Origin of the sequence: Parabacteroides hominis, assembly GCF_014287585.1 — a bacterium.
Lineage (GTDB): Bacteria > Bacteroidota > Bacteroidia > Bacteroidales > Tannerellaceae > Parabacteroides > Parabacteroides hominis.
Genome location: NZ_JACOOJ010000025.1, coordinates 1 through 57,671 on the forward strand (window position 1 = coordinate 1; position 57,671 = coordinate 57,671).

At 49.1% G+C, this 57,671-nt stretch carries 34 protein-coding genes and 2 riboswitches (1 of these 36 running past the window's edge); of the genes, 19 read left to right on the forward strand and 15 right to left on the reverse strand.

Going from position 1 to position 57,671, the window contains the following annotated elements; translation table 11 throughout:
• Nucleotides 1–1,761: 1,761 nt before the first annotated feature.
• From H8S65_RS13510 to H8S65_RS13520, 3 genes are read right to left on the reverse strand one after another with little or no spacing between them, the layout of a single operon-like run.
• Nucleotides 1,762–2,880: an ABC transporter substrate-binding protein gene (locus H8S65_RS13510; protein ID WP_186930461.1), complete on the reverse strand. Its 1,119-nt coding sequence runs from the start codon at nt 2,878–2,880 to the stop codon at nt 1,762–1,764.
• A gap of 12 nt (nt 2,881–2,892) precedes the next feature.
• Entirely contained in the window at nt 2,893–3,984 is a 1,092-nt protein-coding gene (locus H8S65_RS13515) for a YncE family protein (protein ID WP_186930462.1), read from the reverse strand.
• A gap of 24 nt (nt 3,985–4,008) precedes the next feature.
• On the reverse strand, nt 4,009–6,009 hold the full coding sequence (locus tag H8S65_RS13520; protein WP_255489224.1) for a TonB-dependent receptor plug domain-containing protein: 2,001 nt from the start codon (nt 6,007–6,009) through the stop codon (nt 4,009–4,011).
• A 37-nt stretch (nt 6,010–6,046) separates the two neighbouring features.
• Nucleotides 6,047–6,312, reverse strand: a riboswitch (cobalamin riboswitch).
• A gap of 315 nt (nt 6,313–6,627) precedes the next feature.
• On the opposite strand from H8S65_RS13520, the gene atpD reads away from it, so the two are divergent.
• The 11 genes from atpD to nrdG all read left to right on the forward strand — a co-directional run bounded on the left by atpD (nt 6,628) and on the right by nrdG (nt 17,004).
• The gene (atpD, locus tag H8S65_RS13525; protein WP_186930464.1) at nt 6,628–8,145 is read left to right on the forward strand and encodes a F0F1 ATP synthase subunit beta; all 1,518 of its coding nucleotides are present in this window, start codon (nt 6,628–6,630) and stop codon (nt 8,143–8,145) included.
• A 6-nt stretch (nt 8,146–8,151) separates the two neighbouring features.
• On the forward strand, nt 8,152–8,385 hold the full coding sequence (locus H8S65_RS13530; RefSeq protein ID WP_186930465.1) for a F0F1 ATP synthase subunit delta/epsilon: 234 nt from the start codon (nt 8,152–8,154) through the stop codon (nt 8,383–8,385).
• A gap of 15 nt (nt 8,386–8,400) precedes the next feature.
• A complete protein-coding gene (locus H8S65_RS13535) occupies nt 8,401–8,829 on the forward strand; it encodes a hypothetical protein (RefSeq protein WP_186930466.1) in 429 nt (142 codons plus the stop codon).
• On the forward strand, nt 8,807–9,877 hold the full coding sequence (atpB, locus tag H8S65_RS13540) for a F0F1 ATP synthase subunit A (protein ID WP_186930467.1): 1,071 nt from the start codon (nt 8,807–8,809) through the stop codon (nt 9,875–9,877). The genes H8S65_RS13535 and atpB overlap by 23 nt, the downstream gene beginning before the upstream one ends.
• Nucleotides 9,878–9,998: 121 nt before the next feature.
• Nucleotides 9,999–10,253 (forward strand): ATP synthase F0 subunit C, encoded by a 255-nt coding sequence (gene atpE / locus H8S65_RS13545; RefSeq protein WP_186930468.1) that lies wholly within the window; start codon nt 9,999–10,001, stop codon nt 10,251–10,253.
• A gap of 14 nt (nt 10,254–10,267) precedes the next feature.
• Complete coding sequence (atpF, locus tag H8S65_RS13550) at nt 10,268–10,768, forward strand: F0F1 ATP synthase subunit B (protein WP_186930469.1); 501 nt, start codon at nt 10,268–10,270, stop codon at nt 10,766–10,768.
• A gap of 3 nt (nt 10,769–10,771) precedes the next feature.
• Nucleotides 10,772–11,314 carry a F0F1 ATP synthase subunit delta gene (locus H8S65_RS13555; RefSeq protein WP_186930470.1) on the forward strand — a complete coding sequence of 181 codons (543 nt, stop codon included), beginning with the start codon at nt 10,772–10,774 and terminating at the stop codon, nt 11,312–11,314.
• A 13-nt stretch (nt 11,315–11,327) separates the two neighbouring features.
• Nucleotides 11,328–12,914 carry a F0F1 ATP synthase subunit alpha gene (atpA, locus tag H8S65_RS13560; protein ID WP_186930471.1) on the forward strand — a complete coding sequence of 529 codons (1,587 nt, stop codon included), beginning with the start codon at nt 11,328–11,330 and terminating at the stop codon, nt 12,912–12,914.
• Nucleotides 12,902–13,759 carry a F0F1 ATP synthase subunit gamma gene (locus H8S65_RS13565; RefSeq protein WP_186930472.1) on the forward strand — a complete coding sequence of 286 codons (858 nt, stop codon included), beginning with the start codon at nt 12,902–12,904 and terminating at the stop codon, nt 13,757–13,759. The genes atpA and H8S65_RS13565 overlap by 13 nt, the downstream gene beginning before the upstream one ends.
• A 434-nt stretch (nt 13,760–14,193) precedes the next feature.
• The gene (locus H8S65_RS13570) at nt 14,194–16,401 is read left to right on the forward strand and encodes an anaerobic ribonucleoside triphosphate reductase (RefSeq protein WP_186930473.1); all 2,208 of its coding nucleotides are present in this window, start codon (nt 14,194–14,196) and stop codon (nt 16,399–16,401) included.
• A 96-nt stretch (nt 16,402–16,497) separates the two neighbouring features.
• Nucleotides 16,498–17,004: an anaerobic ribonucleoside-triphosphate reductase activating protein gene (nrdG, locus tag H8S65_RS13575; RefSeq protein ID WP_186930474.1), complete on the forward strand. Its 507-nt coding sequence runs from the start codon at nt 16,498–16,500 to the stop codon at nt 17,002–17,004.
• Between the two features lie 11 nt (nt 17,005–17,015).
• On the opposite strand, the gene H8S65_RS13580 is transcribed toward nrdG, so the two are convergent.
• Complete coding sequence (locus H8S65_RS13580; protein ID WP_186930475.1) at nt 17,016–18,365, reverse strand: threonine/serine exporter family protein; 1,350 nt, start codon at nt 18,363–18,365, stop codon at nt 17,016–17,018.
• Between the two features lie 117 nt (nt 18,366–18,482).
• Complete coding sequence (locus H8S65_RS13585) at nt 18,483–19,571, reverse strand: acyltransferase (RefSeq protein ID WP_186930476.1); 1,089 nt, start codon at nt 19,569–19,571, stop codon at nt 18,483–18,485.
• Between the two features lie 349 nt (nt 19,572–19,920).
• Here H8S65_RS13585 and H8S65_RS13590 point away from each other — a divergent pair, with 349 nt between their 5' ends.
• The gene (locus H8S65_RS13590) at nt 19,921–20,817 is read left to right on the forward strand and encodes a helix-turn-helix domain-containing protein (protein WP_186930477.1); all 897 of its coding nucleotides are present in this window, start codon (nt 19,921–19,923) and stop codon (nt 20,815–20,817) included.
• Here H8S65_RS13590 and H8S65_RS13595 read toward each other — a convergent pair.
• The 3 genes from H8S65_RS13595 to H8S65_RS13605 form a co-directional block, all read right to left on the reverse strand.
• Nucleotides 20,814–21,044 carry an EamA family transporter gene (locus H8S65_RS13595; protein ID WP_298980320.1) on the reverse strand — a complete coding sequence of 77 codons (231 nt, stop codon included), beginning with the start codon at nt 21,042–21,044 and terminating at the stop codon, nt 20,814–20,816. The genes H8S65_RS13590 and H8S65_RS13595 overlap by 4 nt on opposite strands.
• Nucleotides 21,045–21,416: 372 nt before the next feature.
• Nucleotides 21,417–23,852, reverse strand: coding sequence for a TonB-dependent receptor (locus H8S65_RS13600; RefSeq protein ID WP_186930478.1), 2,436 nt, complete (start codon nt 23,850–23,852; stop codon nt 21,417–21,419).
• 58 nt (nt 23,853–23,910) lie between these two features.
• Nucleotides 23,911–24,264 carry a DUF8478 family putative metalloprotein gene (locus tag H8S65_RS13605; RefSeq protein WP_186930479.1) on the reverse strand — a complete coding sequence of 118 codons (354 nt, stop codon included), beginning with the start codon at nt 24,262–24,264 and terminating at the stop codon, nt 23,911–23,913.
• Nucleotides 24,265–24,498: 234 nt separating this feature from the next.
• A riboswitch (cobalamin riboswitch) is annotated at nt 24,499–24,704 on the forward strand.
• A 129-nt stretch (nt 24,705–24,833) separates the two neighbouring features.
• Here H8S65_RS13605 and H8S65_RS13610 point away from each other — a divergent pair.
• Nucleotides 24,834–27,194, forward strand: coding sequence for a TonB-dependent receptor (locus H8S65_RS13610; RefSeq protein ID WP_186930480.1), 2,361 nt, complete (start codon nt 24,834–24,836; stop codon nt 27,192–27,194).
• 26 nt (nt 27,195–27,220) lie between these two features.
• Complete coding sequence (locus H8S65_RS13615; RefSeq protein ID WP_186930481.1) at nt 27,221–28,759, forward strand: Ig-like domain-containing protein; 1,539 nt, start codon at nt 27,221–27,223, stop codon at nt 28,757–28,759.
• Between the two features lie 120 nt (nt 28,760–28,879).
• On the opposite strand, the gene H8S65_RS13620 is transcribed toward H8S65_RS13615, so the two are convergent.
• On the reverse strand, nt 28,880–31,453 hold the full coding sequence (locus H8S65_RS13620) for a hypothetical protein (RefSeq protein ID WP_222616291.1): 2,574 nt from the start codon (nt 31,451–31,453) through the stop codon (nt 28,880–28,882).
• A gap of 258 nt (nt 31,454–31,711) precedes the next feature.
• On the opposite strand from H8S65_RS13620, the gene H8S65_RS13625 reads away from it, so the two are divergent.
• Nucleotides 31,712–32,833: a hypothetical protein gene (locus tag H8S65_RS13625; RefSeq protein WP_255489226.1), complete on the forward strand. Its 1,122-nt coding sequence runs from the start codon at nt 31,712–31,714 to the stop codon at nt 32,831–32,833.
• A 6-nt stretch (nt 32,834–32,839) separates the two neighbouring features.
• Here the strand turns inward: H8S65_RS13625 and H8S65_RS13630 are convergent, their stop codons facing one another.
• Entirely contained in the window at nt 32,840–33,628 is a 789-nt protein-coding gene (locus H8S65_RS13630; protein ID WP_186930483.1) for an inositol monophosphatase family protein, read from the reverse strand.
• Nucleotides 33,629–33,802: 174 nt separating this feature from the next.
• Here H8S65_RS13630 and H8S65_RS13635 point away from each other — a divergent pair, with 174 nt between their 5' ends.
• Both H8S65_RS13635 and tamL read left to right on the forward strand, forming a co-directional pair.
• Complete coding sequence (locus tag H8S65_RS13635; RefSeq protein WP_186930484.1) at nt 33,803–38,431, forward strand: translocation/assembly module TamB domain-containing protein; 4,629 nt, start codon at nt 33,803–33,805, stop codon at nt 38,429–38,431.
• Nucleotides 38,432–38,487: 56 nt separating this feature from the next.
• A complete protein-coding gene (gene tamL, locus H8S65_RS13640; protein WP_186930485.1) occupies nt 38,488–40,806 on the forward strand; it encodes a translocation and assembly module lipoprotein TamL in 2,319 nt (772 codons plus the stop codon).
• Nucleotides 40,807–40,868: 62 nt separating this feature from the next.
• On the opposite strand, the gene rocF is transcribed toward tamL, so the two are convergent.
• Together rocF and rocD are read right to left on the reverse strand one after the other, a co-directional pair.
• Nucleotides 40,869–41,765, reverse strand: a complete 897-nt coding sequence (rocF, locus tag H8S65_RS13645) for an arginase (protein WP_186930486.1) — start codon at nt 41,763–41,765, stop codon at nt 40,869–40,871.
• A gap of 6 nt (nt 41,766–41,771) precedes the next feature.
• Nucleotides 41,772–42,980 carry an ornithine--oxo-acid transaminase gene (gene rocD, locus H8S65_RS13650; RefSeq protein WP_186930487.1) on the reverse strand — a complete coding sequence of 403 codons (1,209 nt, stop codon included), beginning with the start codon at nt 42,978–42,980 and terminating at the stop codon, nt 41,772–41,774.
• A 1,624-nt stretch (nt 42,981–44,604) separates the two neighbouring features.
• On the opposite strand from rocD, the gene H8S65_RS21255 reads away from it, so the two are divergent.
• Both H8S65_RS21255 and H8S65_RS13660 read left to right on the forward strand, forming a co-directional pair.
• Complete coding sequence (locus tag H8S65_RS21255) at nt 44,605–47,940, forward strand: DUF6383 domain-containing protein (RefSeq protein ID WP_301332338.1); 3,336 nt, start codon at nt 44,605–44,607, stop codon at nt 47,938–47,940.
• A 1,371-nt stretch (nt 47,941–49,311) separates the two neighbouring features.
• Nucleotides 49,312–52,095 carry an FAD-binding and (Fe-S)-binding domain-containing protein gene (locus H8S65_RS13660; RefSeq protein WP_186930488.1) on the forward strand — a complete coding sequence of 928 codons (2,784 nt, stop codon included), beginning with the start codon at nt 49,312–49,314 and terminating at the stop codon, nt 52,093–52,095.
• A gap of 81 nt (nt 52,096–52,176) precedes the next feature.
• On the opposite strand, the gene H8S65_RS13665 is transcribed toward H8S65_RS13660, so the two are convergent.
• The 3 genes from H8S65_RS13665 to carB all read right to left on the reverse strand — a co-directional run.
• A complete protein-coding gene (locus H8S65_RS13665) occupies nt 52,177–53,553 on the reverse strand; it encodes an NAD(P)/FAD-dependent oxidoreductase (protein ID WP_186930489.1) in 1,377 nt (458 codons plus the stop codon).
• A 195-nt stretch (nt 53,554–53,748) separates the two neighbouring features.
• Nucleotides 53,749–55,806 (reverse strand): transcriptional regulator, encoded by a 2,058-nt coding sequence (locus tag H8S65_RS13670; RefSeq protein ID WP_186930490.1) that lies wholly within the window; start codon nt 55,804–55,806, stop codon nt 53,749–53,751.
• 118 nt (nt 55,807–55,924) lie between these two features.
• A protein-coding gene (carB, locus tag H8S65_RS13675; protein WP_186930491.1) for a carbamoyl-phosphate synthase (glutamine-hydrolyzing) large subunit crosses the window boundary here: on the reverse strand, nt 55,925–57,671 show its 3' portion. Its footprint extends 1,472 nt past the window's final position; the window shows 1,747 of its 3,219 coding nt (coding positions 1,473–3,219); the start codon falls outside the window, past its right edge; the stop codon is at nt 55,925–55,927.

The following is a 57,671-nucleotide window of genomic DNA, read 5'->3' on the forward strand; positions in this document are numbered from 1 at the left end:
CGGGATGATTGGGAGCTATCTTTTCCGATAAACTAACCGGAAAAAGTACATTTTGGTTGGATGTTAACTCTTTAAATACTATCTTAGCCATTGCTATAATGTTTGTTTTTTTGCAACGGTAAGATACTACTTTTTACCGAAATAAACAATAGCAAAAGGGGCTGTCACACTTTTTGGACAGCCCCTTTTATTGATAGATATTTATTCCAGGCACTTATGCTTTTATGTGGCCAGCTGTCCCCAGGTTATTCATAATCTGGCAGATTTGAAACATAAATAATGATTTATGGGTGAGCAAACAGACAAGGCAGCGTCTTGTGCCGCAGGTTCTCTTTTGCCGTCTGCTTCAGCAGACGGATAGCTGATTGTTCCGGCTTTGCCGGTTCCTCTGTGGGTTTTTAACCCCTTTAAATACAATAGATGAAAGGGACTGAAGTCCACAGAGGAAGAGGCTTAGCCTCTAATCTTTTAAACCGTCTGCTGAAGCAGACGGCAAAAGAGAGGCGGATGGTGCTTTGGGGATGCCGATACTGATAGCTATACTTATATAACAGGCGGTATCGGCAATCCTAAGAGAAAGCGCAGCTTTTTAAGAAAGGCCTAAGCGGACGGGCGTCAAGCGGAGGGCGAAGACGAAGCGGCAGGAGCCTGCGCTGTCTGAGCGAAGCGAGTTTCGCAGGCGACAGCGGAGTCTTTGACCGGAGTAGACCGGACGGTTAAGCCTTGATCTTTTGGTTACTTTTGAACCAAGCCAAAGTAACAGATAAATGTTCGAATCTTCTTAGATTATCCTCTAAATACCCTCTGTTTATTTTATTTAATTAGGGTTCACACTGTCCGGAAGACTCTATAGATCAGCATGTTGCTGTGAACCCTGTGAATGCAAGATAAAAAAAGGCGGGATCGATCGATAGGATTGGATGATCGTAAACCGGTTTCACAGCCTTCACAGCCTTCACAACAAATCGCTGGCCATTAGCCTTTTACCGCTGTGAACCCTGTTTTCTGTTTTTGTCATATAAGGGCTTGGCTTGGCTCTTGTCCCATAAAATATAGGTTATAGGCTAAAAAATACAGCCTTTAGCCTATCCGGGAAAAGCCTATAGGGTAGCAGGAAAAAGGCAGGCATCTATCCGGCAACCGATGCCTGTCTTTTCAGGAAGCGACAGGCATCTATAGGAACAACTTCACATACGAGGTTTGAGTCTGATAGACGCAGATTAAAATAAATAAACAGGATTTCTTGACGCGGATTTAGCGGATAACGCGAATTAAACACCTGATACATATTTCTTATCCGCGTTATTCGCGAAATCCGCGTCAAAATTATATTTGCGTCTATCAGACTCATATCTTGGCAGATTTGAACCAGAAATGATGATTTACCGGTGTATAATATGGATGGCGTGCCGTAGGCTCTCTTTTGCCGTCTGCTTCAGCAGACGGATAGATGATTGTTCCGGCTTTGCTGGTTCCTATGTGGTTTTTAACCCCTTTAAATATAATCCATAAAGGGGCTAAAGCCCACAAGGGAAGAGGCTTAGCCTCCAGGCCTTTTAAACCGTCTGCTGAAGCAGACGGCAAAAGAGAGCCTGCGGCATAAGGCGCAGCTTTGTCTGTTAGCTCACTGATAAATCATTATTTGTGGTTCAAATCTTCTTTCTAATGAGATAATTTATTTAGCTCAACAGTGATTGGGGTGATGCAGTCACTTACTCAACGGAGGTTAAATGTGAACCAAGCGGCACTAAAAGACCAAGATTACTCCTTCATTTTCCGATAATAACGTGGAGTGTAACCGGGTAGCAATTCCGGATGGAACACCCAGATCAAGTCTTTCAGCAGGTAATCGGGATGCAAAGGAAATTCCTCATAATAAGGGACAAGTCCTGTATTACAAGAGTAAATCCGACGGTTCTTAAAGGCGTCGAAGTTTTCATACGGCGTGTATTCGGCACGCAGGTCGCCATAGGTCATATCTTCGGACTGATTATACTTAACCAGCCACATATCGGCATGGATAGCCCGGTCGAGTACCGCCTCGAAAGCCAAGGGCGTACTTCCGGCTCCGGGAAGATCCCTAAAAACATAATCGGCTCCGGCATCGGCATACATATTGGCGATATAGCTATCTCCCGCCGGCATAAACCAGGAAGAGCCGAACTTCTTTTCGGAGATAACGGTAGGGCGGGGCGTATCGGCCGTGATCAGCTTTTTCAGGTCGAGATAGCTTTTCTCTGTCTCCCGGAAGATCGAGTCGGCCACCTTTTCCTTGCCAAACAGCATCCCGTAGAAACGAATCCATTCGGTACGGCCCAAAGGCAGCGACTCCATATAATCGGCTCCTTCGAGGATGGGGATTCCCAGTTTCTCGACCGGCCCGTAGCCGCTATTCTGGAAAGGGGAAACGATCACAAGCTCGGCGCCTTTGTCGATCATCATCTCCACATTAGGGGCGGTCGCCTCTCCCATGTCGGCAATCCGTCCGGCTTTCAACCCTTCCTGGATAGCTGGGGTGTCCATATAGCGAGGTTCGCAAACGCCTATGATCCGCCCTGTCTCGCCTAACTGGTCGATAATAGCCGCATGCACGGATGTATAGACCACGATATTCTGCGCCGGGACCTGCACGATCGTCCCTTTCGGAAGGTTTCCGGGAACAGGCCGGTCACGGTCTACCAAAAGATACCGTTGCAACAGGCGCGTGCTGTCCCACGGATCGCGCACTTCAACAGAGGTGTAATCATTAAAATGATATACGGTAAAACCCTGGGCGTAGCGGATGGTGTCGGAAGAGAGGGAGTCTTCGGGATGGGACTTTTTTGGTTGTGAACAAGCCACAACCAAAAAAGTCAATAATAGACAAGTAATATATCTCATTAAAAAATACTCTTACTTTTGAGTTGTCAAGAAATAAGCTCCCATCGGATTCAAACCGGATAAAGCAACTTGATTGACCAACTTTCCTTCAGCAGAGAAAATAAACATATCACCCGTGCTGGTATAATCAGACGTTCCAATGTAAACATTTCCGGTAACAGGGTCAGAACTCATACAATAAGTGTTCTCCACTTTTGTACCATCAGTAATAAAACTCTTTTCTTCTATCTTTCCTTTTTCAATATCATATACTTTGAAGTCATAACCTGTAACAACCCAATTTTCTTGCTTGGCACTATAAATATATATCTTATCATTACATAAAGTCGAAACGATCTGACTATTGGCCGCAATAACCTCCCGATCACCAGTTGCAACATTCAGGCGTTGTAATTCATTCCCGATGTCTCCCCAGTTTCCTAAAGATAAAACATACAAATTACCTTTATCATCTTTTTGTATCGTTTTCGGGTTGATTGTCACGACAATCTTTTCTACCTCTTCAAATGTATTCATATCGACTACAGACAGTGTAGAGTCTTGCACCAGATTATAACCTCCTGAATTTGCCACATACAATTTTCCATTCAATTCGCAAACCCCCTCCGGATTAGGACCGACTTTCACTTTCTTTACGATCTCCATCGAAGTCGTATCGATACAAGCCAAATGTCCGTCAAACAATGTCACATAAACGTTTCCACCGGCAGCCGTTAACATACGCGGTTGCTGAGGTACATTAGATTCATCTTTGGGGTTGATTGTCTTTAAAGATTTACCAGATAAATCCGTTACTTCGATTGTTGCAGATTTATTTACTGCAATATACATTTTGGATCCATAAATAAGCATGTCATTTGCCGTATCGCCAAGACCACGACCATTCTCGGTTGCAAAAACTTTAGTGGTCAAATCCTTTGTTTCTGGATTATAATAATCCAAAGTAGAATTATTACTGTCCAACTTTCCTGCATTCAAGAAATAAACGCCTGTAGTAGAGCTTTCAGTAGGAATCCCTGGCTTCGGATCATCGTCATTATCACAAGAAATAAACGACATAGTCATTAAAGAACATAACGCAAATAATAAATACTTCTTTTCCATTCTTCTTACTTTATAATTAATCATTTAAAAATAACATGATACTAATATCCGATATGAGCGTCCAGGCATCGGATAATATTTTATAATCTCGTAATTAATATTTCCGACATTCAGAACTTCCCCCTGCAAACGGAGTTTAAAATTACAAAGGCTAAACTCTTTATTGACGGAAATAGTCTGTTCTATATATCTATCTATCCTATTCTCCTTTATATTTTGAGGTAATGAATACCGATCACCTGCACAAGAAAGCAGATAAGAGACATTCAACCATTTATTTTGTATTGATAAAGAAGCCGAACCTGCATGCCTGGGAGTATAAGGAATCTGGTCCCGATAATTCTTTGCAGATTCATTAGTAATATCAATCGCTTTTTGCCAAGTGTAATTACCTTGTAACAGAAAACTAACAAAATCAAAACAAGAGATTTCTGCTGACAAGTTTGCATCAATTCCACTAATCGCCACCTCTCCCATATTCATCATTTTCCATATATAAAGAGTTGGAAGAGCAACAATCTTATCTCTCACACGATTATAATAACCATCTACCGAAAGATTTAAATAAGATAATGCCGAAGAAGGACTATCTCCCCATGTCATCCCGATATTGTATTGTGTCGCTCTTTCCGGCTTCAGATTAGTATTTCCAATTCTCAAATAATACATATCATTAAAAGTTGGCACTCGGAAAATATCCTTAAACGAAGCACGTATCCGTAAATTCTGCTCTGGTAAAACCCGCCATGAAGCACTTACACTTGGTGATAATCGTTTACGGTCAGAAGGTTTATCCCCTGTTTTCACCTTTTCCGCGATAAAAGTATTCAGTATGCTAACTGTAGTCGTCAATCTGTTGTCTTTATATTGCGCTGCCAACACTGACAAAGAGGTATATCGGGTAGGGAAAGGACAAGCCGGCAGATTGTTCTTTAATGTATTCACGGAGAAATCCGTAGTCAAAGAAAATGATAAGTGCTCAATTGGCGTATATAATCCCCCGGCCGAAATATAGTATTCTCGTTGAGTATGGCGATCTTCCTGTTTCCCCTCTGTATAATTGTTATTAAAGTCAACATATTTATTCCAAGAATAATTATATTTCCCCTGCACCTGTAAAGAAAAATTAGATTCAAATTGTTTCTTGTAATATCCCTGCACGAAATAGTTTTTGTCCCATAGCCTTTCTTTTGCATAATCGTTATAAAGAATAACCGACCCCGGCAATCCCCGCTCCGAATCGAAATAATAACCTTTCAGATTCAGTTCGCCTCCTTTTCCTAAATCACTAAACAAATTCAATTCTGTACGCAATGTTTGGATATCACTGTTTATCCTTTTTCCCGACTCCTCCTTCTGTTCATTCTGAATAACAAAAGGGTAACGTCCATCTGCACGCAACCAATCTACCTGACCCGTTGCAACCAAACACTTCCCCAACTTCTGTTCATACCGTAAATAAGGATTTACCAAACCAAACGAACCAGCTTTTACTTGTGCTTTCAGATGACACGAGCGATCAGTGAATACAGGCTGACTTGTCTTTATGTTCAACGCCCCAGCCGAAGCATACATCCGTGCCGTCTGAAAGATATCATCCGCCTGTCCGATTGATAAAGAGATCATATCCACATTATCTAATGAAAAGCGGCTGATATCCACCTGTCCGCTCTGTGCGTCCGTGACCGTCACCCCGTCGTAGCTGACAGCCGTATGCTTGGCGCCGAGGCTGCGGACGGAAACGGTTTTCAAGCCTCCTATGCCTCCGTAATCCTGCACGGTCACGCCGGAGAAACGCTTCACGGCTTCCGAGAGGTCCTGTACGCCGAGCCGTTCGATCCCGGCCTTGTCCATCACCTGGAGCGGCGTGCTCTCGCGGGTTACGGAAGGGCGTACCTTTCCCACTACCTCGACACCCGAAAGCTGGTGATAGGTCGTCGTGTCTACCTGCGCATACAAAGCGGCGAACGGGAACAGCCAGGCGCATAACAAGCCCGGCAATCGTTTTATAGAAATATACTGCATACCGTTTTGATTCATCAATCCCTTTACCCGAAGGATTGTATAATAATGAATAATGGCAGGTTTTCTGGCTTGTTCTCCCTTGAACGGCTGCCTTCCCAACGGATCAGTTGAAAGTTGAAAGTTTAAATGCGAATAACTTTCAACTTTCCACTCTCAACTTTCAACTGATTCGTCAGTGGCAACAAGATTTGCCGGGGTTTCAGAACTTACAGCTACGGGTACAGCTCCGGACTTGCACCGGATTCCCTTTTACTAACCGTCAGCGGAAGCAAAAACGGTTACACCATAATCCGGTCGCAAAGATAGCAAAAAACAGATAGATCCATATTTGTTTATTCCTTTTTATTTAACAATGCAAAACATTTCACCCGTTTTTTACTTGCAAAACGTCACTTCCCGCTTAGATACCTCTTTCTCTACGATTTACAAAATAAGCAATTCCCGTCATTTTGGTTTATTTCCGAACTCAATTGGTTCATTTCAGAAGAGGTTGAAATTAGTTGAATATTTAACTAAGTACAAAAAGAATCAAAAAGTAATATTTCCGGTTTTCGGACATTCATAATTCGTAATATTGCAGCCGAAGAGTTGAATAGGATTAAGGAAAAAAGAGATTGTATGGGAGAAATAAAAGGTTATATATCACAGGTTATCGGCCCGGTCGTGGACATCCATTTCGATAATGGCAAGGAAGAAAAGATAACACTTCCCCGCATCCACGACGCAATGGAGATAACCCGCCCCAATGGGAAAATCCTGATTGTGGAAGTCCAGCAGCATATTGGGGAAAACACGGTCCGCACCGTAGCGATGGATACGACAGACGGGCTGAAGAGAGGAATGGAAGCCGTTTCGCACGGTTCGCCCATCACGATGCCGGTCGGCGACCAGGTAAAAGGGCGTTTGATGAACGTAACGGGGAACCCCATTGACGGAATGACCGAACTCGACAAGAAAGGGGCTCTTCCGATCCATCGTGAACCGCCCAAGTTCGAAGACCTGACCACCAGCCGTGAAGTCTTGTACACCGGCATCAAGGTGATCGACCTGCTCGAACCTTATTCCAAAGGAGGCAAGATCGGCCTGTTCGGGGGAGCCGGCGTAGGAAAGACGGTCCTGATTATGGAGTTGATCAACAACATCGCGAAGAAGAACAACGGATTTTCCGTCTTTGCCGGCGTGGGCGAGCGCACTCGCGAAGGAAACGACCTGCTGCGCGAGATGATCCAGTCCGGAGTCATCCGCTACGGCGAAGCATTCAAGAAAAGCATGGAGGCCGGCCATTGGGATTTGTCCAAGATCGATTACGACGAACTGGCCAAGTCGCAGGCGACACTGGTCTTCGGCCAGATGAACGAACCGCCGGGAGCCCGCTCTTCGGTAGCCCTTTCGGGACTGACGATCGCCGAGTCTTTCCGCGACCTGGCGGCAGAAGGGGAAACGAAAGACATCCTTTTCTTTATCGACAACATCTTCCGGTTCACGCAGGCCGGTTCGGAAGTGTCTGCCCTGCTGGGACGTATGCCGTCCGCCGTCGGTTACCAGCCGACACTGGCAACCGAGATGGGAGCCATGCAGGAACGCATCACTTCCACCAAGAAAGGTTCCATCACTTCCGTCCAGGCAGTTTATGTGCCGGCAGACGACTTGACGGACCCGGCTCCGGCTACGACCTTTACGCACCTGGATGCCACCACGGTATTGAGCCGTAAGATCACCGAACTCGGCATCTATCCGGCTGTCGACCCGCTGGAATCCACTTCGCGCATCCTGGACCCGTTGATCGTAGGCAAAGAACATTACGAAACGGCGCAGCGTGTGAAACAAATCCTTCAACGCAACAAGGAGTTGCAGGATATCATCTCGATCCTCGGCATGGAAGAGCTTTCCGACGAAGACCGCCTGACCGTCAACCGCGCCCGCCGCGTACAGCGTTTCCTTTCACAGCCCTTCGCCGTTGCCGAACAGTTCACCGGCGTGCCGGGCGTCATGGTCCCCATCGAAGACACGATCCGCGGATTCAGGATGATCATGGACGGAGAAACCGATCATATTCCCGAACAGGCCTTCCTGAACGTAGGCACGATCGAGGACGTGATGGAAAAAGCAAAACGATTGGCGGAACAAGCAAACTAAACGGATATGAAACTGGAAATCGTATCACCGGACGGCATACTTTTCGAAGGCGAAGCAGAACGTGTTTCGTTTCCGGGAGCAGCCGGTTCATTTGACATCCTCCCCCATCATGCCCCGCTGATAGCCGCCCTCAGGCAAGGAACCATCCTGTACGAGAACGAAAGGAAAAGAGGCGAACTGGCGATCAAGAGCGGATTCGTAGAGGTAAAAGAAGATTATATATCTGTTTGTATCGAATAAATAAAAGTACACGACATGACTGGGTGGTTAAGTATGAAGCTGATGGGATTGATAACCTTTATCAATGTGGTCATCGGCGTGACGTTAGGCGGTTTGTTATACACGATCTGGCCTGAGCATTATTTCAGATGGTATCCTTCCATCCCGATTTTCTATTGGGTGATGGGAATAGTTATGACCTTCATTCTCGACCGGGTAAAAAAGAAAAACGGCGATATGACCGTCACGGCTTTCATGGTTGTGCGGTTCTGCAAGTTCACGCTCGCCATCGTTTTCCTGTGGCTTTATGCCGCACTGGTCCGGGAAAACCTGAAAGTGTTCGGCTTCACCCTGATGCTTTTTTACTTTATTTACTTAGGGTTGGAAACATATACGGTTTATCTGTTTGAGAAGAAAAGAATGAAAAGAGAGAAAAGGGAAAATGATGAACGATATCAAGAATAACAGATTGATATGGACAGTGTTGCTGATGTGGATCTGCTTCCTGTCCCCCGCCCATGCGGATACCGGAGAGGAAGGCATCGATGTCCAGGATATTGTCTTTTCGCATATTCAGGATGCTTACACCTGGCATATTACCGAATGGAACGGAAAGGAGATCGCCATCTCCCTGCCGGTGCTGGTCAGGAGTGAAGAGCGCGGATGGGACATGTTCCTCTCCCACCATTTACATCACGGCCAGGCGCACCACGGCTATTACATCGCACCCGAAGGCGAACACGCCGGCAAGGTGGTGGAAAAGAACAGCCGCGGAGAAGAGGTGCGCCCGGTCGACTTGTCGCTGACCAAGAATGTTTGCGGCCTGTTCCTGAGCTGCGGCATCCTGCTGTTCGTGGTTCTCCGGACCGCCCGTTGGTACAAGAAACATCCGGACCAGGTTCCGAGCGGGTTTACCGGCCTGATGGAAATGATTATTTCCTATCTACAGGAGGGCGTCATCAAAGATTCGATCGGGAAAGAAAAATACAAGCCGTTCTCCTCTTATCTGCTGACGGTCTTCTTCTTTATCCTGATCAACAACCTGATCGGGATCATCCCGGTCTTTCCGGGTGGAGCCAACATCACCGGCAACATTGCGGTTACGGCTGTCCTGGCGGGATGCACGTTCATTGCCGTCAATCTGTTTGCGACAAAGGAATACTGGAAAGAGATATTCTGGCCCAAAGCGCCGATCTATCTGAAGCTGCCGTTGCCAATCATGCCCTTCGTGGAGTTTTTCGGCGTCTTCACCAAGCCGTTCGCCCTGATGATCCGTCTGTTTGCCAACATCATGGCGGGACACACGATCATCCTCGCGCTCACCTGCCTGATCTTTATCACGGTATCGATGGGGTTGCTGGTGAATTTCGGAATGACGATCGTTTCGGTGTTGTTCTGCGCGTTCATGAACTGCGTGGAACTATTCGTGGCCTGTTTGCAAGCCTACATTTTCACGTTGTTGTCGGCCAATTATATCGGCATGGCAAAAGTGGAAAAGGAATCCCCGTGTTAGGACACGCCTTGTCCCAGAGCAGGGACACACCTCGTCCCAGAGCTAAGACGGATGTCGTCTTAGCCTTAAGACGACAAGAGATAAAGACATTTTAAATCACTAATTAATAAAGTTAAAGACTATGTTATCTACTATTTTATTACAAGCAGCTTCCGGTATGGGAATGGCTAAATTGGGAGCAACAATAGGAGCCGGATTCGCGGCTATCGGTGCAGGTTTGGGAATCGGGCTGATCGGAAAAGGCGCTGTCGAATCAATCGGCCGCCAGCCTTCCGCCGCCGGTGAAATCCGTACTTCCATGCTGATCATGGGAGCCTTGATCGAAGGCGTGGCGCTGTTTGCCATCGTGGTATGTTTCCTGGCTTTGTTCCAATAAAAAAGTAACAGGTTATGTCATTATTAACACCGGATTCGGGACTTCTGTTCTGGATGATCGTTTCATTCGGGATTGTCTTTGCCGTCCTTTCCAAATACGGATTCCCTGTCATCATCAAGGCGGTGGAACAGCGGAAAGCCTACATCGACAATTCTCTGGAAACGGCGCGCCAGGCGAATGAACAGCTTGCCAATATCCAGGCCGAAGGAGCCCGGATGCTTGCCGAAGCAAAGGATAAGCAGAATGCCATCCTGAGAGAAGCCTTTGCCGAAAAGGAACAAATCATCGACGAAGCTCACCGGAAAGCTGCCGCCGAAACCCGCTTGCAGGTGGAAGAGGCCGCCCGGCGTATCCGCGAGGAGAAGGAGAAAGCAATCCGCGAAGTCCGTTCCGAGATTGCCGACCTCTCGATCGCCATAGCCGAGAAGGTGATGAAAGAAAAGATCAGCCGCGACAAGGAGCAACAACAAATCATCGACCGGCTGTTGGATGAAGTATCATTTTGTAAATCGTAACGCATGGACATAGGAACTATCTCTTCCCGGTACGCGAAAGCCCTTTTCTCCCTGGCAAAGGAGAAGGGGCAGGAGAAAAGGGTATATGATGATATGAAGATGCTGGCAGACAGCTTCTCGCTCGAACCGGAGCTGCGGGTCGCCCTCGGCAATCCGATCATCCCGGCAGAAGAAAAGCGCAAGCTGCTGACGGCGGCAGGCGGCATAGAGGTCTCGGACCTGTATGAACGTTTTATCCGCCTGGTGCTGGGACACAAACGGGAAAACCTCCTGCTCTTCATGGCACATATCTATATCCATTTGTACCGGATAGACAAACGCATCACCCGTGTGCAATTCAGCACCGCCGTACCGGTCGGCGAAGAAGTGAAGGAGCATCTCCGGAACAAGCTGAAGGAAGAGACAGGCAGCACCATCGAATTTTCCGGCATCGTGCAACCGGAACTGATCGGCGGTTTCCGCCTGCGCATCGGGAACTACCGGATAGATGCCAGCTATGCGACCCAGCTGCGGGATATCCGTAGCCGGTTACTCGAAAACAGATAAAAAAGAAAGAAGTATGACAGATCAGATAAAAGTGAGTGAAGTTTCCGCCATCCTGCGCCAGCAGTTGGAAGGGATCAGTACCGGCATCCGAACGGAAGAAGTGGGCACGGTGCTCCAGGTGAGCGATGGCGTAGCCCGCATTTACGGCCTCGACAATGCCGAGGCTAACGAACTCTTGCAGTTCGACAACGGGATGGAAGCGATCGTGATGAACCTGGAAGAAGACAACGTGGGAGCTGTCCTGCTCGGGCCGACGGACCAGGTGAAAGAGGGCGACACCGTCAAACGTACAGGACGTATCGCCTCCATCGATGTCAGCGAAGGCATGATCGGGCGTGTGATCGACCCGCTCGGAAACCCGATCGACGGAAAAGGGGATATCATGGGAGAGACCTGCGAGATGCCGCTCGAACGCAAGGCGCCGGGCGTTATCTTCCGCCAGCCGGTCAACGAACCGTTGCAGACCGGCATCAAGGCCGTCGATGCAATGATCCCGATCGGACGCGGACAGCGCGAACTGATCATCGGAGACCGCCAGACCGGAAAGACCTCCATCGCCATCGACACGATCATCAACCAGCGCAACAGCTACGAAGCCGGCAATCCGGTCTACTGCATCTATGTGGCAATCGGGCAAAAAGGCTCTACCGTCGCCTCGCTCGTCAACACGTTGCAGGAAAAAGGGGCGATGGACTACACGGTCGTAGTCAGCGCAACGGCATCCGACCCGGCAGCCATGCAATATTTCGCTCCTTTCGCGGGTGCTGCCATCGGCGAGTATTTCCGCGACAGCGGACGCCATGCCTTGGTGGTCTATGACGACCTTTCGAAACAGGCGGTCGCCTATCGCGAGGTATCCCTGATCCTGCGCCGCCCTTCCGGACGCGAGGCTTATCCGGGAGACATCTTCTACCTGCATTCCCGTCTGCTCGAACGGGCAGCCAAGATCATCAACCAGCCCGAAGTGGCCCGGCAGATGAACGACCTGCCGGACAGCATGAAGGACAAGGTGAAAGGCGGCGGTTCCCTCACTGCCCTGCCGATCATCGAGACACAGGCGGGCGACGTGTCGGCCTACATCCCGACGAACGTCATCTCCATCACCGACGGGCAGATCTTCCTCGAAACCGACCTCTTCAACCAGGGAAACCGCCCGGCCATCAACGTCGGTATCTCGGTATCCCGCGTGGGTGGCAACGCCCAGCTGAAAGCAATGAAGAAAGTGGCCGGGACGCTGAAGATCGACCAGGCGCAGTTCCGCGAACTGGAATCGTTCTCCAAATTCGGAGGCGAGATGGATGCCGTAACGGCTTTCACGATCGACAAGGGACAAAAGAACACGCAACTGCTGATACAGCCCCAATACACCCCGATGCCTGTCGAAGACCAGATCGCCATCCTCTACTGCGGTACACAGGGATTGCTGAAAGAAGTCCCGTTGGATAAAGTGCACGACTTCGAAAAGGAATTCCTGCGCGAACTCCACACATCACACCAGCACGATGTTCTGGACATCCTGAAAACCGGAACCATCGACGACGATATCCGGCAAAAACTGGAAGAAACGGCAAAAACAGTATCAAGATTATGGCATCACTAAAAGAAATAAAAGTCCGGATCGCGTCTATCCGGAGCACGCAGAAGATCACCGCAGCCATGAAAATGGTCTCTTCGGCAAAGCTCCACCATACCCAGGCGTTGACCGAACACACACTCCTCTATGCAAACAAGCTGTCCGTCATCTTAAACGGTCTCTTAGGTGCGGAATGTGACCTAAAATCACCTTACACAGAAAAGCGTGAGGTGAAACAGGTCGCCATCGCCGTTTTCTCATCCGGCAGCGGATTATGCGGCACGTTCAATGCCAACGTTTGGAAAGAACTCTCCGCCCGTCTGCATGAATTAGAGGCACAACACATCGCCGTCCGCCTCTACCCCGTCGGGAAAAAGATCGCCGACGAACTGCACAAGGCGGGCTATGTAACCGAGGACGATTTCCTGCATTCAGGAGAGAAACCTTCATACGAAGAAGCTGTCCGCCTCGCCGGAAAGCTGATGGAACTCTTTTCTTCGGGCAAGGCCGACCGGGTGGAACTGCTTTACCATCATTTCAAGAATATGGCGACACAGGTATTGACCCATAAAGTCTACCTGCCGGTCGCCCTGCCGCAGGCTCCGGCTGGAAACACCGCCCCGGCAATCGATTATATCCTGGAACCGTCGCCCGATAGCCTTCAGGCATTGCTTTTCCCGAAGCTGCTCAACCTGACGGTCTACACGACGTTGCTCGACACGACGACCTCCGAGCATGCCGCCCGCATGATGGCGATGCAAACGGCCAACGACAACGCCAACGACCTGATCCAGGAACTCACCCTGCAATATAATAAAACCCGCCAGCAAGCCATCACCAACGAGCTGCTGGATATTATGGGCGGGCAATAAGCATAGATTACGACTAATACTTTCCGCTTCTTGCTTGTATAATTCCTTTCCTGCCCTATTATTCTGTAATCGCTGCTGCTGATTATGTAATCGCCGGCGTTGATTATATAATCAGCGCCGGCAATTTTATAATCAGCGGCGGCGATTACAGAATAATACGTGATCCGACAAAGAATACATGCAGAGAAACAGCATTATAATCCGTGTCAGCATGATTAATATCCGCACAGGGCAGAACTGCCTTATATACACTTTTGGAACATTCCAAACGGAATCCGGCAGAAAAAGTTTCCCGTTTTGAACAAATCAGCATATGATTATCAGATGATTGACATATTTTAACCACACAAAAGTTTTCCAAAAAGTTTACCGCATTGTTATACTATATACTTTTGCAGGCATAAAAACATTCAAACCTCAATAATAGATTTATCATGATTCAGACAGTTATCAAACGCGACGGACGTATCGTCGGATTCAACGAAGAGAAGATAGCGACAGCTATCCGCAAAGCGATGTTGCACACTGAAAACGGGGAAGACCGGGAGCTGGTCCGCCAGATCACCGATCATATTTCTTTCAAAGGCGACACGCAGATGACTGTCGAGGCCATCCAGGACGCCGTCGAACTGGAACTGATGAACAGCAGCCGCAAGGACGTAGCGCAGAAATACATTGCTTACCGCAACCAGCGCAGCATCGCCCGCAAAGCCAAGACGCGCGATATGTTCCTGGAGATCATCAACATCAAATCCAACGACATCACCCGCGAGAATGCCAATATGAATGCCGACACGCCCGCCGGCATGATGATGAAGTTCTCCAGCGAAACGACCAAGCCGTTCGTCGACGACTACCTGTTGAGCGAAGAGGTTAAGGATGCGGTGGAAAACAACTACCTGCACATCCATGACAAAGACTATTATCCGACCAAGAGCCTCACGTGCGTACAACATCCGTTGGACCGCATCCTGAAATACGGCTTTTCAGCCGGACACGGCGAATCACGCCCGGCAAAGCGCATCGAAACAGCCAGCATCTTAGGCTGCATCTCGCTCGAAACAGCCCAGAACGAAATGCACGGCGGCCAGGCGATCCCGGCATTCGATTTCTACCTGGCTCCCTACGTGCGCAATAGTTTCATCGAGGAAATCAAGAACCTGGAAGAACTGAACGGGCAGGACTATTCGCATCTCTACCAACGGGAACTGGACGACTATGTGAACCGTCCGCTCGAAGGATTGAGCGGTGACGAACGTATCACCCAACACGCCGTCAACAAGACCGTCAGCCGCGTGCACCAGTCGATGGAAGCCTTTATCCACAATATGAACACCATCCATTCCCGTGGCGGCAACCAAGTGGTTTTCAGCTCCATCAACTACGGGACAGACACTTCGGCCGAAGGACGCTGCATCATCCGCGAGATATTGAAAAGCACATACCGCGGGGTCGGCAACGGCGAGACGGCCATCTTCCCGATCCAGATATGGAAAAAGAAACGCGGGGTGAGCTATCTGCCGGAAGACCGCAACTACGATCTTTACCAGCTTGCCTGCAAGGTGACGGCACGCCGTTTCTTCCCGAACTTCCTCAACCTCGACGCGACATTCAACCGTAGCGAAGACTGGCGCGCCGACGACCCGCAACGTTACATGCATGAGGTAGCGACTATGGGATGCCGCACACGAGTATTCGAGAACCGTTTCGGCCCGAAAACATCTATCGGTCGCGGCAACCTCTCTTTCTCGACGATCAATATCGTGCGCCTCGCCATCGAATGCATGCACATCGAAAACAAAGAAGAACGGATCGCCAAATTCTTTGCCAAGCTCGACCGCATGCTGGATATAACCGCCCGCCAACTGCACGAGCGCATGGAATTCCAGAAAACGGCATACGCCAAACAGTTCCCGTTGCTGATGTCGTCCCTCTGGCTGGGAAGTGAAAAGCTGAAACCCAACGACACGATCGCCTCCGTTATCAACCAGGGCACATTGGGTATCGGCTTTATCGGCCTGGCGGAATGCCTGGTCGCCCTCACCGGCAAGCACCACGGCGAAGATGCGGCCTCGCAGGAGTTAGGATTGAAGATCGTCAGCTACATCCGCAACCGGGCCAATCAGTTCTCGGAAGAATACCAGCATAATTACAGCGTACTGGCAACGCCGGCCGAAGGCTTGTCGGGCAAGTTTACCCGCCGTGACCGCAAGAAATTCGGTTCGTTGCCCGGCATCACGGACCGCGACTACTATACGAACTCCAACCATGTCCCGGTCTACTACAAATGCAGCGCCCGCCACAAGGCGGAAGTGGAAGCTCCCTACCATGAGATGACACGCGGAGGCCATATCTTCTATGTCGAGATGGATGGAGACGCGACCCATAACCCGGAAGTGATCATGCAGGTTGTCGATATGATGGACCGTTATGACATCGGTTACGGCTCCGTCAACCACAACCGCAACCGTTGCCTCGACTGCGGCTACGAAAATGCGGAAACCCATCTGGAAAAATGCCCGAAATGCGGCAGCACCCATCTCGACAAACTACAGCGCATCACCGGCTACCTGGTCGGCACGACAGACCGCTGGAACAATGCGAAACTGGCGGAACTGAACGACAGAGTCGTACACAATTGACAATTATCAAGAGAAATAAACATCCTATTATAAACCGGGAATTGGAAGTTGGAAGCCTGACTCTTCAATTTTCAATTCTCAATTCTCAATTATAAAGTGATTTCCATCATCGATATTATAGAAGATACGACGGTTGACGGTCCGGGATTCCGGACCGCGATCTATGCGGCAGGCTGTCCGAACGCCTGTCCGGGCTGCCATAACCCCGAATCATGGGATATAAGAAAGGGGAAACAAGTCCCGACGGAAGCGATCCTGGAAAAGGTCTTGGCAGATGACTTTGCCAATGTGACCTTCAGCGGCGGCGACCCCATGTTCCAGCCGGAAGGCTTCACCAAACTGGCACAGGCGATCAAAGAAAAAAGCCGGAAAAACATCTGGTGTTATACCGGCTATACCTTCGAGCGTCTCCTGAACAACCCGAAGCAGGCAGAGCTGCTCAAATACATCGATGTCCTGGTAGACGGCAAATTCAAACAAGCCCTACGCGACGAAAGCCTCCTCTTCCGCGGCAGCAGCAACCAACGCCTGATCGACGTCAAAGCCTCCCTAAAAGCCAATAAGGTGGTTTGCCTGACGTTGAATTATGATTTCCCGGCATGATTCGGCCCATATTACCATTCGATGAACTTGCCACGCCGGCGGCGTTTCTCAAGTTCTTCTTCGAGGTAACGCTGGCGGTCTTTGGCGATGTAGCGGCGGGCGAAGATGTTCGGGACGGCGACGCCTAAGGAGATACACAAGATGATCAAAGCCGAATTGATCCCGTTGGCAAAAGCATTGGTCACCTCGCCGATCACCCCGTGCAGGTTGATAAAGGCAAACAACGAACGGTACATCAGTACCCCCGGAATCATCGGGATGACAGACGGGATCGTCAGCACATGGTTCGGCACATCGAACCAATGGACCGCCTTTACCGCAATCAGGCTCACGACAAAACTTCCCATAAACGAACCGATCACCGGACCATATCCTAACTCGAAGTTCACGAAGTTACGGGTGCACACCGCAATGATCCCGCCTAAAGCCACCACCCACAGCAGACGCCGCTGGATATTGAAGATCATCGAAAAACCCATAGCCGCGATAGCCGCCGCAATGGCATAAATATAATAAGGATCATGCGGAACCATGCTCAACTCGCTGAACTTATGGTCGATCTCTATATCGTTCATCACTAACACCCGCATGGCAAAAGCAATCCCGAACGTCATCGCCCCGACCATCATCATCGTATTGGCCGCCCGCGTAATCCCGACAAGCAGATGATTATCGATCATGTCATCCACAAAATTGATCAACGGCACGCCCGGCACGATAAACAGGGCACAAGCCAGCAACGGCTGATAAGGCGTGGACGACAGTCCCGAAAAAGAAGAAGCGTACGCCAGGCAGGTCGCCACAAACGCCGCAATCGCAATACTCATATACACGTTAATCCCGAACTCGATACAACGCGCCCGGACACGGAACCCGACAAAAGCACAAATAGAAGCAAACAAAAATGCGATCCAGTCACAACCGAACAACTTACAGAAACCGCCACAAGCAAATCCGGCGCCGATCGCCACCAGATAAGGCACATAGTTACGAGGTTTACGCGCAATCCGCTCAAGCTCTTCCTCATACTGGTCCAACGAATAGTCCTGCTCGATCGCCTTCCACGACAAATGGCTGACCTCCGTAATGGCCGTCATATTGATGCCATGCTTCTCGCACTTCTGGAATTTGGAAAAGGAATGCGTCTCGTCACTCACATTCACCATAATCATCGTCCATCTGATATCCAGATGGAGCTTCTCTTCCGGAATCCCCATAAAAGCAGCCACACGTTTCATGTTCCGTTCGATGCGGTTCGTGTCCGCCGCACTCTCCATCAGTAATTTTCCCGTACGGAGCAATAAGTCCAGTTTTCTCCGTAATAACAAAACCTCCCGGTCAGTCAAAATCTCTTTTTCCATTCTTTTTGTCTTTTCTCGATTAAATGCGGGTACAAAAGTAAGAAGGCCTGCTTTCCCAAGCAAGCCCACATGGTAGTTATTTTAGAATAACTTATCTTATTGCAAAACCGCCGCAAATTATCCGACGATCCATTTTCCGCCCGGTATGAGCGAAATAATCTTGGTTGCCACGAAGCAGCAAACGAACGTGCATACTGCAATGGCGGGTATGGCGGCAACGGTTGGCAACGGCAGGACGGACTTGAACACCGTAACCCACAAACCGAGCCAGAAGATGTGCATCAGATACATACCGTAGCTGAGTTTCGAGATTTCCATGACGAACCGCGGAGTTTCCGGAAGTTCAATGCAACTGAACATCAGGAACGTGCCTGCCGTGAGAAGCACACAGTTGATCGTGCAGAAAGCCCACCCTATTTCCAGTACGGGCGTGGGAAGGATTTCCCCAGGTATGGCCTGGACATAGAACGAGTAGATGGTCAAAGCCGCCCCGACGACCATCGAAGCGGTTCCGACAATGAAACGTTTGGAGCGGTTCCAGGTCAGATGGACATGTATGTAATGTGCGAGCACGAGATAGCCTAAGTAACCGGAGAAGTACCACAGCATGTGGTATTCGTTCCAGAAGCACTGCCCCCACACTTCCCCGAACCAACGGTTCAGGTACGGCATGCAGGTCGACAACAGGAACAGCCCGATAAAGAAACGTTCTTCTTTGGCCGTCGCCTTGCTCAACCAGGGCGAGACGATAGGGATGAACAGGTAGATGCTGATCAAAGGGTACATGAACCACAGGTGTCCGGCCAGCGTCGGGAAGTTCAGGAATATCCGCGACAGGTCTTTGAGCGAGGTTGCTCCGTCGATCTGCCCCCACAACATCGGCAAGGTGCTATAAAGTATCATGAATATGAAAAACGGCGGCAGGATGCGGATGCAACGCCGGCGGTAGAATTGCCACATGGTTTGCCCTTCCTTCATCGGTGCAAGAAGAAAAGCGGAGACTATTATAAACAATGGCACGGCCATACGCGAGAAACCGTCGTACATAGACACCCATAGCCGGTCTGCCTCATTTGCCAGAAAGGCTTGCGGCCCCACCATGTCCGTCGAACCGGGAGCCCCGTAAAAGTTTTCACTGGCGTGGACGACCATGACAAGGAAGCATGCGAACACGCGTACATAATCCAAAAAAACTATACGTTTCATTTTTTTGCTTAATTACTATATTAATAAGAGATTTAATTCTTTAGGCGAAGCATGCATTCATGGCGGAAAAACTTCGTGATTTTCCAGATACTGCTTAATTGGCGGCAAAGATAGGAAGATTTCGCGTAAAATCGGCAAAATCCGGATGGGGTCGTATCTGTTCGGGAATTATCTTGCCGCCGAAAAACAGCAGTACAAGTTCAGCTGCACTTCCTGCATGCCGACCCTTCCGATAAATAGTGGTATCATCGGTATTTAGACATTAAAGATTTAATAACTGATTTATTATCAAAAAGAAATGTCCGGCTTAGAATTAAATGTATATTTGCAATAACAAGAAAACCGGATTATGAGTGAGATAACGAAGATTGATACCGTCCAGCAATATTGCGATCTTTTCGGTATAGAGGCATTACACCCGCTGATAAGCATCGTTGATTGCGACAAGATGCAGCCCATACGACATGGTCGCAGGCTTTATAATCTATATGCAGTACTTCTGAAAGATACGGAGTGCGGAACGATGAGTTACGGAAAAAGCATATACGATTATGAAAAAGGGACTGTTCTCTTTGCAGCTCCGGGGCAGGTGATGGGAGCCGAAGATGATGGGCTACTACATCAGCCGGCAGGATGGGCATTGGTATTTCATCCTGAACTACTGCGCGGAACGCCATTGGCTAAGATGATGAAAGGCTATTCCTATTTTTCATACAATGCCAACGAAGCACTGCACCTCTCGGAACAAGAACGGCGGACGGTTATCGAATGTGTAGAAAAGATTCAAACGGAATTACAACACCCTATTGATAAACATAGCAAGTCGTTGATCGTGGACAACCTTAAATTACTGCTCGACTATTGTGTCCGTTTTTACGACCGGCAGTTCATTACCCGCGAAAATGCCAATCACGATATTTTGAGCCGGTTCGAGAATTTATTGGACGAATATTTCAATTCAGACAAACTTGCACAAGACGGAATCCCGTCAGTACAATACTGTGCGGACAAACTCTGTTTATCCGCTAATTATTTAGGTGATTTACTTAAAAGAGAAACAGGTTTGTCCGCCCTGAAACATATCCAGCAGAAAATGTTGGATGTTGCCAAAGAGCGTGTTTTCAATACCCAAAAATCCATCAGTGAAATATCCTACGAATTAGGATTCCCTTATCCACAACATTTCAGTCGTTGGTTTAAGAAAATGGCAGGATGTACACCTAACGAATATAGGACAGCAAATTAGTCCGGTTTTGTATTCCGTGAATGACTGACAAAAAGCACTCCGGATATGACGAGTAAAGCGGCAAGCGGTTCATCCCAACTGAAAATATCTTGTCCTATCAGTATGGCAACGACAGATGCTATGATAGGCTGTAAATTGATGTAGATGCAGGCAGCAGTAGGTTGTATTCGTTTGAGAGCAACAATTAATGCAATAACGAAAAGACAGGCATCGGTTGTCGAATAGATGCCTACCTTTTTCCTGCTACCCTATAGGCTTTTCCCGGACAGGCTAAAGGCTGTATTTTTTAGCCTATAACCTATAGTTTATGGGACAGGAACCAATCAGATCCCTTATATGACAAAACAGAAAAACAGGGTTCACGGCTGGTAAAAGGCTAATGACCAGCAATTTGTTGTGAAGGCTGTGAAACCGGTTTACGATCAGCCAATCCTATCGATCGATCCCGCCTTTTTTAATCTTGCATTCACAGGTTTCACGGTAACATGCTGATCTATAGAGCTTACCGAATAGTGTGAACCCTAATTAAATAAAACAACCAGGGGGGATTTAGAGGATAATCTAAGAATATTTGAACCTGTAAATGCTGATTCATCCCATCAAAAACTGAACTTTGCTCCCGCATAGTAGGTGCGGGGAGTTCCCGGACCGTAAATGTAGCCGGAGTCGCGGGTTGCTCCTTTGTCGAAATCGTTCTGATAGGAATCGAACAGGTTCTGGATACCCAGGTTAAGTTGCAAGGTCATGGCTGCCGTCAACTTGAAATCATAGCTCAATTTGGCTCCCAACTCAAAGAAATCCGGACTCTTCACCAGAACATCGGCCGTCCCGTTCACCTCGGACATCAGATGAGGCACAGACATCCGCCCGGTGTAATTACCGTTAAACGCTATTGTAAACGTTTTTACCGGCGTATAGGATGCCGTGAAATAACCGTACAGGTTCGGGGTACGCAAAATCTTATCGCTATGCCGCTCCGCATCCGTCAGATGCTCCTTATCCGCACTCCATTCCTCCGGTTCGTCATACAGACTGCGTTGTACCGTTATACCTGCCTGTATCTGTACTTTATTCCGCCAGGCAATCTTTCCCTCCAGTGTAGAACCGTACACTTTAGCCCCCGACCCGTTGCTGCGAGTCTGCACCAACGAACCGTTTTCCGATTCGACAGGGGCCGACAAGACAAACGGATCACTCAGTTTCGTATAGAATCCTTCCAGCAACATATTCACCTGGAAGTCTCCAAAGTAATGATACCAGTCGACGGAACCGTTCACGCTCCGCGAACGCTCTTCCTTCAGGTTCGGGGCCCGCACGATCGAGACGCGCGCGCCTCCGACATTACTGATATGCAAATCTTCGTCAAAGGCTTGCGGAGCACGGAAACCTTCGGCATAGCTCAACCGGAGGTTGATGTCGGCTGTCGGGTTATAGCGCACATTGGCACGCGGGCTGAAAATCGCTTTGTCCATGATGCTGTTCTTATCGACACGCCCACCGATCAGGAAACTCCATTTATCATTTTTCCACTCGTTCTGCGCATAAGCGCTCCACACGTTTATGACCTGGTGCAAAGATGCCGGCGTATATTTTTCGATCAGTTCCTGCAAATGCTGTCCGGTAGCCGTTGGATCTTCCGCCAGGGCCGCATCCCGGTATTTCTGCATGTCGGTGGCACGATCGTCCAGGTCGTCGTGGCTGAACTCGATACCCCCGGTGAGATCGGCAGGCATAAAGAGGCATTTGTCAAAACTGTAGATATACTGCGCTCCCATCACTCCTGTGAAATCCGTCGTCCGGCCGTATGCGCTGTAATAGCTGTCGCGGTGGATATGCTGTCCGGATGCGTAGAGGCTGAGGTTATGTTTCTGGTTCGGAGTGAAAACGTTAAACTTCAGGCTTCCCGTATTGATCGAATGTTGCAACTGTTCGACAAGCCCGGCTTCACCCGTCCCGTTGAGCTCGGGGTCTTCGGCGATATGCGGGGGCAGCTTCATCCCGCTGCCGCCCCGGCGAAATTCTTCCATATGGTGGTATTCGATATTCAGCTTGGAGTAGGCGCTGGTCTTGTAGAAGCCGTTGAAACCGATCGTCTGGTTTTTCAGCTTGGGGAGCTCGGAAAAGCCGTCTCCATTCGAATCCCAGGACGAACGATAGCGGTTTTGCCCGTAGATATAGGCCCCCATCTTGTTGTCGGAAGATACCCACGAGAGGTTGAGAGTCGTATTGTTATCATACGCTCCCGATCCGTCCAGGTTGGAGATCGTGTGCCCGAAGGAACCGGAATTACGGATAGGCTCCTTCGTTATGATATTGATTGTTCCGGCGATAGCCGACGAACCGAACAAGGCAGAACCTCCGCCCCGTATCACTTCGACCCGCTCGATCATGTTGGCCGGGATTTGTTCCAGTCCGTACACGCCAGCCAATGCGGAGAAGATAGGACGGGAATCGATCAATATCTGCGTATATTTCCCCTCCATGCCGTTGATACGTACTTGCGAGTAGCCGCAGTTCTGGCAATCGTTTTCGACCCGGACGCCCGGCTGGAAGACCAGCCCCTGAGCGAGCGTCGTAGAGTTGGTCTTTTCGAACATGGTCGGGCTGAGCACCTTCACCAAGGTGGGCGCCAAGCGGCGTTTCGTCTCGTTGCGGTTGGCAGAGACAACCACTCCTTCGAGCGAGATCAAATCTTCTTCGAGTTCGAAATTCAACTCCTGCGTTTTCCCTTTTCTGGTCGTTACCTTTTTCGTAACCGTCTTGAAGCCGACAAAAGAGACTTCGATCGCAAACTCGCCTTCGGGGAGATTTTTCAACATATAGTGGCCGGAATCATCGGTCGCCGTGCCGATCGTCGTTCCTTTCAGGACGATCGTAATTCCCGGCATATGTTCACCGGTCGCTTTATCCACGACATGCCCGAAAATATTGGCATCCGTAGGGTTCATCACTTCTTTTTCGTTTTTATAGGTATTTGCCATCATTGCCGAAACGGCATAGCAAAGGCATAGGAAAAGTATATAAATTTTGTTCATTGAGATGTCTTTTAATAAATTAATAGTATAGGCAGTTTCGCATACCGCCATTCATTATTTAAAAGACAAACGGCGGCGCACGAAGCGAAACCTTCCCCAGGACGGGACGAAGGTGATCCGGGTAGACCGGACGGTTGGATAAGACACAAAACGTTGCTATAAATGCAGCAATCAGCACTTGTGCAAAAGCGGAACCGCTGATTTGAATAGTCGAAAGTTGGTGCAACAACTGGAACTCGGCATAGTTATGCTCTTCTTTGGGAGTCCCGTCGTCATTTTTCTGATAGGGATGGGAATGGACGATCGTCACCCCGTTCACAATATGAACATGGGTAAAGGCTATCAGGCATCCCAGGTACGATATGAAAAGTAGCGGGAGCGCAATCCTTAAATATGTCCTTAATCTATCCATTTATCGCCAACTATACGATATAACAACTATTCAGGTGACAAAGTTCGTAAATCCGGTAATATTACCCAATCCCTATTTACAGGTAAAACGCGCCTATCTGCTACCTACATATAGTCATTTTCAAGACCACCCGGACCACCGGAACCTCCCTCCGGTCCGGGCGGCAACAACAGCAGCAATCGTGAAAATGAATTTGTTTTTTAATCCGCTTTTTGTACGAACAGACTTTTTTCGTACATTTGCCGCAGTTTTGGTTTCGCGCGTCCCAATCGCTACGGGAGCGCGATGAAAAGGGAATCAGGTGCGAATCCTGAACAGACCCGCTGCTGTAAGTTCCTCTCCAAATCTTTGAATACGCTGCAAGCCACTGTCCGTCACCGGATGGGAAGGCATTCAAAGACGGAACAAGTCAGAAGACCTGCCAAGAACAAACATAGTTTTAATGCTTTCGGGAAATAAAGCAGCAAAACATCGAGTCAGGTCATTCTTTATCCCCCTACATAAAGAAATCATTTCTCCTTGTCTGCATTCCCTTAAGCAAGTCATGAATCACTATATCAAGGATTAAAATGAAAGTCTTTGTACATGTATTTCTTTTGCTTGTCTGCCTGTCGCAGCTGAGCCTGACGGCACAAAACAAAATTACGCTCTCCGGGAAAGTCACCGACCGGCAAGGTACGCCTCTGCCGCTGATAACGATCGCCGTCGAAAACACGGCCTCCGGCACTTATACGGATGACAACGGGCATTACTCCCTGCAAGTATCTCCCGGCAAACACACGTTCGTCGTCTCCTCCTTAGGATACCAAACGATCAAAACCTCACTCGACCTCCACCACAGCAAAACGCTCGATTTCAAACTGGAAGAAAGCACCGTAAACCTGAACTCAGTGGAAGTGTACGGGAAAACACAATCGCAACAGGCAAGAGAAAGCGCACTTTCGGTTAATGCTCTTGACGTTAAGCCTGTCATCAATTCGCTTAATAACCTGAATGAATTAGTGAATCGCACAAGCGGCGTCAAAGTACGCGAAGAGGGGGGCGTAGGTTCCGATTTCGACCTCTCGATCAACGGGCTGTCAGGAAATTCCGTCCGCTATTTCATCGACGGTGTTCCCTTGGATAGCAAAGGAAGCAATGTGACGCTCGCCAATCTGCCCGTCAACCTGATCGACCGGGTGGAAATCTATAAAGGCGTAGTACCAGCCTCATTGGGAACGGACGCATTAGGCGGAGCAGTCAACATTATCACCCAGGCGGAAAAGAAAAACTTCATGGACGCTTCTTACAGCATCGGTTCCTTCCACACACATCGTGCCGACCTGAACGCACAGTTTGTGGAGCGGCATACAGGATTGGTCGTGCGTCCTACCGTCGGTATCAACTATTCGAAAAACGACTACCGGATGAAAGACGTGCAGATGCGCAATGAGACAGGTGACCAATTCATCTACGGCAACCCCAAACGTTTCCATGACGGCTATTTTTCGCTATTGGCACAGATAGAAGCCGGAATCACAGGCAAGTTTTGGGCTGACGAATTTTTTGTCTCCGCTTCCTACTCCAAAACGGACAAGGAGTTGCAGACCGGCTCCGTACAGACCAAAGTCTATGGTATGGCTGAACGTAATTCGGATGCATGGAACATATCGGCACGTTATAACAAATATAATTTCATGACCGAAGGCATGACGTTGAAGGCGACTTTGTCGCACACATGGGACCATTCCATTACTATCGATACGGCCTATCGAAAATATTATTGGGATGGAGGCTACATCGTGAGCCAGCGCAATGAAATCAGAGGCAATGAACCCTCCATACGCCATTACAAACGCCCTCTGACTATCGCGCGTGTCAATTTGGATTACCGGCTGAACAGACATCACGGCCTCAACCTGAACTATCATATGAGCCGGACCGGAAATGACCGCTATGATGACTTGGACCAGAGTTTCGAACCCTCGAACGATGCCGTGGCCAAACATATTATCGGACTGACCTACAGCCAGTCGTTTTTTGACGGGAAGATGCAGAATGTATTCTTTGCTAAAGATTATGTGAACCATCCGAATATCCGGCAGACCGACCAGTCCACCGTGACGGGATCGGACAAAGTACAGGGTTCCACCACCAAAAATTATTTTGGATATGGAACCGGACTGCGCTATATGTTCTTCGACCCGTTGGCAGTAAAGGTTTCTTATGAACACAGCGTACGCCTGCCCATCCCCCGCGAACTGTTAGGCAACGGGACTACCATCTATGCGAATGTAGCGCTGGAACCGGAAAAGAGCAACAACGTCAATCTCGCCTTGTTCGGCACATGGCATCCTGCCGGCAGACATACTATCTATTACGAGGCAAACGGGTTCCTGCGTTATGTAGACAATTATATACAGACTTCCGTCATTGAAAAAGAGGGCATGATGCAGTTTGTCAACGATCCCGCCGTCCATATCAAAGGAGTGGAAGGGGAAGTTCGTTATGATTGGGACGGCCGGTTGCAACTCATGGCCAACGTCAGCTACCAGGATGCCCGTGACCAGCAAAAATACAAAGAAGACGGCAAACCGTCCGCTACATACGACAACCACGTCCCCAACCGTCCCTGGCTGTTCGGCAGTGCGGAGGCGAGCTATACGTTCCGCAACCTCCTGCAACGGGACAACAAGCTACGTTTAGGCTGTACGTTCCAATGGGTACATTGGTATTTCCTGACATGGGAAGCCTATGGCAACCGCGACACCAAAGCCCGTATCCCCTCGCAGCATATCTGCAATGCCAATGTCACATATTCATGGAAGCATGACCGCTATAATATCGCATTGGAATGCTCGAATTTCCTCGATGAAACAGCTTATGACAACTATAAGCTGCAAAAACCCGGACGCGCTTTCTTTGCAAAGTTCAGAGTATTTATCAATTAACATTCATATTTAAAAACAAGAGAAAAATGAAGAAGTTCAAATTCACATTGCTTGCCTTCATGACAGCCCTGATCTCACTTGGTTTCACGGCTTGTTCTGATGACGATGATTTAAAAGACGTATCCGTGACCGGTGTCACAATCACCCCGACCACATTAACACTGAAAACGGGAACTACAGGAACACTGACTGCGACCGTAGTTCCTGAAAATGCTGCCGTAAAGGCTGTTACCTGGAACAGTTCGGACACGAATGTCGCTACAGTGGACAAAGGTGTTGTAACGGCTGTTTCCGAAGGTTCGGCCACGATCACGGTAAAGACAGACGACGGTGGATTCACTGCCACTTGCGAAGTCACTGTAGCAAGTGACGCGCCGGCTTTCGACGAAAGCAAATATCACTTCGACCTGTTCCTGACCGTAGGAAAACATGGCGGCATGAGCAGCAAGAACACGACAGTTGTCAACAGCGTCGATAAACTGACAGCCGATATGGGAACCATCACTGTTAAAGGTGAAGGGACTGAATTGGGAGACTACTCGATGGAAAGCATCTCGAAGGGGAAATATTACTACCAGATCCCTTCAAGCAACGACCGTTTCGTGAAATATCAGATCAAGAATAACCGAGTAACGGAAACGAAAGCATGTCCTTTCAAGACGAATACATACAAAGTACGCTCCTATGCCCATGCCTGGATTGACGACAACACACTTGTTGTCATGTCTGCCAACGGCGATGCAAGCAAGGTCATCTGGAGTAAGCTGAACACCGATAATATGTCGATTCTTGAAGAAGGCACACTGGACATCCCACTGCCGGAATCAGAGATTACAGGAGAAGAAACAAAGAAATTCACCACATCGGGGATCCTTACCTATAATGAAAAGGCGGGAAAACTGTTCTATTTCTATTATGGGAAAAACGGCCTTTCAGGAAAGAGTGGCAAGACTACTACCGCTTTCTACACGGCAGTGCTCGATCCTGCCACTCTGGCGGTAGAAAGCAACAAGCGCAACTCGCTTGCCGGGGAAATGGCGGGAAGCGCCTACGGGGAACTGATGCAGGACTGCGTAACGTATGATGAAAACGGCAACCTCTACCTTGCTGCAATCACCGAAAAGGGTGATTTGGAACAAGGACACCTGTTGCGCATCAACAATGGCGAAACCGATTTCGACGCCACTTACGAAGGATATCCGGATGCAGACGGCAAATTGCTTACCATCCAGTATTTGGGCAACGGTAAGGCTCTTGCTTATGCACGCAACGATGCAGCCGGTACGGCAATCGACAGTTACAGCCATTATTATTCCATCATCGACCTTGCTACAGGCGAAAGGACACGTTTGAGCTATGGTGGCAAAGAACTCGCTTACAGTGGCGGCCGTTTCTCACAGCGTTCTGTCGTCTTCAACGAGAAAGCCTACTTCGGCGTGAACACCGAAGCCGATGCCAATGCCATCATCTACATCTACGACACAAAGACCGGAGCTGTAGAAAAAGGAGCGGAAGTGGCTGGCGAATTCTACTTCGACATGATCCGCGTAGTAGAAAACGATTGATCCGTTTCTCGCCTGGTTTCGGAGTCTTGCTTCTGCACAAACTGCTATGACAGAAAGAAAATGAGTCAGAATGTGACAATATATCCATCGGGGGAATACGAGCTTCCCGGAATGTCCGGATCAAAAAATCCGACGGATTTTTGCCACTATTTTCTTCCGTTTCAGGATGCAAACAATGGCTACCGGTATGGCAATAATACCGCCTATGATGGCAAACATCTTGATCCAGGCAATCAGAATATTATTCTCACGCAACAGATGAGCATGTTCGTCAGCCTGAGCAAAACTCAGGTTGGCGAATTTTGCTACCTGTCCCAACATTTTCATCGGGATCGAACCATCCGGAATATCCCGGTGGCAAGCCATACAGGTCCCGCCGCGGGATAGGCATTCGAGCTGCCCGGCTGTTAGAGGCATGGAGGTCGGCCAATGCGTATCGATCGTCTGTACCTGACGGCCGTCGGAAGACAGCAACTGCATGAAATCACCGTGCAGGTCTTTGATGGCACTGATCTGTGCACGAGTATAATGGCTGACATTACCGGCACTCGCATCGACTACATCGGCATAGCGGGCAACAGCAGGTTCGGCATCATACAGGCCGCCATCCGTCCCGTAGCCCATCGCTTGCAGGTTCCCATGGCAATCGGCACATTCGCGGGAGGCCTTTGAGGTTGTATGCGGATTCAAAGGAGCCAGTTCAATTGCATCATAGCCGGCTGCCGTTTTGGCCACCCGGTTCCAGACAAGTGTCTTGCCGTCCGGTCCAATCACTGTCCCGACTGTCTGGATCACACCGACCAAGGGCGTGACACGTCCCTCGCCATTAACTCCTAACGGAGGATTCTCCCATCGCATATGGCTGTAATCGCCGTATGTAGGGGCTCCTGGCTGCATCACGTATTTTTTATGATAATCGGCAGTCGTACCATCCTGCGCGGCCTGTTCCGGTGAATCGAGCCAATCAATGGATTCTTTCGTATAGTCGATCACATACTTATAACCATAGTATTGGGCCGCCCAAGTCGAATGGCATGCATAGCATTCTAATTTTTCCATATGTTTAGAGACTGCAACCATAGCCGTTCTTGCTTTTACAGGATCAGACCAGGCACTGGTTTTCTCCATTTGCTTCAGGAGAGGAGTTTCGAAATCCAGTCCTGTCTCGGAATGGACAATGACCTTATCTCCGTCTTTCACGACATTACCGAAGGCATTGCCTCGCGCCGTAAGCAAGTAACCGTCTTGTTTCGGATAGACCGTTGCAAAACGGGAAGTAACCTCCATCGGTGCGTCAGCCAAGCCACGCGCCTTATTCATATCCAGTTTTTCACCAAATTCGTCACCATAACCGATCGGTAATTCCCAGGGATATTTGGCGGGTGTACCATGACAGTCGGCACATTCTATCTCGACAGTAGCAAGCGTAGTAGTTCCGATATTGCCGTTGCCGTGCATAGAATTGGTTGTATGGCAATCCTGGCATAGCAAGCCTGTTGCACTTTTGCCGTCTTTGTCGATCCGATGATGGGCATCATCGCGCATATATTTGAAAACATAACCGCCATTGGTCTGCTGCGGCAAACCTTTCTCATCGAAAGGCCCCCGGTTATCACTGTGGTCGAGAGCCATCAACCCTTGATAGGCATGCCCAATACGACGACCGGCGGAATGGCAGGAAGCACAAGTAGAAACCTGTATGCCGGACAAATGCTTGCCATTCACTGTCAGAGGAGACTTACGCGTACCTTGCATCGCATGGACCAGCAGATGGCCAGTGGCTTTCTTGTCTATCGAAGGATCGCCTCCTTCATAATAACCCTCATTGCTGTAAAGACTGTGGCAGGCGGCACACCCCATCCCGCGATAGTGCCCTCTGTCCTGCATTCCTTTGTTACTTAAGTGGCAGGCGTTACAATTCCTCAAATAGGTAAATGCGGCCTGTTCCGGCATCTCTTCCAGCTTGTCCAAAGAGGCTTCGGGGACTTTTTCCAGTTTATCAGGGAACTGTCCGGGGAAATTCCGGGCCATTTCTTTCATATAGGCTTTATAGGTATCTGAACCGAAACGGGGAGTACTACCATCCGGATCGTCTATCCGGTGGTCAGCATAAACATGGTCATGGTTCTCCGTACCGATCCCCCAGCTCCACATGATGGCTTTCATCTTGCCGGCATCGGTGTTCATATTGGAACGGCTTACATTATATGTATGGTCGCCGTGACACAGCCCGCAAGTATTATCATTCACCTGCAAGGCCCCGGGTACGGGTGTAAAAGAGGTGAGCCGGCTTCCGGCAGGAGCTCCGCTATGGGCACGCTGGCTATTAATCGTTTCTGCCGGGTTTCCACCATGGCAGACCACGCAGCCGTTCGGGTCGCCCATCGAAGCGCCTTTTGCCAGGATTGCCTGCATCATGCCCGACTGTAAAGGACGTACCGGTTCTATTCCTTCATGGCAGGCCAGGCAATGCTGTTTTCCGGCAGGGAAAGACCCGGTATCGGCCTGCTGCATTATTTGCGGGTCAGGCAAAGATAGAGAAGAGACAGGAACAGCTTCTGCTGCGGAAATAAAGACAGCTTCTCCGCCTTGCCATAAAGACCAGTAATAAGAGACTACGACAAAACAAGCAATAACTATCCCGGCAAAGACAGTCATATCCAGCATTCTTCTTAGAAACGTTTTTTTACCCATGATATAAGATGATGATCGTTACAAAATCCCTATTTTAAATAATAACAGTGAATATAAGAAAAGGTTGAAAGCATTCTTATTTTATCTCTTAAACAAGAAGATATAATTTAATTTATATCTGTTATCGACAAATCAGAAAAGAGATTTAAACCGACCTTTTGAACCTTTCCTGGTGATGTAAAGTTATATAATTGAAAACTATATTTAAGAAGTAAGGGTTAAAAACACACAAATAATAAATTATCACATCATTCAGGTATGAAACATAGCATGTTCTTTCTGCTGGCAAGTTTACTGCTGGCATTCCCGTCAACTGGCACGGAATTGCCACATCTTAAATTCAATGGATTTCTCAGGTTTAACTACAACTATTCGGACTGGAAAGAAGGTTCGAAGAAACGGGGAGGCGACTTCGGGTATGATCTTTTTAAATTGGGAGTGGCAGGATCATATAAAAAGATTTTATTGGATGTGGATTTCCGCTTCTATGCAAAGCCTTCGGGCGGCGCCATGCTGAAATCCGGCTGGATCGGCTACAAATTCAATGCCAGACATCAGTTGCAGGCCGGGCTGACACGTGTGCCGTTCGGCATACAGCCATATGGCGCACACAACTATTTCTTCCAGATCGCTTACTATCTGGGATTGGAAGACGACTCGGATATGGGAATCAAATATTTGTATGCCGGCGACCGGTGGGAATATGCCTTCGCATTCTTCAAAAACTCGGAAGAGGAACTGTTCGGATCGGATTCGGAAACGGCAGGTGATCGCTACAGCTACGATGTTGCGGGCCGCAACAAAGAAGTGAACCAGTTCAATGGACAGGCATTCTATAAATGGGGAGACGAAACCCGGCAAAAGATAGGCGCATCTGCCGAATTCGGCATGCTCTACAATCTGGATACTGAAAAGAACGGCACGCATTATGCATTTGCAGTCCATCATGAACTGTACTGGAAGGGATTAAGCCTCAAGACACAGATATCCACCTATGCCATGTACCCGAAAAACAAACCGGGAGAATCCCGCGACATCGTGACGATGACGGCATTCAACGCCCCTTATGAAGTAGCGGCAAAGGCGAATATCTATTCTGTCAGTGCCGGATATACAATTCCTTTTTCAAAAGGGATTGTAAACAGTATCCAGTTCTATAACGACTTCGGCTGGATGCAGAAATGGGACAAATCATTTCATGACAGCTTCCAGAACGTCACCGGCTGCCTCATTACAGCCGGTCCGGTCCTCTGCTATGTCGATTATGCACAAGGATTGCATCAGCCGTGGTTCGGTCCGGACTGGAATGCTTTTGGTGCGGGGACGGGCAGCAACGCCTGGCATGCCCGGTTTAATATCAGTTTGGGATATTACTTCTGACCGGTGCTACAGTAAACGGAGGACCGTATCGTGTATCACCCCGTTGCTTGCCACTACCTGCTCGGCGGAGGGCCATGTGTCGCCACCGGCAAAATCTGTCAGCCTGCCACCCGCCTGCATCAGGATCAGACCGCCTGCCGCCACATCCCACGGACCGAGGTATCCTTCTATCCGGGCATCGAACCGACCACAGGCGACGTAGCAAAGCTCTGCCGCTGCAGATCCCAACAGCCTCGTCCCTCCGGCGTAACCATACAAACGGTCTACCAGCCTTTGGGCAACCGGACGGTAGTTATCGGAATCATAAGGGAAACCGAGCGCGACAAAAGCCTTGTCCAGGACAGCAACATCCGTTACCCGGATTTCTTTGCCGTCCAGATAAGCCTTACTCCCTTTCCAGGCATAAAAACATTCATTGCGGCAGACCTCATATACAACGCCTAACAATAATTCTTCCTTATTCCGCAGGGCGATACTGACACTGTAAGGGGCCATATCATGGATATAGTTGGAAGTTCCGTCGAGCGGGTCGATCACCCAGCAATAGTCCTCGTCCGTCAGGCTTCCCGAACCCTCTTCTGCAATAAACCCGGCTCCGGGAAGCAATGCCGAAAGTTGTTCGACCAGACGCCGTTCGGATTCTTTATCCACATACGAGACATAATTGTGCGCACTCTTTTCTTCCACTCGCTCCCGGTCGAACTTTTGCCGTTCGTCGCGCAGGAAAGCCCCGGCTTTACGGGCTATTTGCCGTACTTCCGTACAAAGATATTCCAGGTCCGATATTCCAATCATCGTTTAATTTTTTTATGTTCAGCCTTAATATAACGGCTCCGGGAATTTATTATTACCGTTTTATCGATATTACTTCTTTATTTTTAATTTATTCCCTATTTTTGTTAACGGAATGTCAAACAAAACAGACCCTTTAACCGTTATGATTATAACGAAAACACACAATAAGAACAAATGAGACGTTGGATGAAACGAATAGGGATCGTATGCCTGATACCGGTGGTATTGGTCATCCTGATTTCAATTCTTTTATATATACCTCCCTTCCAGAATTTCGCTGTGCGGTTAGCCACCAAATATGCCAGTGAAGCTACCGGTATGGATATCGGGATCGGGCAGATACGTCTTTCCTTCCCGCTAAACCTGACGGTACGGGATGTGAAGGTCATAACTCCCCCCGACACGTTATTGTCGCTCGAAAGTTTCCAGGTCAATATCCGCCCGCTGCCGTTGCTGAAAAAAGAAGTCTTAGTGGATGCGATCGACCTCAGGGGAGTGAAAGCCAACACGGGCAACCTGATCGAAGGAATGGAGATCAAAGGAACTTTAGGGAAACTCTATGCCAAAGCAGACCGTATAGACCTCGGAAAAGAGATCGCCAGGCTGAACAAAATCGACCTTTCGGACACAGCCATCACCCTTCTGATGAGCGATACGACAACAAATAAGGATACGACATCGACGACTGTCAACTGGAAATTGGTGCTGGACCAAATCGACCTGAACCGGGTAGCGTTCGCCATGCAGATGCCGGACGACTCGCTGCGTCTTTCGACTTACATCGACAAGGCGGGACTGGCCGACGGGATGGTCGATCTCGGATCGGCACGCTACAGTGCATCCCGGTTTCTTCTGTCCGGGTCTTCTTTAGGTTACGACGGCAGCTACAGTGACCCGACGCCGGGCTTCGATCCGGCACATATCGCCTTGAGCGATGTGAATATCCGGATCGATTCGCTTTTGTACGGGGGCAGGGATATCCGTGCACAGATCAAAGAGTTTTCCGCCAACGACCGTTCCGGGCTGGCGCTAAGTTCGCTGACCGGAGACATCAGCAGTGACAGCACGACGATACAAGTGCCGGGGCTCCTGTTGAAAACACCTTACTCGGAGATCCGCCTGCTGGCAACCGTTCCCTGGAGTTCGTTCGACAATACGCCAAGCGGTACGCTCCACACCCTGCTGACCGCCTCGGTAGGAAAAGAGGATGTGTTCATCTTTGCCGGTCCTCTCCCCAAGGAGTTCAAACAAGCCTATCCTCAAAAAGAAATCAGCCTGACAGCCGGAGTAGAAGGGAACCTGGCTGCTTTACGGCTACGCCAGCTGAAAGGGAAACTGCCCGGTGTCTTCGATCTGAATATCACAGGAGAAATGAAAAACGTGGCAGACAGTATACGCCGTTCGGGTAAGTTGCAGTTGGATGCACAAACCGGGAACCTCGATTTTGTCCTCGGCATGCTGCCCGAATCCGAACGTCCACGCTATAATCTTCCGGCAATGAAGCTGAATGGGGAAGCGACTTTGCAGAACCAGGAGTACCGCGCCGGTCTTTTGCTCACACAAGGTAAGGGCAAGGTCGGACTGACGGCCCGCTATAACCCCGCACAGGAGTCTTACCAGGCCGACCTGAAGGTCGACAGCCTGAAACCGACCGACTTCCTGCCCAAAGATTCCCTTTACCACCTGACCGCCTCGATCCGTGCCGAAGGGAAAGGGTATGATCCGTTCCGCGTCTCCACCTGGGCTAAATTAGACGGCAAGATTACGAATATCGAGTATGGGACATACGCCGTATCCGACGTGAAGCTGGACGGTTCACTGGAAAAGAACTTGTTGAAATTCGACCTGCTCAGCCATTATCCGCTTGCGAAGATGGATCTGTCGCTGAATGCAACCCTCCACAAGCAGAAAGTGAATGCGATGCTGATCGCCGACGTGCAAAACCTGGACCTGTACGGCATGCACTTTATGAACGACTCGCTGGCTACCTCTTTCCAGCTTTTCGCAGAGGCGGAAACGGACATGGGGAAGAATAACCAGGTGGATATAACCCTCGGTAACTGGGAACTGATAAACCCGACCGGCAAGTTCCACCCGAAAACGTTGACTTTACGCGCCCACAGCGATAAAGACACTACCCGCGTTTCCTTCCACGCCGGGGACCTCGGAATCATCCTGACCGGCAATGCGGATATCGAGACGATGGCCGATAAGTTCACGAAAATAAACGAAGGCCTCACCCGGCAACTGGAACGCGATTCGATGATCAACATTCCTGCTTTCCGCCCGCTCCTGCCGGATATGGACCTGAAGATTACGGCCGGCAAGGATAATCCGATCTACAATATCCTGCAACAATATTATATTACCTTTGACAACCTGCATATCGAAGCCAGCACTTCACCTGAAGAGGGCTTCTTCCTCGACGCCGATCTCTTCAACCTGATGCAGGACACGACACGGATCGACACGATCTGCTTCATTGTCCGGCAGGATTCGCTCGGCTTGTTGTACGACACGAAAGTCATCAAGACCAAATACAGGAAGCAACAACCTTTCACTGCCGGCTTGCAAGGAAAGGTCCGTAATACCTTTGCTGATGCCGAACTGAAATATACCGACGGCCAGGGGAAAACCGGCATCCTGTTAGGAGCCCGTGTCGATAAGGAGAAGGAAGGATTGCGCCTGCATCTCTTCCCGGAAGATCCGGTATTGGCATTCCGCACGTTTAAGCTGAATACCGATAATTATATCCTGTACCGCAACATAAAAGATATTGCCGCCGATGTCCGGCTGACCGGCGAAAACAATTCTTCGCTCTGGATCCATTCACTTGCCGGAGGAGAAGGGATGGAAGAAATCCATGCCGAGCTAAGCCAGATAGACCTGGATGCGATCACGAAAGGGTTCCCGGACCTCCCTTCCATGCAGGGGATGCTTAGCGCCGACTTGCAATATGCCCCTTCTGACAGTAGCTTCATGGTGGTGGCGGACGCCCATATCGACAGCCTGTTCTACGAAGGGGGACGGGTAGGCGAACTGATGTTCAACACTGTTTACCTGCCGCTTAGCGACAAGGAGCATCAAGTCGACATGCACCTTTTCCGCGACCGTAACGAGGTAGCGGCGATCAATGCCTATTACAAAATGGGGAAAACGGATTATCTGGACGGGAATATGAATATCACCGCCCTGCCGTTAGAGATGGTAAACCCGTTCATACCGGACAATATGGCCAAACTGACGGGGGCCTTGCAAGGGGAGCTGGTAATAACCGGGACCACCTCGGCTCCTGCCGTCAACGGGTATGTGCGGATGGACAGCTCAGCGGTATATGTCACGGCGGTCGGTTCTTCCTTCCGTTTCGACAAGCAGGATGTCAAGATCAAGGATAATCTGATCAGTTTCGACAAATACAACATCTATGCTTCGGGAACCAATCCGTTTGTAATCGACGGGACGATCGACATTCACAATCCTTCCCGGATGATGGCGAACCTGAAACTGACGGCTCACGACATGCAACTGCTGAATGTGAAACGCAATAAGGAGAGCATGGTTTACGGCAAGCTGCTCGTCAACCTCAACTCGACGGTCAAGGGACCGCTCGATGCCTTGATCATGCGAGGGGATTTACAACTGTTGGGCGGGACGAATGTCACTTACGTGATGCAGGAATCCCCGCTTACAGCGCAAGACCGCTTAGCTGACCTTGTGACCTTTACCGATTTTTCCGACACGTTGCTGACCCGCCGGCATCGCCCTGAAGCGCCCCTGCCCATCGGCGGACTGGACATGCTGATGACCATCCGGATCGACCAGGCCGTACGCCTGAACGCAGATATCACCCCCGACCAATCGAGCCGCGTGGAACTGGAAGGGGGCGGCGACTTGTCGTTCCAATACACGACACAGGGTGAAATGATCCTGAACGGACGTTATACGCTTTCGGGAGGTATGGTAAAATATGCCATGCCGATTATTCCGCTCAAAGAGTTTACGATACAGGACGGCAGTTACGTCCAGTGGAGCGGCGACCCGATGGATCCGATGCTGAACCTGACGGCTACCGAGCGGATGCGGGCATCCGTCACACAGGACGACGGCAGCTCACGGCTTGTCACATTCAATGTCGGCGTGGCTATCAAGCAGACTTTGGAGAACCTGCAACTGCAATTTATCCTCTCCGCGCCGGAAGACCAGTCCATGCAACAAGAACTGGACAAGATGGGCGAAGGGCAACGGTCACAGATAGCCGTCACGATGCTTGTCACGGGAATGTACCTCAACATGAGCGATGTCGGCGGCGGCGGAAAGAAACCGAGTCTCGACATGGGCGCCGCCCTGAACAGCTTCCTGCAAAGCGAGATCAACAATATCGCGGGTAGTGCCTTGAAGTCCGTGGATATCACTTTAGGCATGGAGCAGTACGACCAGAACGGCACAGGATCGGGCGGGGAACGGACAGACTTCTCCTTCCGTTTCGCCAAGCGGTTCTACAACGACCGGATCAGTATCATACTGGGCGGACGCGTTTCGACCGGACAGGATGTCAACGCCGGGCAGTCGCAGCAGTTCATCGACAACGTATCGATCGAATACCGCCTCGATGGTAGCGGAACCCGTTACATCAAGCTTTTCCACGACAAGAACTACGAGAGTCTGCTGGAAGGCGAAATCACGGAAACCGGCGCCGGTATCGTCCTGCGCAAAAAGATGCTTCACCTCCGTGAACTCTTCATCTTTAAAAAGAATAAACCCAAGCCGGTAACGGACGAGGCTAAAGATGAAGTAAAGCCATGATACAACGATAAAACAAACAATGAAGCCCTGTAAGGGCGACACAATAATAAACAATTATGTCACAATCGCTCACTAAAACATATATTTATTGGATATTCTTTTCGTTATTCCTACTTGCATCCTGCTCCACGACGAAGAATTTGCCGGAGGGGGAAGTTTTATATACGGGGATCAGGAAGATTGAAGTGACGAACGAGGACAAGAGCAAGGAAGGGGAAGAGGCGCTGACGGAAGTGGAGGCCGCCCTTGCCTATCCGCCCAATAACGCCCTGCTTGGGAGTTCGTCCATCCGCATTCCTTTCCCGTTCGGGCTGTGGGTGTATAACGCGTTCGTGAACAGAAGGGGAAAACTCAACAAATGGATCTTCAATAAACTGGCGGCCAAGCCCGTTTTCATCAACACGGTCAATCCGGAAGTCCGGACAAAGGTTGCCTATAACCTGCTTCGCGAATACGGTTACTTCAACGGGGCTACTTCCTATGAAGTGGAACCGGACCCCAAGAACCCGAAAAAAGCAAAGATCAGCTACAAGGTAGAGATGAACAATGCCTACACATACGACAGCATCGCTTATGTCCGGCTACGGCATCGCATCGACACGCTCGTCCAGCGTAATATCGGCGACCGGCTACTGCACGACGGGGATAACTTCAATGTCGTACAGCTCGAAGCCGAACGCCAGCGCATCTCTTCCCTGCTCCGTAACAACGGGTATTACTATTTCCGTCCCGAATTTATCAGCTATCAGGCCGATACGATCATGAATCCCGGAAAAGTGGCGCTCCGTATCTCCACAAAGCCGGGATTGCCCCGCACCGTACTGCGTCCCTGGAAAATCGGCGACATATCGGTCTTCCTGAACGGCTACAACAACGAACCGCCGACAGATTCCATCCGGTATAAAGATATGACCATCTTTTACGAAGGGAAGTTGCGCGTCCGTCCGAAAGTGCTGTACGACCGGCTGAAATTCCGTCCCGGCGACCTCTATTCGCAGCAACAGCAGGAAAAGACCCAGACCGGCTTCTCCCGTCTCGGCATTTTCCGCTATTCGGAAATGCAATATATTCCCAAAGATACCGCCCGCCGTTGCGATACGCTGAACCTGCAGATCAACACCGTTTACGACCTTCCGCTGGATGGCGAGCTGGAACTGAACGTGACCACCAAGAGCAATGACCAGACAGGTCCGGGCGCCATCTTCAGCGTTACCAAACGGAATGTATTCGGAGGAGGAGAGACATTCGGCGTCAGCATGCGCGGTTCCTACGAATGGCAGACCGGCAAACGGGTTTCGGGCAACAGTTCGACAATCAACAGTTGGGAGTTCGGCATCAGCGGTACGCTGACTTTCCCGCAGGTACTTTTCCCCAGCCTGATAAAGAACGATACGAAATACCCTTCCAGTACCTCCTTCCGTATCTATGCGGATCAGTTGAACCGTGCCAAATTCTTCAAGATGCTGGCATTCGGCGGAAGTGCCTCGTACGAGTTCCAGCCATCGGCGACCAGCCACCATTCGGTGACGCCGTTCAAGCTGACCTACTCGTTGTTGCAGCATACGACACATGAATTCGACTCCATTGTAGATGTCAACAAGGCGTTAGGGCGAAGCCTCGAGAACCAGTTCATCCCCTCTATGGGCTATACATACACCTATGACGATTCTCCCATCACCACCAAAAAGAACCATCTCTGGTGGCAATCTTCCATCACACAGGCGGGTCTTATTCTCGACGGCGCCTATGCCATCGCAGGTAAGAGTTTTAACAAACGGGATAAGAAATTATTAGGGAATCGCTTCGCCCAGTTTGCCAAACTAACAAGCGAAATACGGTACAACTATTATCTCGGAAAGAAGCAACACCTGGTAGGACGCCTGATGGCCGGAGTCGCATACAGCTACGGCAATTCGATCACGACTCCTTACAGCGAACAGTTCTATATCGGCGGCGCCAACAGTATCCGGGCTTTCACGATCCGAAGCATCGGGCCGGGCAGTTACCGCCCTACCGACTCGAAATACGGCTATCTGGATCAAACCGGCGACATCAAGTTCGAAGCCAATCTGGAATACCGCTTCCCGATCTTGGGCGACCTGCACGGAGCCACCTTCCTCGATGCCGGCAACGTTTGGCTGCTGCGCTACGACAAAAGCCGCCCCGGCGGACAGTTGAAATGGGGGCGTTTCCTGAAAGACCTGGCTTTAGGCACAGGTATCGGACTGCGCTACGACCTGACTTTCCTCGTCATCCGCCTGGATTGGGGAATCGGACTGCATGTTCCCTACGAAACGGGAAAGAAAGGCTATTACAATATCCCGGACTTCAAAGACGGAATGGGCGTCCACCTGGCAATCGGCTATCCGTTCTAAAGAAACGGTTTCAAATCGGCTTTCCGCTCCAGGAGCGGCTCTTGGAGTCCAATAAAGCCCGCTTACAAGCGGGCCGTTATATAATCGATAATGTCCAGGCACAGATTGGTTGTCTGGTCATTCACATCCAGTTCGGGATTCAGTTCGACCAGGTCCATCGACTTGATCAGATTAGTGGAAAGTATATGTTCAACGAAATCCTTGAACTCGTCCGGCATCAATCCTTCGCATACGCGTGTACCTGTACCGGGAGCAAAGCGGGGGTCGATGCTGTCCACGTCTATACTGAAATGGACATTCCTTATCTTCCGTTCCTTCAGCTTCCGCTTGATATCTTCGGCAACAAAGCCGATGCCCTTCAAGCGGATCGTGTCCATCGTGTAGACGCTTAACTGCTCACGCTCGATCAAAGCCTGTTCCCCCTCATCCAGGCTCCGGGTCCCGACTAAGAAAACATTCTGCGGATTCACCTTGTTGCCGGGCGCATAAATATTGACTAATTCCTCGCTCCCCATCCCCATCAGGGCGCTAAGCGGCATTCCATGAATATTGCCGCTGGGGGAAGTCTCGCTCGTATTAATGTCGCCATGCGCATCCAGCCAGATGATACCGAAATCGTCAAAGCTCTTCCCCACCCCGGACGCGCTGCCCAGCCCTAACGAATGGTCCCCGCCGATCACCAAAGGGAAAGCCCCTCCGCCTAACGTGTCATAGACCAGTTCGGCCAGGTTATTATTGACTTCGACAATCGCATCTAAATATTTCAGACTCTGACCGCGGACGAACTTGTCCGCCTCCGAAACCGGAGGAACATACAGATTGCCCAAGTCGAAGGCCCGATGTCCGTTTTTGCGGATGAGCTTCATCAGGCCCCGTTCACGCAGATGGTTCGGGGCGCGCTCCACACCTTCGCGGTCGCACCCTAAATTGAGAGGAACTCCTATCACATTTATCTTCATAAACAATCAAAATTGAGCGAATGTATCTTTAATAATGCCTACAGCCTCCATCATCTGATCCCGGTCGATGACCAACGGCGGAGTGAAACGGATGATATGGTCGTGCGTTGGCTTGGCGATCAATCCGTTCTCTTTCAGCGCCAGACAGATGTCCCAGGCCACTTTCCCGCCCCGCGGCTCGGTGACAACAGCATTCAGAAGCCCCTTTCCCCGCACCTGGCGGATCATCGGATTGTCGATCTTCTCCATTTCACTGCGGAAAAGAGCCCCCATTTCGAAAGCGTTCTCCGAAAGATGCTCGTCGCGCACCACTTCAAGCGCAGCTATCGCCACGCGGGCAGCCAACGGGTTACCGCCATAGGTGGAACCGTGTTCGCCCGGAGCGATCGTCAACATGATCTCATCGTTTGCAAAGACCGCCGAGACAGGAGTGACACCTCCGGACAAAGCCTTACCCAAAATCAATATGTCCGGATGGATGTTCTCATAATCACAGGCAAGCAACTTACCGGTCCGGCCGATACCCGTCTGGATCTCGTCGGCGATAAAGAGGACATTATGTTGCCGGCAGAGGTCATAGCACTTACGCAGATACCCTTCGTCGGGGACGACCACGCCGGCCTCCCCCTGTATCGGTTCCAACAGGAAACCGACCACGTCCGGATCGTTCAACGCTTCTTCCAATCCGCCTACATTATTATATTGAACTTTGATAAAACCGGGCGTATAAGGTCCGAAGTCCGCATACGAATCGGGGTCCGTACTCATGGAGATGATCGTGATCGTCCGTCCGTGGAAGTTCTCGCTGCAAACGACGATCTTCGCGTGTTCAGGAGCGATCCCCTTCACCCGGTATCCCCAGCGTCGTGCCAGTTTCAGAGCCGTTTCGACAGCCTCGGCCCCGGTGTTCATCGGCAACAGTTTGTCATACCCGAAAAACTTGCAGGCAAACTCCATATACTCTCCTAAGACATCGGCATGGAAAGCACGCGACACCAGCGTCAGTTGCTGTGCCTGGTCGGTAAGCGCCTTAATGATCTTCGGATGACAATGCCCCTGGCTCAGGGCTGAATAGCCGGACAGGAAATCAAAATATCGTTTTCCTTCCACGTCCCAAACAAAAACTCCTTCTCCCTTCTGGAGAACGACAGGCAGGGGATGATAGTTGTGCGCACCATACTTCCCCTCACGGGTGATGTAATCTTCCGGTCTCATCTTCATTCAGATTTAAAATTAGCAGACTGTAAGCGTTTCTTACGTCCTTGTCCCAAAGATAAGAAATAAGGCTAACATTATGTCACGCAAAAGAGTATGTTAAGAAACATACGTCAGTGTCATTCCTTTCTGTCGGCTCTTCAGGGATTGCCGATACCGCCTGTTTCTTTGCGATCCCGCACTTGATGCGGGAAGCTCTCTTTTGCCGTCTGCTTCAGCAGACGGATAGATGATTGCTCCGGCTTTGCCGGTTCCTCTGTGGGTTTTTAACCCCTTTAAATATAATAGATGAAAGGGGCTGAAGCCCACAAAGGAAGAGGCTTTGCCTCCAGACCTTTTAAACCGTCTGCTGAAGCAGACGGCAAAAGAGAGGATGAAGGGGCTTTGGGGATTGCCCTTTTACTTTCATGAAGTTTCCTTACTGGGAAACTCTCGTTTCCTAATGAGGGAACTTATGTTTCCAGCATAGGGAACTCTCGTTTCCTGCTGAGGGAATTACAGTTTCCTTCAGGGGGAAACTGTAATAGGCTGGTTATCAATATCTATTAATACACTGTTTGAGATTCGTTTTTACTTCATTCAAAGTATATCAGGTACTTGTATTTTATCGAGCATTTTTTCTTGTCGATTCGGAAAACCTATTTACCTTTACAACGATTCCGTAGTGGGCAGCGGCTCACAGGGCGCGGGCTATTGTTCTATTATTGTTGGATGGGCTTTGCAGAGCCTTAGGATTAATAATAGACAATAGACCCGCGTTTTTTTATGCCCCATCCGCCTCTCTTTTGCCGTCTGCTTCAGCAGACGGTTTAAAGGATTTAGAGGCAAAGCCTCTTCCTCTGTGGGTTTTTAACCCCTTTCATTGATTGCATTTAAAGGGGTTAAAACCCACAAAGGAACCGGCAAAGCCGGGAACAATCACCTATCCGTCTGCTGAAGCAGACGGCAAAAAAGAGGCTGCGGCATGAGGCTTGCCTCACTTGAAACTCATAGGAGCAGGTGGTATCGGCCATCCCCAAAGAGCCGTCAGGCTCTATTTCCGGCATAGGGTATTCTCGTCTCCTGCCGAGGGATTATCCGTTTTGAGATTCGTTTTTTACTTCATTCAAAGTATATCAGGTACTTGTATTTTATCCCTAAACTAAGGGAATATGTTGTCCAAAGGGTATTGTTTTGTCCTGTAACCCACATATTTTGGAAAATTACGAGCATTTTCCCTTGTCGATTCGGAAAACCTATTTACCTTTGCAACGATTCCGTAGTGGGCAGCGGCTCACAGGGCGCGGGATCAATTACATATTGTAAGCATTTTACGAAGATTATTCCTATTCAAAAATCTGGTAAATTTTTAGCACAATGGGATAATGGACAGTAAATGCTTGCGCTGGTTACGTATAAGTTTATCTACCATTTTTATGGGAGGATTGTTATATCGTATAAGGCGCGGGCTATTGTTCTATTATTATTGTGCGGGCTTACCAGAGCCTTTGAATAAATAATAGACAATTGACCCGCGTTTTTTTATGCCCGTTCATAATCATTCGCGGGGAGTTGTTCTCCCCTTCGTAAAATTAGTTGTTGGATTCTTAAACACTATTTTATTAACAATTAATTTTTAATGATTATGAACAAGAGATTTTCTACTCTTTTGGCTACCGCTCTGGTAGCAGGTGGACTGTCTGCAAATGTGATGGCAAAAGATATTGCCACTACAGATTTGAAAGACGGTCAGTTCATCCATTTGTCAACGGCAACTGGTGGAACCACTTATCTGACAATGGATGATAAAGGTGGTTTTTCAACAGTAACAGCTACAAGCTGGTCTGGTAATATTGATAAATTACTGGGTTCTTTATGGCAGGTTAAGTTGATTCCTCATACTACTCAGGCAGGAACAACTTATACTTATTCATTAACAAACCGCTTGTCTGGCCAATTGTTGTCAGTCAAGTTGCAATCGGATGTCGATGGTGGCGGACGTTCTGCTAACATTACTGCTAATGAAAAAGGTGGTAACACTGAATGGGCTTATGTATCAGGCAACGGTCTTTATGCTGTTAAAGGTGACTCTATTTTTACTATTGGAACAAGTGGTGATGCATTGAGTTTTGCTGCTGAAAAGACAACGACTGCTCCTGAGAATTTGACTTTGTACATGGGTGCTGTTTCTGATGGCAAGGTCACATTGAAAGCTAATGACTTCAACACATTGGTAAAAGCAAATGCTGGTCGTTTGTTCTTTACGGATGAGAATGTTTCTTCTACTGAAAAGAATGTGTTGACGGCTAATAAGTGGAAAGCTATTGATGCGGTTGTTGATAATACTACTGGTGCTTATGATGCTGCAGGTGAAGGTAAATCTTCTGTTTTGTATCTGACAAACGGTAAAGAGTACAAGAACCGTATGGATGCAGATATGGCTGGTGCAACAACAACACAGAAAGAATATCTGTTGGTTGATTATAACTTCTACGATCCAAGCAAAGAATTTAATGTGCTGAAAGTTGATACAATTGCTGTAGAACCTGTTGAAGTAGCAGTCTCTACTCTGGATAAGCGTACAGTTATTGCAAAACATCATCCGGCAACAGCTGCATTCACTGTAACATATTTCATCCCGAATGATTCAATGGTGATTGCTCCGGCTTATGTTCAGACTTCTATTCCGGTGGCAACAACTTTGAAAGCTATGCATACTGCATTGCCTACAGAAGGAGTAATTACAGATGTTAAAACTGCTGTGAATACATTGGAAACATCCGTTGCATTATTCTATACAACTTATTCTTCAGGTTCAATGCCAGCAAAGGGTGACAAGTTCGTTGAAGCAAACTTTGCAGCGAATGGAGCTTGGCAAGCATCTGCAGGTTCATCATCTACCGGTGAAGAATTGATCGAAGCTGTGAAGACTGCAATAAAAGGTATCACTTATTCAACAATAGCTGCAACAAAAAAACAGGAAGAAGCTTACGTCGCTGCAGTAAATAAATATTTGACTGCTCTTAATGGGTTGGAAATTGCAGATCTTGCTACAGATGGTAGTGGTGCTACTCATTATGCTAAAGTCTCTACCTCTGCCATCAAAGACGGTGAAAACTACGTTGATGGTTTGAGCCCTTTGGAAGTGACTGCTGTTAATCCTGATAAGCAAGTGGTAATCCGTAAACTTTCTAACACAAAGGTTTTGACTATCGGTGAAATCACTTCTGCTACAGAAACTAACGGCAACCTGATCGCCACTATCAAAACATCCGACAAAGACGCAACAATCGGTGGTGATGCTACAATCGCTGAAGGTCTGTATTATGTAATTGATGCAAAGAAAGAAAGAAGTGGTGTTGCTAATGAATATTATGGCTTATACTTTGATGCAAGCCCGGTTAATCCTGCTAAGTATGTAGCAAAAACTCAGGCATTCAATCCGTTCGCTCAATTCGTAGTTTCTAAAGCTGCTGGTGTTGACAAAGGCAATTACACAATTGAAAACCGTGCAACAACAGATGCTAAGTGGCAGGGTGTAACTAATGTTGTAGACAAAGACAACAATATCTTCGCTATCGGTAACGACACAATCCAGTTGGTAGCAGCCGAAGACGTAGACGCAGACAACGCTTATATCGGCTACAAATATATCACAGCTAACGATGCAAAGAACAACAAGTTCACCATCACTTCTGCTGCTGACGTATTGGAAGGACAGAGCATTGTTATGACAAAAGACTCTACACTGAAAGTAGCTGCTCCGGAAGGCGAAGTTCTGTATACATTAGTTCCTTCTGCTGAAGAAGAATACGGTGTAGCTGATGCTTTGGCAAAAGTAACTTACACAATCATGGATGCTGATAGCGCATTTATCATCAAAGATGCAAATGACCGCTATGTATTCTCTAACGGTAAGTATGCAACAAAGAACGGTACTCCGGTTCAGTTCACTATGATCGCTGTTGATACTGATTCTACTTATGTATTGTATGATGAAGATGGAGCTCTGAAGTTAGTTGTTAGCACCCAGTACAAGACCATCTCAGGTGAAGATGCGGAAACCGCTCGCAACGACATGTTCATCGTTAAACCGCAGTCTGCTCCTTCTTCTTACAAATCTCTGCCGAAACACGTACGCATCCAGGCTATCAACGGTGACTATGCTGCTGTTAACGCTGCAAACCAGGGCATCGCTGTTCGCGAAGGTGATTTGAAGGCTGATGCTTATAGCAACTTAGACTTTATCTTCTGGTTGGATACAGCTCATTATGACAATGCTGCTCCTTACACTTACTACATCACGAAGGGTGTTAAGGCCACTGAAGAAGTTGCTGCAAGCCGTCTGTATATGTGGAACTCTGTAGACTCTGCTGATGCAAAGGATGCAAACAAAGAACTTCCGTACATCTACGGTACAGGTGCAAACCGCGTTATGTTCCGCACTGCTTCTATCATGGCTCAGGATACATTGTTAGTTCCCGCTTTGGATGCTGCTGCTAAGATCGACACCGTATCTGTTGCTAATGGTACTTCAAAAGACGGTTTGAAACACGCTGTTAAAGCAGGTGTTAAGAACTTCCAGTTCAGCTTCGAATTTGCAAGCAAAGACGCTGAAGGCGAATACAACATCGTATGCCAGAATGCAAATGGCAAGAACTACGTCCACAACATCAACGGTGTTTTGGCAATGGGTCCGAAAGAAGATGCAGTTGTCGTAAACGTTCTTGAAGTTTCTGCAGACGATGTAATTGCAACAGACAACGAAACAATCGCAACATCTGAAGTAGCCGTTATCGCAGGCGAAGGCCAGGTAACGATCGCTAACGCTGCCGGCAAGAAGGTTGTTATCAGCAACATCTTAGGCCAGGTAGTAGCCAACACGGTTCTTGCTTCCGACAACGCTGTAATCGCTGCTCCCCAGGGTGTAGTCGTTGTAGCTGTCGAAGGCGAAAAAGCTGTCAAAGCAATTGTAAAATAAAAGAAACACACAAATTCCCCTTGCCGGGGGATTGATCCCCCGGCAAAAGGAAGATATTTTATAATCAAATAATTCTAAAGTGTTTGGCCGCGTGCCGTGAAAACGGCAATTACCCTGCGACAGGCGAACAAGCGGTCAGATTTAATATTAATAATACTAAAGTATATTGAAATTAAAAGTTCAATGTAGCCTGTAGCCCTGTGAAGGACGAAAGCATACAGAAAACAAGCCCCGGAGGTGATCGACATCTTCGGGGCTTCGTTGTTATAAGGAAGGCTATATTCATTTCTCTTTATTGGTACGGGTAAGGTTCGGATATAAGAATATTTGAACCTGTAAATGATGATTTATCAGCGAGCTAACAAACGAGGTTTGTCTCGTGGCTGTAGGCTCTCTTTTGCCGTCTGCTTCAGCAGACGGTTTAAAAGATTTAGAGGCAAAGCCTCTTCCTCTGTGGACTTCAGTCCCTTTCATCTATTGTATCAAAAGGGGTTAAAACCCACAGAGGAACCGGCAAAGCCGGAACAATCATCTATCCGTCTGCTGAAGCAGACGGCAAAAGAGAACCTGCGGCACGAGACGCTGCCTTGTCTGTTTGCTCACCCATAAATCATTATTTATGTTTCAAATCTGCTAAAATATGAGTCTGATAGACGCAAATATAATTTTGACGCGGATTTCGCGAATAACACGGATAAGAAATATGTATCAGGTGTTTAATCCGCGAAATCCGCGTCAAAAAATCCTGTTTATTTATTTTAATCTGCGTCTATCAAACTCAAACCTCGTATGTGAAGTTGTTCCTATAAATGCCTGTCGCTTCCCGAAAAGACAGGCATCGGTTGGCGGATAGATGCCGACCTTTTTCCTGCTACCCTATAGGCTTTTCCCGGACAGGCTAAAGGCTGTATTTTTTAGCCTATAACCTGTATTTTATGGGACAGGAACCAATCAGATCACTTATATGACAAAACTAAAAAACAGGGTTCACGGCGGTAAAAGGCTAATGGCCAGCGACTTGTTGTGAAGGCTGTGAAACCTGTTTACGATCATCCAATCCTATCGATCGATCCCATCTTTTTTTATCTTGCATTCACAGGGTTCACAGCAACGTGCTGATCTACAGAGTCCCCCGAACAGTGTGAACCCTAATTAAATAAAACAACCAGAGGGGTATTTAGGGGATAATCTTAAGTGGTACATTCGATTCGAAACAAAACTACACATCTCACGGCAAGAAGGTCTTTTTGGGGAGGGAAAGGAGGATGTGCCTTTATTTGTAAAGGATGTGTATTGTTGTTAAAGAAGTGATATTATATAATAAGACTTGTCCCTGTTTATATCTTTGTCTTTATCTAAGAAAACATATTTATGAAAAGGAAATCGTATACCGATGCGCTTACCACATTGGCAAAAGGAACGGATGCCGGCTTGTACCGGCTGATACCGGAAAGGGTAGAGATTGTAAACAGTGAAGCAGAAGTGCAGGAAGTCCTGGCCGAGTGCCGGTCAGCCGGTAAACCTTTGACTTTTAAAGCAGGAGGCACATCCTTGTCGGGACAGACCATTACGGACTCCGTCCTCGTGGAGATCGGTCCCGATTTCGGGAAGACGAAGATTTCAGAAGACGGACGGCTGGCAACTTTCCCTTGCGGGATTACCGGCGATCATGCCAACCGGCTGCTGAAACGTTACGGGAGGAAGTTGGGACCGAGTCCGGCTTCCATCAAATCGGCCCGTATCAGCGGGATCGTGGCCAACAATGCCAGTGGTTCCAGCTACGGTATTACCTATAATTCCTATCATACGGTCCACAGCATGCGCCTGATCCTGTCGGACGGGACTTTGCTCGATACCGCTTCGGCCGAAAGCCGGAGACATTTTGCCGAGAGCCATCCCGAATGGGTGGACGGCCTGCTTGCACTCCTGGAAAGGGTGAAGCAAAATCCGGAAATGGAGGCTCGCATACGTCATAAATACGAACTGAAGAATACTTGCGGGTACGGGGTTAATTCGCTGGTCGACTATGACGATCCGGTCGATATCCTGATGCATCTGATGATCGGTTCGGAAGGAACGCTCGGTTTTATCTCGGAAGTGACCTTCGAGACGGTCCCCGACCTGAAACTGAAAGCCTCGGCTTTGCTCTACTTCCCCTCTATCCGCGAAGCCTGCAAATCTATTCTGCCGCTTCGCGAGTGCAGTGTTTCGGCTGCCGAATTGATGGACCGCAATGCCCTCCGTGCCGTCGAGAACGAGCCGGGTATGCCCGAAACGCTCCGGACTTTGCCGGATGAGGCGGTCGCCCTCCTGATCGATACCTCTGCCAATGACGAGCAGACGCTGCAAAAGCAGTTTGCCGAGATTGAAGAGAAGCTCTCTTCCGTACAAACGCTTTATCCGGTTTCTTTTACCACCGATCCGGGGCTGTATGCCACTTACTGGCGTGTACGGAGCGGCCTGTTTACGTCGGCTGCGGCAGGACGTCCGCGGGGGACGGTTTCCATTATAGAAGATATCGCTTTCCGGGGGGATGTCTTGGGAGACGCCCTGACTGATGTGCGCGAAGTGCTTGCCAGACATCATTATCCCGATGCCGTGATGTGGGGGCACTTGTTGGACGGAAATGTCCATTTCACCATTTTCCCGGATATCAACCGCCCGGAAGGGGTGAAGGGGTATGCCGCCTTTATGCAGGAACTGACCGACACGGTGCTCCGGCATGACGGCAGCCTGAAAGCCGAACACGGGACGGGGCGCAATATGGCTCCGTTTGTCCGCCAGGAATGGGGAGACGATATCTACCTGTTGATGAAAGATATCAAGAAGCTGATGGACCCGCTGAACTTGTTGAACCCCGGTGTGCTGATCAACGACGATCCGCAGGTGCTTGTCAGGAACCTCAAGCAGATGCCGCTGGCGAACGATCTGATAGACCGTTGTATCGAGTGCGGTTTCTGCGAAGTGCAGTGCCCGGCACGCAACCTGACGATCACGCCCCGCCAGCGTATCGTGATCTACCGTACCTTGTCGGCGATGGCGGAAAGAGGCGAGACGGATACTCTCCGTTACGCCGAACTGAAGAAAGCCTTTCAATATAAGGGGAATGAAACGTGCGCCACGGACGGCCTTTGTGGGACAGCCTGTCCGGTCGGGATCAATACCGGTTTGCTGATCAAGGAACTGCGTTGGAAAGAGAACGGGAAGGCCGCGAACCGGATCGCCTCTTTTATTGCGAAAGACATGGATTCGGTCACGAATATGTTGCGCCCTATGCTTTCCTTTGCACATGGCGTTTCCAAAGTGATCGGCTATGGGACGATGGAAGGAATCACGCGCGGCCTGTTCCGGATCAGCGGCCATCGTTTCCCGCTTTGGACGCGGCATACGCCGTCGGGAGCCCGCAAACTCGATTATACGACCGAGACACCGCTTCCGGGACAGTCCGAAATGGTTTATTTTCCCTCTTGTATCACCCGCACGATGGGAGCCTCTGCCGATTATGACGAGAAAGCAAGTGTGACGGAAAAGACAATCTCCCTGTTGCATAAGGCCGGGTTCGCCATTCGTTATCCGGAAAATATTCACCGCCTCTGCTGCGGTATGGCTTTCAGTAGCAAAGGATTCCGCAGGCAGGCTAAGGAAAAGGAGGAGGAATTGAACGAGGCTTTATTGAAGATCAGTAATAACGGGACTTTGCCGATCCTTTGCGATATGAGCCCCTGCCTGCTCCATATGCGCGAAACTCTGGACAAACGGTTGCGCCTTTACGAGCCGGTCGAATTTATTTATGATTTCATGCTGGACCGGTTGGAGTTCGAGCCTCTGCCGCTTACGGTTGCCGTCCATAGCACGTGCAGCACAACGAAAATGGGAGTGACAGCCAAATTGCAGGCGCTTGCCGGCATGTGCGCCGCCAAAGTCGTTTCGCCGATGGAGGTGACCTGTTGCGGATGGGCGGGCGACCGGGGTTTCTTCTATCCCGAACTGAACGCTTCCGCCTTGCGAACATTGCCCGCCAGCCTGGAAGGGGCCACCGAAGGATATAGTAACAGCCGGACCTGCGAAATCGGCCTGACGATGAACAGCGGTATTTCCTATAAATCGATTGTTTACCTGGTGGACAAGGTTACCCGGAAGAAGGAAGGGCTTTAAAATAAAATCCCCCCGTACTCTTACAAGCGAGCCGGGGGATTTTCAGTTTGGCATTTTTATTATAGGGAGTTGTTTAGGTTATCATGCCCAGCCGTTCAACATTCCGTAGAAATACATGGGTTTCAGGAAATAAACCTTCAGCATCCATGCAGCCCAGAGTTCCTTCGATGTGTCCATCATCGTGAACGGGAACGAGTTTTCGGCCTCTTTCTTGTAGTTGAACTCGCACAGGAGAACATGCCCGTAGTCCGTTACGATCGGGCAGGCGGCATATCCGTCGTATTTCTCGGCCGGCTCTTTGCCTTCCATCAGCGAAATCAGGTTCTTGGCAGCGATAGGCACTTGCTTGCGGATCGCTGCGGATGTCTTGCTGGTCGGGATTCCGGCTACGTCTCCTAAGGAGACGATATTCGGATATGTCTTGTGCACCAGCGTTTCTTTGTCTACCATTACCCAGGCATCGGCGGCCAGTTTGCCTTCCGTCCATCCCAGTCCGGCTTCTTTTACGAAATCGGGAGCCGACATCGGCGGCGTGAAATGCAGGAAGTCATAATCTTCTACAAACGGCGTGTAGACTTTTTGATCGCCCACTGTTTCGATCTTCTCGAAATGTACCTGCTTGGCAGCCGTGTCTACGCCTTTCACGCGTACATTCAGGTTGATAGGAATGTTGCGCTCTTTGTAGATTTCCAACAAGCGGGGAGTGAAGTAGGGAATATCATACAATTCCTTGGAAGCTGTATAGTAATTCAGGTCTACCTTGTCACGTGTTCCCTGCTTACGGTTGTAATGTTCTGTCAACAGACAGATTTTTTTGGGTGCACCGCCACATTTATGCTTGGTATAAGTGTCGGTGTAGATTCCACGTCCGCCTGTTTTGGAAAATTCCTGTAGAGCTTTCCAGGTCTTTTGTGCACCTTCGAAATCATAGATGCTGTGAGCGTTTCCTTGTCCAAGTGTCGCTTGCGTGATACCTTCCACCTTTTCCCAGTTGATCTGGATTCCGGGGGTCAGGACCAGAAAGTCGTAAGCGATCTTTCCGTTATTTTTAGTCGTTACCTGATTCCATACGGGATCGACGGCGGCAACAGAATCTTTAATCCATTTGATATCGCTGGGCATGCAGTCTTCCTGCTTTTTCCAGACGTCATCCGGTTGGTACACACCCGACGCGATCAGGGTGAAACCCGGTTGATAAAACTGACGGTCACTGGGATCGATCAGGGTGATATCCGGCTTGTCCAGCCAACTCTTTAAACGGGCAGCCATACTGATACCGGCAGCGCCTCCGCCGATAATTACGATTTTACCTTTGGCATTGCTTGAAAACGCTTTTGCCTTTTGTGTACTTGCAGCGGTCAGTAAACCGGCCATTGCCATTAGTTTGAAAAAGTGGCGGCGATCGATACCTTTCTTCTCGAATGCCTTCAATTGATCTTCCAGTTCGTGTTTCATCATGTCTAAAAAATTAGATTTTGGTTGCAAAGAAAAGATAATCCGCAGGGGCGTACAAAGAAAGGACTACTACATGGATTGCGCAAGTGTTTTGAGGGGTTGGGAATACTACTACATTACTTTCTCATCTCCTTTTTGAGTATGATTAAATGATTGAGCTGTAGTAATATATAGAATATGCTTTTCTAAGAAAATATTTTAGTAACTCATTAAAAAATCAACCAGATTTGTATCGCCTTCCAGCTCCAAACGCTTTCTCAGGCGGTATCGGCGCAGCTCTATAGCCCGTAACGATACGTTCATAAGGGATGCAATTTCCTTTGTGGACAGGTTCATGCGGAGCAGGCAGCAGACACGGAGATCGCCTGTCGTAAGGTCGCTGTATTGTTGTCTGAGGCGGTCTATGAAATTCTGGTGCGTGCTGTTGAAATGACTTTCAAACAGCACCCAGTCCGCCTGGTTGTTCAGGGCTTCCTCCATCAGCACCTTCATGCGGTCGTAGAGCTTGTTGGGATAGCGTTCGCCCAACGTCTCTTTTTGTTTTTCCAGTTCTTCTAACAGTTTTTGGATTGCCTGGTTGCGTTTGACAAGGGCGGTTGTTTGCAATGTCAGTTCGTTATTCTTGCTCTGCAACTCCGCTTCGAGCATCCGGTTCTTTATTTCCTGCATTTGCTGTTGTTCGGCCTGCCGTTTGGCTTCGGCCTTTGCCTGCTCTTCCCGTTGAAGGTTTTTCAGGTTATAGCGAAGTACGGTCTGCACGACAAACCAGACGAATGCGATGTAGACCAGCCATGCCCATACCGTATTATACCAGGGAGGACGGACTTCGATGGACAAAGTGAGTTCGGGATAAGGACCTTTGATTATGTACTTGCGGACTTTTAATTCGTACCGTCCTTCCGGCAATTGCAGGAAAGTGATTTTTCCGTCGTGTTGCCAGGGAGACCAATCCGAGGAGACTCCTTCGATCTTGTAACTGATCTGGTGGTTGGAGGTGAATATCGTAGTGCCTACCCAAGCATTAAATTCTTGGAAATCATGCGGTAGAGAGAGGCGTTGCGTGTTGATCGGCAAGAGGTGAGTGCCGGAAACATCTATATACTCAAGTCCGGAAATCTTCAACGCCGTATTGCCGAGACTGTTACCGATCAGTTCCCGGATGTTGATCAGTAAAGTGCCTTGCATGGCGGAGATCAATACCAGGGAGTCGTTTAATGGGATGATGCGTTTGCCTCTTGTCACGAGGTTCATATTGTAATTGTCGAAGAGCAGGCGGCATTTCAATGTCCCGATACCGTCTGCCACATGAAACAGGCCGGCTTCGTTTCCGGTCGAGAGCCAGTACAGGTCGTCACCTGCCGGATAAACATGTTCGGCATCGGCGAATATGCCCAATGCTTCCGTGTCCCGGAATAATTGCTTAACGGTCGGAGCAGGTTCTTTCTCGATCCTTAAGCAAGGCTGTGCTTCGGCTTCGCTCGCGGGGACGAAAGGGCTTGCGGCTTCCAATGAGCGTTTGAAATAGCCGAGGTTGGTCTGGATATACAATTCTTTGCCATCCAGTCCGGCATTCGCCAGTTTGCCGATCGCGCTTCTTTTCCCTAATAAGGTGATCGGTGGATCGAAAGATATTTGTGATAATCCGTTGTCGAGCGCCACCCAGATTTGCCGGGAGTCCTGTACGCAGATAAAGCGGACGATGTTGTCCTGTAGCTGGTTCTGCAGAGACAAATGTTGCAGGATAGTACCGTCGGAGTCCGTGATATATAATCCTTGTGTCAGGGTTCCGATGAAAAAGAGCGTGCCGTTGGTAGCGAAGGCGCTCGGTTGTGCATTCTGTATTTCTATCGGTAAAGTGAAAGGTATTTCAACGGGTGGAGGAGTGAAGCGGACTTCCGGCGGAACCGTGTTCAGCGGATGGTAGTGGAGGACTCCGTCTTTGTCGCATGTCCAGCTTCCTAACATCGTCTCGTTGCGGGTGTAGATCGTGTCGTTGTAGTTCGTTACGCCGGTCACCTCTTCCTGTCCCGGCAGCGAATATAGTTTCCAGGTATTGCCGTCGAAAGCAAGCAGGCCGGAATTGTTGGCGACATACAACATGCCGTCGGGTGTCAGCGAAAAGCCCCAGTTCTGGCAACTCGCCTTATAATCGTCGACCGTATAGTTTTTTACAAATACATAGGGGATGGCTACTGACGCGCACACGGCATGTGCCGTGAACAGGAAAGAAATGAGAATGATCAGTAGTCTGTACATAGGTCTGTATGAATAATTGGCACGGATTTCGCGGATTTCACGGTTTGTCGATTATGAAAACTGTGTAATCCGTGTAATCCGTGCCTGAATTGTGCTACAAATATAATTAAATTCTTAATTATTTATATTCCTGCCAGCTCTTAATCTGGATGTCTTTTTCATCCATATTGCAGAAGGCGCTGATAAAGGCGCTTGCCAGGCGGGCGTTGGTGATCAATGGAATGTTGTGATCGATCGCTGCACGACGGATCTTGTAACCATTGGTCAGCTCGCGTTTGCTGTGATCCTTCGGAATGTTGACAACCAGTTCGAACACGTGCTGGCTGAACAGATCCATGATGTTCAGGTCGCCCTGTTCGTCAGGCCAGCAAACAGTTGTCGCAGGGATGCCGTTTTCATTCAGGAATTTAGCCGTTCCAGCCGTTCCGTAGATGTTGTAACCTTTGGCAGCTAACATATGGCAGGGTTCCAACAGTTCGGCTTTGCTCTTGGCGGCGCCGGAAGAAACCAGCACGTTCTTTTGCGGGATTCTGTTTCCGACAGCGATCATGGCAGAAAGCAATGCTTCGTCGAAGTCGTCGCCGATACAGCCTACTTCACCTGTAGAGCTCATGTCCACACCTAATACGGGGTCGGCCTTGTGCAGACGGGCGAATGAGAACTGGGAAGCCTTCACGCCGATCCAGTCGATATCGAATGCGCTCTTGTCCGGTTTGGTGTAAGGAGCGTCGAGCATGATACGGGTAGCCGTTTCGATAAAGTTACGTTTCAGGACTTTTGATACGAACGGGAAGCTGCGGGATGCACGCAGGTTACATTCGATTACCTTCACGTCGTTGTTCTTGGCCAGGAACTGGATGTTGAACGGTCCGCTGATGTTCAACTCTTTGGCGATCATCTTGCTGACCTTCTTGATGCGGCGGGCTGTCTCGAAGTAGATCTTCTGTGCCGGGAATACCAGCGTCGCGTCACCGGAGTGGACACCGGCAAACTCGATATGTTCGGAGATTGCGTATTCGACCACTTCGCCATTCATGGCTACCGCGTCGAACTCGATTTCTTTCGCTCCCTGCAGGAATTCGGAAACGACTACCGGATATTCTTTGGAAACCTTAGCAGCCAGGTTCAGGAATTCGATCATCTGCTCCTTGCTGTGGCATACGTTCATGGCTGCGCCGGAAAGCACGTAAGACGGACGGATCAGGATCGGGAAACCTACCTTTGCGATAAAGGCGTCGATCTCTTCCATGCTGGTCAACTCGGCCCAACGCGGCTGGTCGATACCTAACGTATCCAGCATCGCGGAGAATTTATGACGGTTTTCGGCACGGTCGATCGACAGCGGCGATGTTCCCAATACAGGCACATTCTGACGGTACAGCTTCATGGCGAGGTTGTTCGGGATCTGTCCGCCTACGGAAACGATTACGCCTTTCGGAAGTTCCAGGTCCATAACGTCGAGTACGCGTTCGAACGAAAGTTCGTCGAAGTACAGGCGGTCGCACATGTCATAATCGGTGGAAACCGTTTCCGGGTTGTAGTTGATCATGATGGATTTGTAGCCTAACTTGCGGGCTGTCTGTGCGGCATTTACCGAACACCAGTCGAACTCTACGGAAGAACCGATGCGGTAAGCGCCCGAACCTAAGATCACGACGCTTTTGTCGTTCGGATAATAAGAGATGTCGTGCTCGCTGCCGTCGTATGTCATATACAGGTAGTTCGTCAGTTCGGGATGTTCCGATGCGATCGTATTGATGCGTTTCACGCTCGGCAGGATACCTAATTTCTTACGCAGATTGCGCACGCGGATGTTTTCCTTTTCCATGTTGCCTTCCGGGCTTTCAACGTAGCGGGCGATCTGG

Coding starts and splice junctions, on each gene's coding strand:
- H8S65_RS13510 (WP_186930461.1), bottom strand. CDS start 2,880: ATGAGATATATTACTTGTCTATTATTGACTTTTTTGGTTGTGGCTTGT.
- H8S65_RS13515 (WP_186930462.1), bottom strand. CDS start 3,984: ATGGAAAAGAAGTATTTATTATTTGCGTTATGTTCTTTAATGACTATG.
- H8S65_RS13520 (WP_255489224.1), bottom strand. CDS start 6,009: ATGCAGTATATTTCTATAAAACGATTGCCGGGCTTGTTATGCGCCTGG.
- atpD (WP_186930464.1), top strand. CDS start 6,628: ATGGGAGAAATAAAAGGTTATATATCACAGGTTATCGGCCCGGTCGTG.
- H8S65_RS13530 (WP_186930465.1), top strand. CDS start 8,152: ATGAAACTGGAAATCGTATCACCGGACGGCATACTTTTCGAAGGCGAA.
- H8S65_RS13535 (WP_186930466.1), top strand. CDS start 8,401: ATGACTGGGTGGTTAAGTATGAAGCTGATGGGATTGATAACCTTTATC.
- atpB (WP_186930467.1), top strand. CDS start 8,807: ATGATGAACGATATCAAGAATAACAGATTGATATGGACAGTGTTGCTG.
- atpE (WP_186930468.1), top strand. CDS start 9,999: ATGTTATCTACTATTTTATTACAAGCAGCTTCCGGTATGGGAATGGCT.
- atpF (WP_186930469.1), top strand. CDS start 10,268: ATGTCATTATTAACACCGGATTCGGGACTTCTGTTCTGGATGATCGTT.
- H8S65_RS13555 (WP_186930470.1), top strand. CDS start 10,772: ATGGACATAGGAACTATCTCTTCCCGGTACGCGAAAGCCCTTTTCTCC.
- atpA (WP_186930471.1), top strand. CDS start 11,328: ATGACAGATCAGATAAAAGTGAGTGAAGTTTCCGCCATCCTGCGCCAG.
- H8S65_RS13565 (WP_186930472.1), top strand. CDS start 12,902: ATGGCATCACTAAAAGAAATAAAAGTCCGGATCGCGTCTATCCGGAGC.
- H8S65_RS13570 (WP_186930473.1), top strand. CDS start 14,194: ATGATTCAGACAGTTATCAAACGCGACGGACGTATCGTCGGATTCAAC.
- H8S65_RS13580 (WP_186930475.1), bottom strand. CDS start 18,365: ATGGAAAAAGAGATTTTGACTGACCGGGAGGTTTTGTTATTACGGAGA.
- H8S65_RS13585 (WP_186930476.1), bottom strand. CDS start 19,571: ATGAAACGTATAGTTTTTTTGGATTATGTACGCGTGTTCGCATGCTTC.
- H8S65_RS13590 (WP_186930477.1), top strand. CDS start 19,921: ATGAGTGAGATAACGAAGATTGATACCGTCCAGCAATATTGCGATCTT.
- H8S65_RS13600 (WP_186930478.1), bottom strand. CDS start 23,852: ATGAACAAAATTTATATACTTTTCCTATGCCTTTGCTATGCCGTTTCG.
- H8S65_RS13605 (WP_186930479.1), bottom strand. CDS start 24,264: ATGGATAGATTAAGGACATATTTAAGGATTGCGCTCCCGCTACTTTTC.
- H8S65_RS13610 (WP_186930480.1), top strand. CDS start 24,834: ATGAAAGTCTTTGTACATGTATTTCTTTTGCTTGTCTGCCTGTCGCAG.
- H8S65_RS13615 (WP_186930481.1), top strand. CDS start 27,221: ATGAAGAAGTTCAAATTCACATTGCTTGCCTTCATGACAGCCCTGATC.
- H8S65_RS13620 (WP_222616291.1), bottom strand. CDS start 31,453: ATGGGTAAAAAAACGTTTCTAAGAAGAATGCTGGATATGACTGTCTTT.
- H8S65_RS13625 (WP_255489226.1), top strand. CDS start 31,712: ATGAAACATAGCATGTTCTTTCTGCTGGCAAGTTTACTGCTGGCATTC.
- H8S65_RS13630 (WP_186930483.1), bottom strand. CDS start 33,628: ATGATTGGAATATCGGACCTGGAATATCTTTGTACGGAAGTACGGCAA.
- H8S65_RS13635 (WP_186930484.1), top strand. CDS start 33,803: ATGAGACGTTGGATGAAACGAATAGGGATCGTATGCCTGATACCGGTG.
- tamL (WP_186930485.1), top strand. CDS start 38,488: ATGTCACAATCGCTCACTAAAACATATATTTATTGGATATTCTTTTCG.
- rocF (WP_186930486.1), bottom strand. CDS start 41,765: ATGAAGATAAATGTGATAGGAGTTCCTCTCAATTTAGGGTGCGACCGC.
- rocD (WP_186930487.1), bottom strand. CDS start 42,980: ATGAGACCGGAAGATTACATCACCCGTGAGGGGAAGTATGGTGCGCAC.
- H8S65_RS21255 (WP_301332338.1), top strand. CDS start 44,605: ATGAACAAGAGATTTTCTACTCTTTTGGCTACCGCTCTGGTAGCAGGT.
- H8S65_RS13660 (WP_186930488.1), top strand. CDS start 49,312: ATGAAAAGGAAATCGTATACCGATGCGCTTACCACATTGGCAAAAGGA.
- H8S65_RS13665 (WP_186930489.1), bottom strand. CDS start 53,553: ATGATGAAACACGAACTGGAAGATCAATTGAAGGCATTCGAGAAGAAA.
- H8S65_RS13670 (WP_186930490.1), bottom strand. CDS start 55,806: ATGTACAGACTACTGATCATTCTCATTTCTTTCCTGTTCACGGCACAT.